At 71.5% G+C, this 54,283-nt stretch carries 56 protein-coding genes and 2 pseudogenes (2 of these 58 running past the window's edge); 26 read left to right on the top strand and 32 right to left on the bottom strand.

The genetic code is table 11. The features are described from left to right. A protein-coding gene (gene dnaN / locus AC3CH1_RS12435; protein ID WP_488462957.1) for a DNA polymerase III subunit beta crosses the window boundary here: on the bottom strand, positions 1 to 676 show its 5' portion. The gene continues 452 nt to the left of window position 1, outside the view; 676 of the gene's 1,128 nt are visible here — the first part of the coding sequence; its start codon is at positions 674 to 676; its stop codon lies off the left edge, out of view. 405 nt (positions 677 to 1,081) lie between these two features. On the opposite strand from dnaN, the gene AC3CH1_RS12430 reads away from it, so the two are divergent. Further along, the gene (locus tag AC3CH1_RS12430; RefSeq protein ID WP_488463484.1) at positions 1,082 to 2,542 is read left to right on the top strand and encodes a helix-turn-helix domain-containing protein; all 1,461 of its coding nucleotides are present in this window, start codon (positions 1,082 to 1,084) and stop codon (positions 2,540 to 2,542) included. Positions 2,543 to 2,735: 193 nt separating this feature from the next. Here AC3CH1_RS12430 and AC3CH1_RS12425 read toward each other — a convergent pair whose 3' ends face one another. The 3 genes from AC3CH1_RS12425 to AC3CH1_RS12415 all read right to left on the bottom strand — a co-directional run bounded on the left by AC3CH1_RS12425 (position 2,736) and on the right by AC3CH1_RS12415 (position 6,254). Beyond that, a complete protein-coding gene (locus tag AC3CH1_RS12425) occupies positions 2,736 to 4,514 on the bottom strand; it encodes an acyl-CoA dehydrogenase family protein (RefSeq protein ID WP_488462956.1) in 1,779 nt (592 codons plus the stop codon). A gap of 144 nt (positions 4,515 to 4,658) precedes the next feature. Next, the gene (locus AC3CH1_RS12420; protein ID WP_488462955.1) at positions 4,659 to 5,177 is read right to left on the bottom strand and encodes a DUF1203 domain-containing protein; all 519 of its coding nucleotides are present in this window, start codon (positions 5,175 to 5,177) and stop codon (positions 4,659 to 4,661) included. Positions 5,178 to 5,264: 87 nt separating this feature from the next. After that, complete coding sequence (locus AC3CH1_RS12415) at positions 5,265 to 6,254, bottom strand: ArsR/SmtB family transcription factor (RefSeq protein WP_488462954.1); 990 nt, start codon at positions 6,252 to 6,254, stop codon at positions 5,265 to 5,267. Between the two features lie 140 nt (positions 6,255 to 6,394). Between AC3CH1_RS12415 and AC3CH1_RS12410 the strand changes: the two genes are divergently transcribed. Continuing rightward, positions 6,395 to 6,775: a hypothetical protein gene (locus tag AC3CH1_RS12410; protein ID WP_488462953.1), complete on the top strand. Its 381-nt coding sequence runs from the start codon at positions 6,395 to 6,397 to the stop codon at positions 6,773 to 6,775. A 90-nt stretch (positions 6,776 to 6,865) separates the two neighbouring features. On the opposite strand, the gene AC3CH1_RS12405 is transcribed toward AC3CH1_RS12410, so the two are convergent. Further along, positions 6,866 to 7,102, bottom strand: a complete 237-nt coding sequence (locus tag AC3CH1_RS12405; protein ID WP_488462952.1) for a DUF397 domain-containing protein — start codon at positions 7,100 to 7,102, stop codon at positions 6,866 to 6,868. Continuing rightward, complete coding sequence (locus AC3CH1_RS12400; protein WP_488462951.1) at positions 7,099 to 7,935, bottom strand: helix-turn-helix domain-containing protein; 837 nt, start codon at positions 7,933 to 7,935, stop codon at positions 7,099 to 7,101. The genes AC3CH1_RS12405 and AC3CH1_RS12400 overlap by 4 nt, the downstream gene beginning before the upstream one ends. 228 nt (positions 7,936 to 8,163) lie before the next feature. Between AC3CH1_RS12400 and AC3CH1_RS12395 the strand changes: the two genes are divergently transcribed. Then, positions 8,164 to 8,499 (top strand): hypothetical protein, encoded by a 336-nt coding sequence (locus AC3CH1_RS12395; RefSeq protein WP_488462950.1) that lies wholly within the window; start codon positions 8,164 to 8,166, stop codon positions 8,497 to 8,499. Here the strand turns inward: AC3CH1_RS12395 and AC3CH1_RS12390 are convergent. After that, positions 8,488 to 9,105: a GNAT family N-acetyltransferase gene (locus tag AC3CH1_RS12390; protein WP_488462949.1), complete on the bottom strand. Its 618-nt coding sequence runs from the start codon at positions 9,103 to 9,105 to the stop codon at positions 8,488 to 8,490. The two genes, AC3CH1_RS12395 and AC3CH1_RS12390, sit on opposite strands and share 12 nt — an antisense overlap. A 268-nt stretch (positions 9,106 to 9,373) precedes the next feature. Between AC3CH1_RS12390 and AC3CH1_RS12385 the strand changes: the two genes are divergently transcribed. The 5 genes from AC3CH1_RS12385 to AC3CH1_RS12365 all read left to right on the top strand — a co-directional run bounded on the left by AC3CH1_RS12385 (position 9,374) and on the right by AC3CH1_RS12365 (position 12,811). After that, positions 9,374 to 10,030 carry a DsbA family oxidoreductase gene (locus tag AC3CH1_RS12385; RefSeq protein ID WP_488462948.1) on the top strand — a complete coding sequence of 219 codons (657 nt, stop codon included), beginning with the start codon at positions 9,374 to 9,376 and terminating at the stop codon, positions 10,028 to 10,030. 1 nt (position 10,031) lies between these two features. Then, on the top strand, positions 10,032 to 11,162 hold the full coding sequence (locus tag AC3CH1_RS12380; protein ID WP_488462947.1) for an NADH:flavin oxidoreductase: 1,131 nt from the start codon (positions 10,032 to 10,034) through the stop codon (positions 11,160 to 11,162). 138 nt (positions 11,163 to 11,300) lie between these two features. Further along, positions 11,301 to 11,780, top strand: coding sequence for a nucleoside deaminase (locus tag AC3CH1_RS12375; protein ID WP_488462946.1), 480 nt, complete (start codon positions 11,301 to 11,303; stop codon positions 11,778 to 11,780). 186 nt (positions 11,781 to 11,966) lie between these two features. Then, positions 11,967 to 12,287: a DMT family transporter gene (locus AC3CH1_RS12370; protein WP_488462945.1), complete on the top strand. Its 321-nt coding sequence runs from the start codon at positions 11,967 to 11,969 to the stop codon at positions 12,285 to 12,287. 110 nt (positions 12,288 to 12,397) lie between these two features. After that, positions 12,398 to 12,811 (top strand): DMT family transporter, encoded by a 414-nt coding sequence (locus AC3CH1_RS12365; RefSeq protein WP_488462944.1) that lies wholly within the window; start codon positions 12,398 to 12,400, stop codon positions 12,809 to 12,811. Between the two features lie 78 nt (positions 12,812 to 12,889). On the opposite strand, the gene AC3CH1_RS12360 is transcribed toward AC3CH1_RS12365, so the two are convergent. The 3 genes from AC3CH1_RS12360 to AC3CH1_RS12350 all read right to left on the bottom strand — a co-directional run bounded on the left by AC3CH1_RS12360 (position 12,890) and on the right by AC3CH1_RS12350 (position 15,205). After that, positions 12,890 to 13,627, bottom strand: coding sequence for an SDR family NAD(P)-dependent oxidoreductase (locus AC3CH1_RS12360; RefSeq protein WP_488462943.1), 738 nt, complete (start codon positions 13,625 to 13,627; stop codon positions 12,890 to 12,892). A gap of 29 nt (positions 13,628 to 13,656) precedes the next feature. Continuing rightward, complete coding sequence (locus AC3CH1_RS12355) at positions 13,657 to 14,376, bottom strand: HAD family hydrolase (protein WP_488462942.1); 720 nt, start codon at positions 14,374 to 14,376, stop codon at positions 13,657 to 13,659. Positions 14,377 to 14,575: 199 nt separating this feature from the next. Then, positions 14,576 to 15,205: a ScbR family autoregulator-binding transcription factor gene (locus AC3CH1_RS12350; RefSeq protein ID WP_488462941.1), complete on the bottom strand. Its 630-nt coding sequence runs from the start codon at positions 15,203 to 15,205 to the stop codon at positions 14,576 to 14,578. A 279-nt stretch (positions 15,206 to 15,484) separates the two neighbouring features. Here AC3CH1_RS12350 and AC3CH1_RS12345 point away from each other — a divergent pair, with 279 nt between their 5' ends. Then, complete coding sequence (locus AC3CH1_RS12345; RefSeq protein ID WP_488462940.1) at positions 15,485 to 16,390, top strand: ScbA/BarX family gamma-butyrolactone biosynthesis protein; 906 nt, start codon at positions 15,485 to 15,487, stop codon at positions 16,388 to 16,390. 154 nt (positions 16,391 to 16,544) lie between these two features. On the opposite strand, the gene AC3CH1_RS12340 is transcribed toward AC3CH1_RS12345, so the two are convergent. The 10 genes from AC3CH1_RS12340 to AC3CH1_RS12295 form a co-directional block, all read right to left on the bottom strand. Next, entirely contained in the window at positions 16,545 to 17,291 is a 747-nt protein-coding gene (locus tag AC3CH1_RS12340) for a 4'-phosphopantetheinyl transferase family protein (RefSeq protein WP_488462939.1), read from the bottom strand. Positions 17,292 to 17,346: 55 nt separating this feature from the next. Next, positions 17,347 to 17,589: a DUF6253 family protein gene (locus tag AC3CH1_RS12335; RefSeq protein ID WP_488462938.1), complete on the bottom strand. Its 243-nt coding sequence runs from the start codon at positions 17,587 to 17,589 to the stop codon at positions 17,347 to 17,349. Beyond that, the gene (locus AC3CH1_RS12330) at positions 17,586 to 18,419 is read right to left on the bottom strand and encodes a maleate cis-trans isomerase family protein (RefSeq protein WP_488462937.1); all 834 of its coding nucleotides are present in this window, start codon (positions 18,417 to 18,419) and stop codon (positions 17,586 to 17,588) included. The genes AC3CH1_RS12335 and AC3CH1_RS12330 overlap by 4 nt, the downstream gene beginning before the upstream one ends. Before the next feature lie 92 nt (positions 18,420 to 18,511). Beyond that, positions 18,512 to 19,276 carry a transglutaminase-like domain-containing protein gene (locus AC3CH1_RS12325; protein WP_488462936.1) on the bottom strand — a complete coding sequence of 255 codons (765 nt, stop codon included), beginning with the start codon at positions 19,274 to 19,276 and terminating at the stop codon, positions 18,512 to 18,514. A gap of 14 nt (positions 19,277 to 19,290) precedes the next feature. Continuing rightward, positions 19,291 to 20,421, bottom strand: coding sequence for an acyl-CoA dehydrogenase family protein (locus AC3CH1_RS12320; RefSeq protein ID WP_488462935.1), 1,131 nt, complete (start codon positions 20,419 to 20,421; stop codon positions 19,291 to 19,293). Positions 20,422 to 20,531: 110 nt separating this feature from the next. Continuing rightward, positions 20,532 to 20,906 carry an ectoine synthase gene (locus AC3CH1_RS12315; protein ID WP_265600325.1) on the bottom strand — a complete coding sequence of 125 codons (375 nt, stop codon included), beginning with the start codon at positions 20,904 to 20,906 and terminating at the stop codon, positions 20,532 to 20,534. 193 nt (positions 20,907 to 21,099) lie between these two features. Next, the gene (locus AC3CH1_RS12310; RefSeq protein WP_488462934.1) at positions 21,100 to 21,360 is read right to left on the bottom strand and encodes an acyl carrier protein; all 261 of its coding nucleotides are present in this window, start codon (positions 21,358 to 21,360) and stop codon (positions 21,100 to 21,102) included. Then, positions 21,360 to 22,805, bottom strand: coding sequence for an AMP-binding protein (locus AC3CH1_RS12305; RefSeq protein WP_488462933.1), 1,446 nt, complete (start codon positions 22,803 to 22,805; stop codon positions 21,360 to 21,362). Before AC3CH1_RS12305 ends, AC3CH1_RS12310 begins: the two co-directional genes overlap by 1 nt. Before the next feature lie 238 nt (positions 22,806 to 23,043). Then, a complete protein-coding gene (locus AC3CH1_RS12300) occupies positions 23,044 to 23,487 on the bottom strand; it encodes a MarR family winged helix-turn-helix transcriptional regulator (RefSeq protein ID WP_488462932.1) in 444 nt (147 codons plus the stop codon). Between the two features lie 123 nt (positions 23,488 to 23,610). Further along, a complete protein-coding gene (locus AC3CH1_RS12295; RefSeq protein ID WP_488462931.1) occupies positions 23,611 to 24,729 on the bottom strand; it encodes an IS701 family transposase in 1,119 nt (372 codons plus the stop codon). Between the two features lie 111 nt (positions 24,730 to 24,840). On the opposite strand from AC3CH1_RS12295, the gene AC3CH1_RS12290 reads away from it, so the two are divergent. Beyond that, complete coding sequence (locus tag AC3CH1_RS12290) at positions 24,841 to 25,470, top strand: TetR family transcriptional regulator (protein WP_488462930.1); 630 nt, start codon at positions 24,841 to 24,843, stop codon at positions 25,468 to 25,470. 328 nt (positions 25,471 to 25,798) lie between these two features. Here AC3CH1_RS12290 and AC3CH1_RS12285 read toward each other — a convergent pair whose 3' ends face one another. The 3 genes from AC3CH1_RS12285 to AC3CH1_RS12275 all read right to left on the bottom strand — a co-directional run bounded on the left by AC3CH1_RS12285 (position 25,799) and on the right by AC3CH1_RS12275 (position 28,929). Next, a complete protein-coding gene (locus AC3CH1_RS12285) occupies positions 25,799 to 27,073 on the bottom strand; it encodes a serine hydrolase domain-containing protein (protein WP_488462929.1) in 1,275 nt (424 codons plus the stop codon). A gap of 66 nt (positions 27,074 to 27,139) precedes the next feature. After that, positions 27,140 to 28,093, bottom strand: coding sequence for an aldo/keto reductase (locus tag AC3CH1_RS12280; protein WP_488462928.1), 954 nt, complete (start codon positions 28,091 to 28,093; stop codon positions 27,140 to 27,142). Between the two features lie 257 nt (positions 28,094 to 28,350). Next, on the bottom strand, positions 28,351 to 28,929 hold the full coding sequence (locus AC3CH1_RS12275) for a TetR/AcrR family transcriptional regulator (RefSeq protein ID WP_488462927.1): 579 nt from the start codon (positions 28,927 to 28,929) through the stop codon (positions 28,351 to 28,353). Positions 28,930 to 29,092: 163 nt separating this feature from the next. Here AC3CH1_RS12275 and AC3CH1_RS12270 point away from each other — a divergent pair, with 163 nt between their 5' ends. Then, positions 29,093 to 30,352, top strand: a complete 1,260-nt coding sequence (locus tag AC3CH1_RS12270; protein WP_488462926.1) for an MFS transporter — start codon at positions 29,093 to 29,095, stop codon at positions 30,350 to 30,352. Here the strand turns inward: AC3CH1_RS12270 and AC3CH1_RS12265 are convergent. From AC3CH1_RS12265 to AC3CH1_RS12255, 3 genes and pseudogenes are all read right to left on the bottom strand, one after another. Continuing rightward, a pseudogene (locus AC3CH1_RS12265) lies at positions 30,334 to 30,505 on the bottom strand (serine/threonine protein kinase); the annotation flags it as partial. The gene AC3CH1_RS12270 and the pseudogene AC3CH1_RS12265 overlap by 19 nt on opposite strands. A 443-nt stretch (positions 30,506 to 30,948) precedes the next feature. Next, entirely contained in the window at positions 30,949 to 31,449 is a 501-nt protein-coding gene (locus tag AC3CH1_RS12260) for a MarR family winged helix-turn-helix transcriptional regulator (RefSeq protein ID WP_488462925.1), read from the bottom strand. Next, entirely contained in the window at positions 31,442 to 32,047 is a 606-nt protein-coding gene (locus AC3CH1_RS12255; protein WP_488462924.1) for a type 1 glutamine amidotransferase family protein, read from the bottom strand. Before AC3CH1_RS12255 ends, AC3CH1_RS12260 begins: the two co-directional genes overlap by 8 nt. A 167-nt stretch (positions 32,048 to 32,214) precedes the next feature. On the opposite strand from AC3CH1_RS12255, the gene AC3CH1_RS12250 reads away from it, so the two are divergent. From AC3CH1_RS12250 to AC3CH1_RS12240, 3 genes are all read left to right on the top strand, one after another. Beyond that, complete coding sequence (locus AC3CH1_RS12250) at positions 32,215 to 33,597, top strand: aminotransferase class III-fold pyridoxal phosphate-dependent enzyme (RefSeq protein WP_488462923.1); 1,383 nt, start codon at positions 32,215 to 32,217, stop codon at positions 33,595 to 33,597. A 282-nt stretch (positions 33,598 to 33,879) separates the two neighbouring features. Beyond that, complete coding sequence (locus tag AC3CH1_RS12245) at positions 33,880 to 34,725, top strand: GntR family transcriptional regulator (protein ID WP_488462922.1); 846 nt, start codon at positions 33,880 to 33,882, stop codon at positions 34,723 to 34,725. Between the two features lie 60 nt (positions 34,726 to 34,785). Then, positions 34,786 to 35,436 (top strand): hypothetical protein, encoded by a 651-nt coding sequence (locus AC3CH1_RS12240; RefSeq protein WP_018961765.1) that lies wholly within the window; start codon positions 34,786 to 34,788, stop codon positions 35,434 to 35,436. Positions 35,437 to 35,546: 110 nt separating this feature from the next. Here the strand turns inward: AC3CH1_RS12240 and AC3CH1_RS12235 are convergent, their stop codons facing one another. Next, positions 35,547 to 36,341, bottom strand: a complete 795-nt coding sequence (locus tag AC3CH1_RS12235) for an SLATT domain-containing protein (RefSeq protein WP_488462921.1) — start codon at positions 36,339 to 36,341, stop codon at positions 35,547 to 35,549. Between the two features lie 367 nt (positions 36,342 to 36,708). On the opposite strand from AC3CH1_RS12235, the gene AC3CH1_RS12230 reads away from it, so the two are divergent. From AC3CH1_RS12230 to AC3CH1_RS12220, 3 genes are all read left to right on the top strand, one after another. Continuing rightward, complete coding sequence (locus AC3CH1_RS12230) at positions 36,709 to 37,053, top strand: YbaB/EbfC family nucleoid-associated protein (RefSeq protein WP_003967515.1); 345 nt, start codon at positions 36,709 to 36,711, stop codon at positions 37,051 to 37,053. 190 nt (positions 37,054 to 37,243) lie between these two features. Beyond that, positions 37,244 to 37,843 (top strand): recombination mediator RecR, encoded by a 600-nt coding sequence (gene recR / locus AC3CH1_RS12225; RefSeq protein ID WP_018961762.1) that lies wholly within the window; start codon positions 37,244 to 37,246, stop codon positions 37,841 to 37,843. A gap of 107 nt (positions 37,844 to 37,950) precedes the next feature. Then, positions 37,951 to 38,610 (top strand): DUF5063 domain-containing protein, encoded by a 660-nt coding sequence (locus tag AC3CH1_RS12220; RefSeq protein WP_397918372.1) that lies wholly within the window; start codon positions 37,951 to 37,953, stop codon positions 38,608 to 38,610. A 51-nt stretch (positions 38,611 to 38,661) separates the two neighbouring features. On the opposite strand, the gene AC3CH1_RS12215 is transcribed toward AC3CH1_RS12220, so the two are convergent. Next, positions 38,662 to 39,504: an NAD(P)H-binding protein gene (locus tag AC3CH1_RS12215; RefSeq protein WP_488462920.1), complete on the bottom strand. Its 843-nt coding sequence runs from the start codon at positions 39,502 to 39,504 to the stop codon at positions 38,662 to 38,664. A gap of 180 nt (positions 39,505 to 39,684) precedes the next feature. On the opposite strand from AC3CH1_RS12215, the gene AC3CH1_RS12210 reads away from it, so the two are divergent. The 6 genes from AC3CH1_RS12210 (at position 39,685) to AC3CH1_RS12185 (ending at position 47,332) form a co-directional block, all read left to right on the top strand. Beyond that, a complete protein-coding gene (locus AC3CH1_RS12210) occupies positions 39,685 to 40,203 on the top strand; it encodes an SgcJ/EcaC family oxidoreductase (RefSeq protein WP_488462919.1) in 519 nt (172 codons plus the stop codon). A 1,420-nt stretch (positions 40,204 to 41,623) separates the two neighbouring features. Next, positions 41,624 to 42,202: a Uma2 family endonuclease gene (locus AC3CH1_RS12205; RefSeq protein ID WP_488462918.1), complete on the top strand. Its 579-nt coding sequence runs from the start codon at positions 41,624 to 41,626 to the stop codon at positions 42,200 to 42,202. A gap of 273 nt (positions 42,203 to 42,475) precedes the next feature. After that, a complete protein-coding gene (locus tag AC3CH1_RS12200; RefSeq protein ID WP_488462917.1) occupies positions 42,476 to 43,747 on the top strand; it encodes an aspartate kinase in 1,272 nt (423 codons plus the stop codon). Then, the gene (locus tag AC3CH1_RS12195; protein ID WP_488462916.1) at positions 43,744 to 44,817 is read left to right on the top strand and encodes an aspartate-semialdehyde dehydrogenase; all 1,074 of its coding nucleotides are present in this window, start codon (positions 43,744 to 43,746) and stop codon (positions 44,815 to 44,817) included. Before AC3CH1_RS12200 ends, AC3CH1_RS12195 begins: the two co-directional genes overlap by 4 nt. Before the next feature lie 362 nt (positions 44,818 to 45,179). Further along, positions 45,180 to 45,755: a SigE family RNA polymerase sigma factor gene (locus AC3CH1_RS12190; RefSeq protein ID WP_361874097.1), complete on the top strand. Its 576-nt coding sequence runs from the start codon at positions 45,180 to 45,182 to the stop codon at positions 45,753 to 45,755. Further along, positions 45,752 to 47,332: a DNA polymerase III subunit gamma/tau domain-containing protein gene (locus AC3CH1_RS12185; protein ID WP_488462915.1), complete on the top strand. Its 1,581-nt coding sequence runs from the start codon at positions 45,752 to 45,754 to the stop codon at positions 47,330 to 47,332. Before AC3CH1_RS12190 ends, AC3CH1_RS12185 begins: the two co-directional genes overlap by 4 nt. Positions 47,333 to 47,378: 46 nt before the next feature. Here AC3CH1_RS12185 and AC3CH1_RS12180 read toward each other — a convergent pair whose 3' ends face one another. Together AC3CH1_RS12180 and AC3CH1_RS12175 are read right to left on the bottom strand one after the other, a co-directional pair. Further along, on the bottom strand, positions 47,379 to 48,188 hold the full coding sequence (locus AC3CH1_RS12180; protein ID WP_488462914.1) for an SURF1 family protein: 810 nt from the start codon (positions 48,186 to 48,188) through the stop codon (positions 47,379 to 47,381). Between the two features lie 76 nt (positions 48,189 to 48,264). Beyond that, a pseudogene (locus AC3CH1_RS12175) lies at positions 48,265 to 50,163 on the bottom strand (S9 family peptidase); the annotation flags it as partial. Between the two features lie 99 nt (positions 50,164 to 50,262). Between AC3CH1_RS12175 and AC3CH1_RS12170 the strand changes: the two are divergent. Both AC3CH1_RS12170 and AC3CH1_RS12165 read left to right on the top strand, forming a co-directional pair. Continuing rightward, on the top strand, positions 50,263 to 51,102 hold the full coding sequence (locus tag AC3CH1_RS12170) for a class I SAM-dependent methyltransferase (protein ID WP_488462913.1): 840 nt from the start codon (positions 50,263 to 50,265) through the stop codon (positions 51,100 to 51,102). A gap of 187 nt (positions 51,103 to 51,289) precedes the next feature. Beyond that, positions 51,290 to 51,673, top strand: coding sequence for a nuclear transport factor 2 family protein (locus AC3CH1_RS12165; RefSeq protein WP_488463483.1), 384 nt, complete (start codon positions 51,290 to 51,292; stop codon positions 51,671 to 51,673). Positions 51,674 to 51,811: 138 nt separating this feature from the next. On the opposite strand, the gene AC3CH1_RS12160 is transcribed toward AC3CH1_RS12165, so the two are convergent. Further along, positions 51,812 to 52,618, bottom strand: coding sequence for an SGNH/GDSL hydrolase family protein (locus AC3CH1_RS12160; RefSeq protein WP_488462912.1), 807 nt, complete (start codon positions 52,616 to 52,618; stop codon positions 51,812 to 51,814). Between the two features lie 471 nt (positions 52,619 to 53,089). Here AC3CH1_RS12160 and AC3CH1_RS12155 point away from each other — a divergent pair, with 471 nt between their 5' ends. Then, positions 53,090 to 53,713, top strand: a complete 624-nt coding sequence (locus AC3CH1_RS12155; RefSeq protein ID WP_488462911.1) for a response regulator transcription factor — start codon at positions 53,090 to 53,092, stop codon at positions 53,711 to 53,713. Here AC3CH1_RS12155 and AC3CH1_RS12150 read toward each other — a convergent pair. Next, positions 53,682 to 54,283 carry the 3' portion of an ATP-binding cassette domain-containing protein gene (locus tag AC3CH1_RS12150; protein WP_488462910.1) on the bottom strand. Its footprint extends 1,171 nt past the window's final position, so the window shows 602 of its 1,773 coding nt (coding positions 1,172–1,773); the start codon falls outside the window, past its right edge — the gene reads right to left on this strand; its stop codon occupies positions 53,682 to 53,684. The two genes, AC3CH1_RS12155 and AC3CH1_RS12150, sit on opposite strands and share 32 nt — an antisense overlap.

The raw sequence follows: 54,283 nt of genomic DNA, 5'->3' as shown, positions 1-54,283 counted from the left end.
AACCGGCGTCCAGGGCGACGCTCACGAGCCCGGAACGGCCCAGTGAGCGGGCGATCTCCGTGAGGCGGCGGGCGGAGACGATGACGTCGGCCGTCTCGCCGGGCGTGGTCGCCTTCCACGGGAGGGTCCGTACGGCGAAGCGGTACCGGTCGGTCGCGGCGAGCGTCATCGTGTCGCCGTCGAGCCCCAGCCGGATCCCGGTGAGCGCGGGCAGCGTGTCGTCGCGCCCCGCGGCCACCGCCACATCGGCCACGGCCGCCGCGAACAGCCCCGCGTCCACCGCGCCCCGGAGCGGCGGGAGCGGGGGCAGAGCGGGGTAGTCGTCCAGCGGCAGCACGGAGAGGCCGAACCGGGCCCCGTCGCCCGACACCGTGAACCTGGAGCCCTCCACGGAGCACTCCACGGGACCCTCGGGCAGCACCTTGCAGATGTCCAACAGCCGCCGCCCCATGACGAGCACCTTCCCGGGCCGCACGACCTCGGCATCCACGTCGATGCGCGCGGACGCCTCGTAGTCGAGCCCGGAGATCCGCAGGGGCCCGCCGCCGCCCTCGCCCCCGCCCTCCGTGTCCAGCAGCAGTCCGCCGAGCACGGGGACGGGCGAGCGCACGGGCAGGACACGGGCCGCCCAGGACACGGCGTCGGTCAGGGCACTGCGTTCGATACGGAACTCCACGGGGGCCTCTCCTGGCACGTCGAAAGCCGGAGCCGGAGGCCGGCTCCCATGACGACGACGATAGGAGGCACCACTGACAACCGGCACGGGGCGGGAGCCGACGACAGCGACCACCCCCGTGAGCCGCTGCCGCCGCGTTCCCCCGTACCCCGCGCTCCCGTTACCCGTGTCCCCACGCCCCCGCGCCCCCTGTTCCGGAGCCGTCCCCCGACGGACTGGAACACGTTGGGACCATAGAACGCAGGGTAGGGAGACGGGAGATTCAATGCGCCCAGTGGGGCGGCCACCGGGGTATCGGTCCGCACAGTCAGTCGAGCGGGGCGGTACACCGGCGCCACGGCCGCGTCCGGGGCGGGAACGGGGTAACAGGTGCGTGCACGGGAGCGTGCGGACGACCTTCTGCTGATGCACCGGCTGGCCCGCACCGGCGGAACCGCCGAGCTGCTGCGCTGGCTGGCCGGGCGGGCCGGCGGCTGGGCCGGGCTCGTCGGCCCGGACGGGACGGTGCTGCACGCGGCGGCCCGTACGGCACGGGCGGCGGTCCCCGACATCGCGGGGCTCGTCGCCGAGGGCGCGAGCGCCCTCACGGAGCGCGCGGCCCGGGCGTACTCCCTCGACATCGGCGCGCACACCGCCCTGCTGTTCCCCCTGAGCGCCGACGACCGCGCGGCCCCCGTGCTCGCCGTCGTCACCCCCCGGCCCGTGGCCGCCGGGCTCGCCACGCTGCTGGCCGACGTGGTCCTGCCGCTGTCCGTGTGCCGCCGGGCCGAGGCCCTGGAGCGCAAGCGCCGCCGGGTGGACCTCGCGGAGTCCCGGGGCCGGGAGGCGGTGCTGCACCTGCTGATGACGGGCCAGCTCTCCATCGCCCAGCAGGTCGCCGGTGCGCTGCGCCCCCGGCTGCCCGATCCGGTACGGGTGTGCGTCGTGGAGTGCTCGGGCGACGGCCGCGACGAGGTGGCCCGGGTCTGCGCGGACGCGGACGGCGCCCGGTCCTGGATCGTGCGGTGCCCCGTCTACGCCCGCCACCTCATCCTGGTGATGCCCGCGCAGCCACCGCAGGAGGGGGCCGCCGCGACCGACGAGGCCGTCGCCGCCCGGGTCGACGACTGCGTCGTGGGCGTCAGCGAACCCGTGCCGCTGGCCGGCACCGCGACCGGCTACCGCCAGGCCTTCCACGCCCTGGCCGTCGCCCGCGAACTACCGTCCCGGCACGCCCGGTTCGGGACCTCGCCGGACCCCGCGCTCGTCGTCGGGCCGGCCGGGCGACAGTGGGCGCACGACCTGCTGACCCCGCTCCTGACCCATGTGCCGCGCCGCGCGCAGGACCCCGGGGCCCAGGAGCTGGCGGCCACGGCCGGGTCCTGGCTGGCGTTCTCGTCGCACGCGACCGACCACCTCAAGGTCCACCGCAACACCCTGGCCGCCCGGCTGCGGCTCATCGGCGAGCTGCTCGGCCTCGACCTGCACCGGCTCGCCGACCAGGCCGCCCTGGACCTGGCGCTGCGCGTCCGTGCCACCCCCGCCCCGGCGTGCACCCCCGAGCCCGCCCCGTACGCCCCCACCGGACCCGGTACGCGAGAGGCGGCGCGGGCACTCGACGAGGTCCTGCGCCGCCCTGCCGTACGGCACTGGGCCGACCAGCAACTGGCCCCCGTCCTCGGGTCCGAGGAGACCCTGCGCACCTGGCTGCGCTGCGAGGGCCGCCTGGGCCCGGCCGCCGCCGAGCTCGGCATCAGCGTGCCCGGCGCCCGCAAACGCCTGACCCGGCTCGAAACGGTCCTCCAGCGCTCGCTCCTCCGGCCTCCGAGCGCCCGCTACGACCTGTGGCTGGCGCTGAGGGCCCGAGACCTGGGCGCGGCGACCTAAGGGCTGTCCCGCTGTTCGTACAGTTTCGTGGCTCGTGCGTGCGTGACTTCAGGTATTCACCTGACCCGCCTGAGGTACCCGAGTAGGTGACCTTCCCGGAAGGGCCTGCCTTGACCGAGGTTCCGGTGGCGTTGGCGATGTTGAGTCCGCCCCCCTCCTGCGGGCCGGGGGCCTGTTGCTCCCGTGGTTCTGCTCAGGCGCTGAGCATCGGGTATGTCTCCAGCTGCGCCTCGGGTACGGCGAAGGCGCGGGTGAGCGTCAGCGCGTGCGGTTCCAGGAAGATGAGGACCGCCTCGACCGCGTCGGGCAGTCCCTCGACCTGATGGGCCGTCAATCGGTCGCGTGCCAGCAGGTCCCCACTGTGCGCGGCTACCCGGCGCAGCGCGAACAGGGCGTGCAGCCCGCGCAGAAGATCCGCCGGCAGCCCGGAGGGGGCCTGGTCGGCGGCGGTCAGCAGGGACTCGGCTGCTAGTCGGTGGACGTGGGCGTCGGCCAGCGCCACGGCGGGCGTCACGGTCGCGTTCCATCGGGCCAGCGGGGATGCGGCGCGCTGCCGGAGCCGGGCTTTCGCACGGGCGTGGGAGATGCGCTCGATGTCGGCCAGGAGGTCCTGGAGGAACTGGGGGTCGGTCAGCTCCCGGCCCCCGGGCGCGATCTCGCTCTCCGGCTTGAGGTCGACGCCGCCGAGCAGCATCTCTCCCCCGGCCTTCTGCATGATCACGGTGTTGTCGCCCTCGGCCGTGATCGTGCCCTCGATGGAGGCGAGCTGGAGCGCGATGCCGTTCGCCTGGATGAGGCCCTGGGCGCCGCACCGTTCGCGGCACTCGGTCATGACCGCGCGGGCCCGCCAGGTGATCCATGCCTTGCTGATCGCTGTCAGCCGCTCGTACGCCTCGCGCTCCTCGCCGGTCGCCCGGTCCCACTGCCGCACGACCGACCGCTGGAGCAGCGTGGCGGCGTAGGTCGTCGCCGCGGCGTCGAGCAGAGGGGTGTGGTGCCCGCGGTGGGCGATCAGCGGGACGCGCTGTCCGTTGGTCATGCCCGAGGTGACCCGGGTGTGGGCGTAGCGCATGGCGATGTCGAGAGAGTGACGCATGACCCCGAGGCTGTGGGCGGTCATGCAGAGCTTGCCCATCGTGACTCGTCCGATGGACTGGAGGAACCGTCGGCGGGGGCTTCCGAGCGTGCTGGTGAACTCGCCGACGGGGGTGAGGTGGCCGTGGTCGCCCTGGAGGAGAGCGCTGTGCGGGAGGCGGACGTGGTGGAACGTCGTGGCGCAGTGGTCGACGGGGCTGCTGGCCGTCTGGGGCAGCGGCCGCACCTCCACACCTGGCAACGGGCTGCCGTCGCTGTCGCTGAGCGGTGTCAGGAACAGGAAGACGCCGTGGTCGGTGCCGTCGACGATCAGGCGGGCAGCGACGACGGCCCCCTTCGCCCCGCCGGCCGGGCTGGTGTTGGGCATGAACTTCGCCGCGGCGGGTGTGGGGGTGTTCAGCACGAACCCGCGCGTCGCCCGGTCGTATGTCGCCGTGGTCTCCATATGCGCGGCATCGTTGCCATGGGCGATCTCGGTGCAGAGGAAAGTCCCGATGCGGTCTCCGCGGATGTACTCGCTCAGGTCCCGCCCGGCCGCCTCGTGGTCTGCCAGGCTGCCGAAGAAGAGGTTGTAGTGGATGGCCACGATGGTCGCCATGCCCGGGTCCACCGCACCGGCCCACTCGTGGATGGCGGTGAGTTCGGCCGGATCGTTGGCCAGGACCTGCGGTGCCTCCACGGCCTCGTTGACCAGGCGGAGTCGGGCGTAGCTCAGGTCTATGCGTTCTCGGTGGGTCAGCCCCTCCTCGAAGCGGAACGGGGCGGAGCTGAAGAGGTGCCTCCATCGCTCGTGAGTCGTGCCCAGCTGACCGGCGAACAGGGCGTCGGCGAGGGCGGTGGAGGCGTGTGCGGTATCCGGAGTCTGAGAGTCAGTCACACGGAAGAAAACTAGCCTGATCGATCACGTCTGACGGGGTGATGATCAACACGCTTGAGCTGGGCGAAAACACGGTAGGTGCCTGCCTGGTCACTCGCTTCCGCCTGGTGCCCGCAGCCGATTCACTGCTGCGTGGCGGACAGCTCACCGCTCCGTGGTGGAGGGCCGTCGCACCTCGAAGTGGAAGCATCCGTACTCCAGTGCCCTGACGTGTACGAGCACCACGTCCGGATCGTTGAAGGCGTCGTCGAAGGCCCCGTCGAAACCGGCCGTGGCGTCGGCCGGGATCTCCAGGAGGCGGCCGCCCGCGATATGGCCCCGGGCGTCGTAGCGGCGCACGGTACGCAGGGCTCCCGGCCGGGCGAAGGGGTAGCCCTCGCCGGGGGTGAACCCGTCGCAGTCGTCGGCATGGATGAAGACCGGACCCTGTTCGTCGTACGCGCCCGGGTCTGCGCCCCTCAGGGCGGCCCAGCGGCGCAGAGGGGCGTACGAGACGAGGGCTATCCGCTCGCCGAGCGTGATGGGGCGCAGGCAGCAGCGCAGGGGAGAGCCAGCGTCGTCGCCGGTCGCGATGTACGGGGCGCAGGGGCGGCCCGCGTCGTCGACAGCCCGCAGTTCCTTCAGGACGGCCGCGTCAACAGGGAGCACGGTGTAAGTGGTCATGCGCCCATGCTGGATCGACGCGCGGGCGGTTGCTGGCAGAAAACGGACGTCGCGTTGGTGCGCGCCCACGCGGAAGGCCGGCAGTCGTCACTCATCGCACCACGAGCCGCGCTTCCGCCCCTGGCTCACCTCACGCCCGAGCGGGGTCAGGGCGTGCACCACCTCGCAGCCCCTGCGCGTACTGGTGATGAGCCTCGCGTTGCGCAGCACGGACGCGTGCTTGCTCGCGCTCGCGATCGACACGCCGATCCGCACGGCCAGTTCGCCCGTCGAGCACGGTGAGGTCAGGGCACACAGGGCCATGGCGCGGGTGCGGCCGAGCAGTTCGGGCAGGCCGTCGAGGGTGTCCGCGCGGTCGGAGCGACGGTTCGCGGGGTAGACCAGAACGGGTGGGAGGTCGGGGTCGATGAGCGTGACGGGGCGTCCCGTGCAGAAGAAGGACGGGATCAGCGCGATACCGCGACCGCGCAGGTGGAGATCGCCGTCGCGGGGATAGTCGGCGATCAGCGTCGGCGGCTCCCAGCGGATGCGGGGCGACAGTGTGCTCAGCAGCCGTTCCGCGCCCCCTTCCAGCAGGTCCCGGCTGTGATGCGCGCGGTAGTCGTGCACGGCGTCGTCGATCAGTCGCCGTTGCGGGGCGAGGAGTTCGCCGAAGTAGACGGTGAGGGCGGCGTCGAGTTCCTGCCGGGCGGAGCGGTCGCCTTCCGCGAGCCGCCGGAGCCGGTCGGGCGGCGTCCGCTGCGTGCAGCATGCGGCCAGCTCGGCGCGCACGCGTTCCGTGGGCGTGGCGAGAATCAGGTCACGGGCGACCTCCATTCCGCCTTTGTGGGGCGGGGTCAGAAAGTCGGGGAATTTCCCCCGGGTCGGCACCAAAGTGGTGAGCAGGCGAATCGGCTCTCTCAGATCGCTTCTGGCCAGCCGACTGCGGACGTGCTCCCGCCACGGCGCGTGCTCGGGGGCGGGTCGCGGGGCCCGGAGCGCGTGCAGGCTGTTGACCAGCTCCCACATGGGATCGGGGCGGGGAGCCACCGTGATGCGTGTCAGGTCGTCTGCTGTGAAATGGATACGGAGTTCCATGGATCCCCCGAATGAACACATCCGTTTGCCGTGCGGTGAAAACCCTTGGACCCGTCTTCACGGGCTTCTTCATCATCGTTGGAGTAGCTCCTAAAGGAGCGATGAAGAACCCAAGACCGACCAGATGGGGGAAAACGCGCATGCGTCAGTTTCAGAGGACCATCAAGAGGACAGCGATGGCCGCCACGGCGCTCGCCACCGGCGCCGTACTCACGTTGGGCGGATCGGCCACCGCGGTGGAGGCGGCAGCCACGGTCCACGGCTGCCCGTCCGGGGCGGTCTGTCTGTATCCCAACGCGAGCTGGAACGGCGACAGGCCGAGCCACGCGTTCTACTCGTACGGGACCCACAGGATCTACGACCAGATCGGCATGAAGCGCTGGTTCAACAACCAGACCGGCGGCGCCAAGGCGTACCGGTGCACGGGCTCCAACGGCACCGGCTGCGGGGGCAACCAAGCGGCCGGCACGTACTACGACTACGACTTCACGCCGATCAACTCCGTGAAGCTGGCCGCGTGACGGAGTCGCGCCTTCCGTGAGCGGTCTGCCTCTTGACGTGCATCACCAGCACGCCAGGAAGCAGGCCGCCGGAGCGGTGGCGCCGGGCTGTCAGCCCGTCCAGCCGAGGAAGGCGGACCAGGCGTCCGGCGCGACGGCGAAGGCGGGGCCTTCGGGCACCTTGGAGTCACGGACGTGGACGGCGTGGGGGCAGGTGGCTACCTCGATGCACTCGCCGCCGCTGCCGCTGCTGTAGGAGGACTTCTGCCAGGCGAAGGCGACCTCGATGCACTCGCCGCCGCTGTCGCTGCTGTAGCTCGACGTGAACCATCGGAGGGTGCTGCTCATTCCACTACTCCTGCCAACCGCTTGATGAGGTCCAGCGATTCACGAGGACCCAGGGCCTGTGACCGGATCTTCGCATAGCGCTGAGCGTAGGTGCTCACCTTTGCCGGGTCGCTGATCAGCAAGCTCTCGTCCTGCGGCTCCAGATAGACGAGGTGCTCGTGAGCCGGGGTCTCCACCAGGGTCATCGCGCCGCGAGCACCTGCATACTCCCCGTACTTACCGGCGTCCAGCGGCAGCACCAGAAGCGTGACATTACGGCGGCGTGCGCACTCCACGAGATGGAGCAGCTGCTCGCGCATGATCTCCTCGCTACCGATGACCCGGCGCAGGGCGGCTTCGTCGATGATGATCTCGATCATCGGGACCGGCTCCCGGTCGAAGAGGGCCTTGCGCTCCATCCGTAGCTGGACCAGCTCTTCCACGCGCCGGTCGGAGAGCGGCGGGTACCCGCCGCCGATGAGCGCACGCGCGTACGTCTCCGTCTGGAACAGCCCATGGATGACGTTCGTCGCGAACAACTGAAGGCTCAGCGCCGCCTGCTCCAGCAGCGCGTAGTCCTGGAACTGGAGCGGATACCTCTCCATCCGCATGTACCGCCGCGCGCTCTCGAACACTGCGGTCCCGTTGCCGAGCACCCGTTCCAACTCGACCAGCATCGCGTCGCTCGCAGGCTGTGCGCACGTCTCCATGGCGCTCACGGCCGCTGCCGAGTAGCCCAGCTCCAGGCCGAGCTGTTCCTGTGTCCATGCCCGCTGGATACGCATGGTCCGGGCCACTTCCGCCACCATGAGGGCCATCGGGCTCGCGGTCTGCTTGTTCTCAGCACTCGCCATTACGCGATCTCTTTTCGACTCAACCGAACTCAACCGGTCATTACTCGAAGTCGTTGAATTCCACCCCACTTCAGAGAAGTTCGAGCAGGTCAACGGCTTTGCGACGCACCTCGGCAGGTAGTGAGAACGCTAGGTGATCCGGGTCACAATCGTCTCGTGAACGCACTTAATGGTGGGCTGAGGGCCGAGTGGATTCCGGACTCCGGATTTCACCTTCGTAAGGCGGGCGTGCAATTCGACGCCGTCCGCGTGGACGGCGACGACGGGCGGCGACTGGCCGACCTGATGGAGGAGTTGGTCGGCGGCGAACCGGGGCCCGTCGTCACCGAGTCGAACGGCCGGCGCGGGGTGTACTTCCTCGTGCCGGCGGGCTCGACGGCCGGGCGGCCGTGGCCGCGTGCGGTGACGCAGTTCAACGCGGCCACGGGACGGATCAGCTACGTCCCCGTACCGGCGCTGGGGGGTGACACCTGGCCGCTGGCGTGGCGGTACCCGCCCACGCGTGCGGGGCGGTTCGTGCACACGCTGATCCTGTTCAACGCGGCGTACGCGTTACTGAACTGAGCGACCCAGATACGTCACGGGCCCCGCGTCCGGAACCGCGATCTCGTGGAAGCCGACGCGATCGTAGAAGGCGCGGGCCCGCGTGTTGACGGTGAGCATGCCCAAGTGGACCGCCTTGACGCCCTGTTCGCGCAGGGCGCCCAGGAAGGCGTCCATGAGCCGACGCCCGTGTCCGGACCGCTGGTGGGTCGGGAGCAGGTCGATGTGCAGGTGGGCCGGATAGTCGGCCAGCTCCGGCACGATCATGCGTTCGGGGTCGTGCATCAGGGCGGTCATCTCCTCGGCCCGTGAGGCGGGTTGGCGTACCGGGGCCGGGTAGCGCTCTGCGAGGCCGGGGAGCCATTCGGCGCGGTAGCGGTCGACGAAGGACGCGGTGTCCGCCGTACCGAGGATGTAGCCGACCGCGCGCCCGCCGTCCTCGACCACGAACGCCAACTCCGGTTCCAGGGCGGCGTAGGGCGCGGCGAAGATGTTCGGCAGAAGGCCCGGGTCCGGGTAGAGGTGGCGGGCGTCCCCGCCCTCGTGCCCCGTCCGTACACAGATGTCGAAGAGGGCTTCGCGGTCCTCGGGGCGATACGGGCGCAGCACGGGCGACGGAGAAGTCATGCGCGGGATCTTGCAGGTGCGGGAGCGCTCCCGCAAGGGGTTTCCGCCCCTCGCCGCCGCTCCGGCCACTCCCGCCACCGGCGTCACTCCTCCGCTGTGGTGTTCGCGGCCGGTTCCGGTCGGCTCTCCCGGGTTGCCGTCTCAGCCGACGGCGGGGAGACTTGACACAAAAGTGCATGATCGTGCAACCTTCTGGACGTCCGTCAACTCCTGCCGCACCGTCGGGGGATGTTGTTGCTTGCGCGATCAATGACCTGGAGGTCGGCGCATGGCTGAACCCGTGAAGATCAAGATCTGGTCCGACTACGTCTGCCCCTTCTGCATGCTCGCCGAAGGTCCGCTCGAAGAGGCCATCAAGGACGTCGGCGTCGAGGTGGACGTCGAGTGGATGCCCTTCGAGCTGCGTCCCCACCCCCAGCCCACTCTGCGGCCGGAGGACGAGTACCTGCCCAGCATCTGGGAACGGGCCGTCTACCCCATGGCCCGTCGGCTGGGCGTCGACATGACGCTCCCCGCCGTCTCTCCCCAGCCGTACACGGCTCTCGCGTTCGAGGGCTATCAGTACGCGGCCGAGCACGACCTGGGGACCGCCTACAACCAGCGGATGTTCCGCGCCTTCTTCCAGGAGAACCAGGACCTGGGGCAGATCGACGTCCTCGTCGCCCTGGCCGGCGAGGTCGGCCTGGACGAGGCCGGGTTCCGGGCCGCGCTGGCGGACGGCGCCTATCGCGCGCGGCACCAGGAGGCCCTGCGGGAGGCGGCGGCCCACCGGGTGCAGTCCGTTCCCACCATGCTCGTCGGCGACACCCGGATCGAGGGAGTTCCGCGCCCGGCCCAGCTGCGCAAGGCGATCCTGGACGCCCAGGCGCAGCAGGCGGAGGGCGACGTGTACGGCGCCTCCTGCGGCATCGACGGGAGCTGCTGAGATGCCCGCCACGCAGGCCGACGCGCATCCCGCCATCCATCCCGCCACCCATCCCGCGCTCAAGGCCTTTCGGTTCGCGGGGATGGAGCTGTGCAACAGATACGCCGTCGCCCCCATGACCCGGGTCTCCGCGACCGAGGACGGCCGGGCCACCCAGGAGATGGCCGCGTACTACGCGGCCTACGCCGAGGGCGGCTTCGGGCTCCTGATCACCGAAGGGACCTACACCGACCGGGCGTTCAGCCAGGGCTACCTGCACCAGCCCGGCATCACCGACGAGGCGCAGGCCGCCGCCTGGCAGCCTGTCGTCGAGAGAGCGCATGCCGCCGGCGCGCGCGTCGTCCTCCAGCTGATGCACGCCGGGGCCGTCTCGCAGGGCAACCGGTTCCGCGACCGGGCCGCAGGCCCGTCGGCTGTACGGCCGCTGGGCGAGCAACTGGCCAAGTACCGGGGCGCCGGTCCCTGGCCCGTGCCGATGGAGATGACCCGCCGCCAGATCGCGGAGGCCGTCGACGGCTTCGCCGCCGCGGCGGTCCGCGCCCGCGACGTCGGCTTCGACGGGGTGGAGATCCACGGCGCCAACGGCTATCTGCTCGACCAGTTCCTGACCCCGTACACCAATCTGCGCACCGACGAGTACGGCGGGGGAGTCGAGGAACGCCTGCGGCTCGTACGGGAGGTGACGGCCGCGGTCAGAGACGCGGCCGGGCCCGGCTTCCCGGTCGGCGTCCGGCTCTCGCAGGGGAAGATCAACGATCCCGCCTGGCGGTGGCCGGGTGGGGACGCCGAAGCGGAAGCGGTCTTCACGACGGCCGCCGCGGCCGGGGCCGACTATCTGCATCTCGCGGGGAGCGGACGGGACTGGTTCCCGGAGGGGCGGACGCTGCCCGCGCTCGCCCGGTCGGTCACCGGACTCCCCGTGATCGCCAACGGCGGACTGCACCAGGAAGCCGTGGCGCGGCGCGTGCTGGACGAGGGGCACGCCGACGTCCTGGCCGTCGGGACGGGCGCGCTGGCCAACCCCGACCTGCCGCGCAGGGTGGCCGCGGGGGCGGTCCAGGCCGCGTTCGACCCCCAACTGCTGGAGCCGCTGGCGACCCTGGACAACGCCCGTGCGCACGCGCACGCTTGACAGTGGTTACTTGCACATGCAAGATTAGTTCCCGCAGGGCAAGTTGCCGACGGAGGATTGTGGAAGCATCCGCTTGCATGTGCAGGCAAATGACATCGCAAAATGATCGACGCAGGGCAACTCGGGAGACGAACTCTGATGGGTACACACGAAAGCGAACTGCTGGGCTACGCCCACGAGGCGGTCCGGCTCAGCCGTGAGCACGTCGCGCAGGGCGGTATCCCCTTCTCCGGTGTGGTCGTGGGCAGCGGGCGGATTCTGGGTACGGGATTCAACCGGGTCCGCGAGGACAACGACCCGACCGCCCACGCCGAGGTCGTCGCCCTCAGGGAAGCCGCCGCCAAGTACGGGATCCACGCCGTGGCGGGCGCCACCCTGTTCGCCTCCGGCGAGCCCTGCGCGCTGTGCTACCTGGCGGCCCGGTTCGCCGGCATCGGTCACATCGTGCACGCCGCCGATCGCAGGACCGCCGCCCGGTACGGCTTCGACTACACGAGCTCGTACGCCGTCTTCGCCGAGGACCCGGAGAAGTGGCCCATCAAGGTCACCGCGCTGCAACTCCCCGAGGCCGAGCAGCCGTTCCAGGACTTCCTCACCAGGAGTCGCTCCCCGCGCTAGCCACCGGACCTCCGCCACGCGGCATCGCCACGCGGCATCGCCCCCCGGCGCCGATGACGCCGATGGCCCGCACTGCCCGTTCACCCGCACTGCCCGCTCCTCCCCGTTCACCCGGACTCCCCGCTCCTCCCCGTTCACCCGCACTTCCCGTTCATCCCGTTCATTCACCGCACGGAAGGACCTCCCATGCACTGGCTCTACCTCGCCATCGCCGTCGCCCTCGAGATCGTGGTCGCCATCGCCGCCGGAAAGGCGGAGGGCTTCAAGAACCGCAAGTGGACCGGCATCACCCTGGCCAGCGGCGCCGCCGCGACCTTCTTCCTCAGCAAGGCGCTGCTGACCTTCGACGTCGGCGTCGGCTACGCCCTGTGGACGTCCGTCGCGGGCGTCGGTATCACCGTCCTCGGAGCACTGTTCTTCGGCCAGCGTCTGAACGTGAACAAGGCGATCGGCATCCTCCTCGTCATCGGTGGCGTCGTCGGCCTGCAGCTGAGCGGCTCCGCCTGAGCCCGGAGCCCGACTCCCGGTCCCTACGCCCCGTACGGCTTCGCACGCCTCGCGCACCCCGCGCACCCCGCAACCACCTGACGCCTTCCCTGAGAGAGGACTCACCTCCCATGTCCAACGAAGCCAAGAGCTCCACCAACGCCTGGCTCTCGCTCCTGCTCGCCGGAGTCTTCGAGATCGGTTACGCGCTCGCCGTCGGCGGCAGCGAGGGCTTCACCGTTCTGACCTGGTCCCTGGTCGCGGTGGTGTTCTTCCTGCTGACGCTCTACGCACTGAGCCTCGCCCTCCGCACGATCGACGTGAGCATCGGCTATGCCGTCTGGGCGGGGATCGGCGCGGTCGGCGCCGCGGTTCTCGGCCCGCTCTTCTTCGACGAGACCCTCACCCTGGCCAAGGGCATCTGGCTGGCCGTCATCATCGTCGGGGTCATCTGGCTGAAGCTCGCCGACCGCACGAAGCCCGAGGCGGCCACCGCGCCCCGCTCCGAGCAGATCGCGGACCGGCCCACCACGGTTCAGGTCTGACGTTCCCCCCCGCCGGTACGCCGCAGGCGCCCGCCGCCCCTTCACGAGGGGGCCGCGGGCGCCTGCGGCGTCACGCCGTCACTTCGCCGTCCTGCCGCCGTCCACCGCCAGGGCGGATCCGGTGGTGAAGGACGAGGCGTCCGAGCAGAGCCAGGCGGCGGCGCGGGCGATCTCGATCGGATCGGCGAGGCGCTGCTGGATCGCCTTGCCGCCGAAGCCGGCGCTCGCGGAGGGGCCGGCCGACAGGACGCCGTCCATCATCTCCGTGTCGGTGCTGCCCACCACGAGCGCGTTGACGCGGATGCCGTGCTTGCCGTACTCGGCGGCCGCCGCCCTGGTCAGCCCGATGACCGCGTGTTTCGCGGCCACGTAGGGCGCTGAGGCGGAGGTGGCGCGCACGCCCGCGACGCTGGAGGTGTTGACGACGGAACCGGCCCCGCCCGGCAGCATGGCGGGTATTTGGGCGCGCAGACAGTTCCACACGCCGCGCACATTGACGTCCATGGTGCGGTCGAAGACGTCGTCGGGGAGTTCGTGCAGGACGGTCCCGGTGCTGACGTAACCGGCGTTGTTGAACGCGCAGTCGAGCCTGCCGAACCGGGCGACCGCCATGGCCACGGCCTCCTCCATGTCCGCCTGGAGGGTGACGTCGCCCGGCACGGCCAGGGCCCGGCCGCCGTCCTTCCGTATGCGCTCGGCGACCTCCTCGACCAGCCGGGCCCTGCGGGCCACGAGCACGACGGCGGCCCCCTCGTCGGCGAAGTGCCGGGCCGCCGCGGCGCCGATGCCGCTGGAGGCGCCGGTGATCAGCGCCACTTTCCCTTGCAGCAGGTGCCCGCCCGGTGTCACGCGCACCGGACCGGGCCGGCCGCGGACAGGGACGGTCTCTCATGCGTCTCCGAGCTCATCTCCCGGTCGATCCGGTGCAGCAGTTCGTCGTCGAGCGCGTCGAGACCGCTGATCACGTGGCGTACGCCCGCCTCCCGCATCAGAGCGCGCTGGTGGCTGTGGACGAAGGAGGAGGGGAGGCCGACGAACGCGGTGCCGAGCTCGCGTGCCGCGTCGGCGACCCGGGCGACGTCGTCGACGAAGAGGGACTGGCCGGGGCGGAGCCCGAAGACGTCCTCGGCTATCTCCTTGAGGCCGGGGCGGATGTCGTTGGTGCAGACGTAGCCGGGCCCGTCGAACAGGTCCGCGTAGTGGCCCAGATGGCGGTCGAAGTGGTCCTTGCCCAGGCCCCCGTAGCAGACCGTGCGCAGACCCGCGCCCCGCAGGCGCAGGAGCAGCTCACGCGCGCCCGGCGCGATCGTGACCGGGTGGCGGTCGAGGTGGGCGGCGCGGTCCTCGAAGTACGCGGCGAGCGCCTCCTCGCCCGTCATGCCGCCGCCGACGGCGGCCGACAGCAGCCGGCCGGCGATGTGCTGCGGCTGGGAGAAGATCGATCGCTCCAACTCGGCGGAGTACGTACCGCCTCTGCTGACGATGAAGTGGTGGATGACCGGGCTGAAGGTGTCGTTGAGCAGGACACCGTCGATGTTCAGGGCGGCCAGGCGCAGGGAGATCATGCGGCTCCGTAGGTGATCGTCGTGGACGTTCGGTACAGGCAGAGCAGGCACAACAGCCAGGGCGGTCAGGACAGGGCGGAACTGGGCAGGCCAGGTCAGGGCAGGGCAGGGCGGAACTGGGCGGGGCCGGACCAGGCAGGTCAGGCAGGGTGGAACCGGGCAGGTCAGGGCAGGGCGGGGCGCGCGGGTGGTCCGGCGGTCAGGGCATCATCGCGGCGCCGCGGGCCGGGGCCGCTTCGGCGCGGGTGATCACGGCCGGGACCGCGATGCCCGGGAGCAGCAGGTTCCACATCTGCTGGGTGCGCTCGGGAAGGTCCCTGCGGCCGCTGACGACGTTGGAGTACATCTGCATCCCCGTGCAGGCGGAGATCACGAACTCCGCGACCACGATCGATTCGATCCCCGGCTGCAACTCGCCCCGCTCCCGCGCCTCGTCGAGACAGGCGCTCATGATCCCGCGGAACTTCTCGTACGGGTCGGAGTTCAGGGAGTCGCCGATGGAGGACTGTTCGTTCGTCAGCCGCACGCCGGCCCGGAGCAGCGGGTCGCGCTGCAACTGCCACGACCACACGAGGGTGAGGTCGATGAGCCGTTGCAGTCCGCTGGCGGCGAGCAGCGGGACGAGGGTGTCCGGCTGGCTGTTCATCACCGCCCTGGCCAGGTCCTCCTTGGAGCCGAAGTGGAAGTAGAGCGCCCCTGCCGTCACCCCGGCGCGCTTGAGGATGCGCGTGATGCTGGCCCCCGCGTAGCCGTACTCGTCGAAGACCTCCGCCGCTGCGAGCAGGAGTGCTCGACGGGTCTGTTCTGCCCGCTCTTGCTTCAGTGCCATGCCTCTCACCTTCCCAAAAAGAATGCTCCTTATGTTATCTGAGTGAACAGCGGTTCAGGCAAGTCCGTTTCGGTCGACTTGGGTTGGATAAAGCAACACATCGCCTCAAGTGGGTTTCAGTGGATCGCACCCCTTGACGTGTCAAAAAAAAAGGAACATTATTTTTTGAGTCGGGCACACGGAGTTGATCACCAACGCCTCTGTGTAGTCGCTCGCTCGAACAACCGATCTTGGGGGGCCAAGTTGTCTGTTTCCGTTCGGAACCGCGAAGCGAGACCAGTGCAGCGGCAGCAGGTGCACCAGTGGCAGGTGCACAAACTTCGGAGAGAGGAAGTCCTGCTCACGTCGTGGGCCGAGCCGGAGCCGGGACGCTATGAGATCACCGCGCGCTGGCCGCGGGGGCACGCCTTCTACCGTCCGTCGGGGGGTTCGTACGACCCGATGCTGATCGCCGAGAGCGTGCGCCAGACCGTCCCCCTGCTGTCCCACGGCGTGCACGACGCCCCGCGGGAGTACAAGCAGGCGTGGGAGGAGTTCAGCTTCACGGTGGAGCCGTCGGCATCGCTGGTGACCACCGTCGAGGAAGAGGTGCGCCTGGCGGTGTCCTGCTCGGACGTGGTCCGCCGCGGCGCCAGGTTCGCCGGTATGACGATGCGCGTCGACATCCACCTGGGCGAGCGGCTGATGGGTACCGCGCTCACCCGCTTCAACAACCAGCCCGCGGCCATATACCGGCGGCTGCGCGGGAGTTACGCGGACACCGAGAACGCGCTCGCCGCCTGCCTCCCGGCGGGCCCGCCCGTGGAGCCGCACCGGGTGGACCGGGACTCCCCGGCCGACGTGGTGCTCTCAGCGGCGCCGGGCATGGCGCCGGGCCGTTGGATGTTACGGGTGGACCCCGGGCACCCCGTGCTGTTCGACCACGCCGTCGATCACGTGCCCGGGATGCTCCTCCTCGAAGCCGCCCGGCAGGCCGCGCACGCCACCTTCGACGGCGCGTCGACCGTCACCGGGATGCGGACGGACTTCGCGCGGTACGTCGAACTCGACGCCCCCGCCGTCGTGGTGGCCGGCGATCCCGTTCCCGACGGCACGGGCCGCAGCCGCGTGAACGTGTCGGTCGAGCAGCACGGCGTCCGCGTCTTCACCTCCGAGGTGACCGTCCAGGGGCCGACCGGCCTGTAGGGCGTGTCCGCCTCGTAGAGCGTGTCCGGCCTCTGGAGCCTGTCCGGCCTGGGGAGCCCGTCCGGCCTGTAGGGCGTGTCCGGCCGCACCACGCGACGCGGCGGGCGGCCGGTACCCCCTCCGAGGGGGGATACCGGCCGCCCGCCGACGGGCGTCAGGCCCGCACCGGCTCAGGCATCGGCTCCGGCAGCTCCTCGTGCACCGTGACCGCGACGTGCACCGAGGCCGGGACCGCGAAGCTGGCCTCGTACCCGGGAGGCGCGAGCAGCTGCCGCACCCGCCAGCCGAGCGGCTGGCCGGTGAGATCCAGCCGGTTCATGACGGCGGCCATGCCCTGCCCCGTCGCCTTGGCCATGGCCTCCTTGCGGGTCCACAGGCGGGCGAAGTCCCGGACCAGTTCGTCCTCCGGGCGGCCGCCCAGCCACTGCTGTTCCTTCGGATGGAGGAACGGCAGGTACCCGGCGACGGATTCCGGGGTGGGCCAGGACTCGATGTCGATGCCGATGGTGGCCTCGGCGACCGCGATGGCGACGTGGTCCCCGCTGTGCGACATCGAGAACTCCGGCGGTTCGCCGGCCGGGTCCGGATCGCGGATGGCCGGTCTTCCGTGCGCCCCGCCGCAGCCGGGACACGGCTGCCGCAGGAAGCCGACGCTCCTGGGGGAGCAGCCGAGCGAGGTGCCGAGAACGCTCCGCAACGCCCAGTGGGCGAAGGCGTAGGCATCCCGGCCGCCCTGCTGCGGGATCGAGGCCAGGCGGCTCCGTTCCTTCTCGTCCAGCCAGTCGGGCGGGTCCTCGCCGGGCGTGAGGAGCCGTCCGGCCGGGGCCCGGACGATCCAGATGCCGACCGGATCGAGGACTTCTCCCGGAGGCGCGTCGGACCACTTGAGGTCGTGTGTCATGTCGATACGGCTCCTGATGCGGCGGGGGCCCGGCCGGCCCCCGCCCCGGGTCGGATCAGGCGGTTGCTGCGAGCAGCGGCCACGGGCCGGTCGTGGCGTACTGCTCCAGGTCCTCGGAGGCGAGATAGCGCCGGAACCCCGGCACCTGCTCCGCCGCGCGGAGCGCTCCGCGGTACAGCACCATGCCGCGCACACCCGTCCCGTCGTCGTGCCAGCACACGAGCGGGAGGTGGTACTCGGGCGTGTCGCAGGTCTCCTGCACGGCGGCCTGATAGCCGTACGCGGGCAGCAGGCTCATCGGGCCGCCCCCACGGCCGCGCGTCCGGCCGCGCCCTCGGGGCTGACGCCGAACAGGGCTCCGTAATCGGTGATCCGCGCGGCGGCCTCGCTCCCGCCCGCGGCGTGCAGCGCGTGCCAGAAGAGCACCTGGTTCGCGGTGAGCACGGGGAACCCGAGCCGCTCCTCCAGACCCGCGATGGTGCCCACGGCGCGGATGCCGTTGCCGGCGACCAGCACCGCCTGGGGCCGCTGCGGCGCGACGGCGGTCTCGATCCACTTCACCAGCGCCTCCGGCGTGATCAGCTTCTGGTTGCTGGGCAGGCCGCAGGGGGCGTGGTGGACCACGTCGAACCCCCGCTCGCCGAAGTACGAGGCGCCCAGCGCCGACAACTCGTCGTCGAACCACGGCGGGTTGACCAGGGCGATCCGCTCGGCTCCCAGGGCGTGGAAGCCGGCCGCGGCGGCGTGCGTCGTGCCGGTGAGCGGGATGCCGCGGGTCCGCTCGGCCAGCCGCTCGAACAGCTTCTGCTCGCCGTCGGCGCCCAGGACGTAGGCGGAGCTGGTGAACCCCAGGGCGATGGAGTCGAGCGGAGAGGCGGCGAGCAGCTCGACGGCGTCGTCGATGAAGGGCGGGTCGATGAAGGCGCGCACCGGGTCGTGCGGGATCTTCGGGTCCATCTCCCCGCCGGGGCGCATCGCGCCGAAGTGGACGCGTGAACCGTGGATGAAGACGTCGCGCGGCGCCATCGCCTGGAGCTCGGACTCGGGCCCGACGTCCGCGTGCGGAACGACGACGCCGACGCGGGCGACGGCGCCCCAGCCGTCCTCGCGGGCCTGGAACTGCGTCATGGGGTGCTTCTCCTCTTCTGCCGTTCTTCTGCTGTGCCTGCCGGCTGCGTGCCGTTGGTGGGTGCTGTGCCGTTACGGATACGGGGCGCGGATCAGGCCCCTGCGTCCGCTGCGTCCGCTTCGTCGGCGAGGGAGCCGCCGCTGACGGTTCCGGTGCCGTCCCCGTCCAGGAACTTCGGGTGCTTGCGTCGCATGGTGGCCATCACGAACGCGTACGGGACGTCGTCGAAGTCGCCGTGGTCGGTGAGGAACTCCATGCTCTGGCGCCCCTGCCCGTCGAAGGGGTGGTAGAGGCTGTCGGAGCGGCCGTCGAACTCCAGAGGGGTCATGCCGTACAGCCGGCACAGGAGCTTGTTGAAGACCGGGGTCACCTGGAGCCAGCGGCCCTCGAGATACACGGTGGCCAGGCCGTGGAAGAAGACGTCGCCGCCGATGTAGGAGCGCAGCCGGTCGGAGGCGAGGTGGTTGCGGACGTCGCTGTAGTGCAGCCGGGCGGGGATGCCCACGGCGCGGCAGCAGGCGGCGTAGAGGACGGACTTGTGCAGGCAGAAGCCCTTGCCGCCGGCGATGATGCTGGACGCCCGGAGGCCCTCGGGCGACAGGTCGGCGCCGTAGACCTCGTAGTGGATGCCGTCGCGCACCGCGTAGTAGAGGGCGACGGCGAGGTCGACCTGGGTGGCGGTCTCGCGGTCGATCCCGTCCAGGGCCTTGTCGACGAAGGCTCTGACGCTCGGGTGCTCGTGGTCGAGGAAGTCGGTGGCCGCCGTGAGGCGGGCGAGGTCGTCGGCGCCCGGCTGTGCGGCCGCGGCGTCGGCGGTCTGCTGCTCGGACAGGGTGGGTGCCAGGGTGTCGGTCATGCGGATGCCTCTCGTCACAGGCCCATCAGGGCGGCGATGCAGTTGCGCTGGATCTCGTTGGTGCCGGAGTAGATGGAGCCGGCGGTGGCGTTGCGCAGCTCGCGCTCGATGCCCGTACCGGTCAGATAGCCGCGGGCGCCGAAGATCTGGATGGCGTGCTGGGCGGTGAGCTGGTTGGCCTCGCTGACCACGATCTTGGTGGCGGCCACGTCCAGGGAGGCGTCCTTGCCCTGCTCGACCTTCGCGCCGGTGTCGTACAGCCACTTGCGGGCCGTCTCGACGGCGATCTTCATGTCCGTGATCTTGTGGGCGACCGCCTGGTTCTTGCCGATGGCGCTGCCGAACTGCTGCCGGGTGTTGGCGTGTTCGACCACGCGCTTCAGGCGGTGGGTCATCTCGCCGAGGTTCACGGCGAAGGAGAAGAGGACCTCCCGCTTCATCACGTGGTCCATGATCAGGAAGCCGGCGCCCTCGCTGCCCAGCCGGTTGCCGACGGGCAGCCGTACGTCCTCCAGCATGACCTCGCTGATCGGGGAGGTGCGCAGCCCCATCGTCTCCAGCGGCTCGCCGACCGTGAGGCCCGGGGTGTCGCGCTCGGCGAGGAAGGTGCTCAGTCCGAAGGCGCCCGGTTTGCCGGTGCGGACGTAGAGCAGGAAGAGGCCGGCCACGGGGGCGTTGGTGATGAACATCTTGCCGCCGTTGAGGACGTACTCGTCGCCGTCGCGGACTGCGGTGGTTCGGATGTTCATCACGTCCGAGCCGTGGCTCGGCTCGGTGATCGCGTGCGCGGTGATGGCCTCGCCGGAGGTGACCCGCGGCAGGTAGCGCCCGCGCAGCTCCTCGGAGCCGAACGCCTGGAGCGGGATGCCGACGCTGACGATCTGCGTGGACGCCGAGAAGTTGAGGCCGGCGTCCCGGCTGGTGTGGCCGAGGCCCTCCAGCGCCGCCATGGTCTCGGTGAGGGTCCGGCCGGCGCCGCCGTACTCCGGGGCGAAGGGGAGGGTGAACAGGCCGGACCGTTGCAGCGGCTTCCATTTGTCCTGCGGGAACTCGCCGACCCGGTCCCAGTGGGTGACGTCGTCGTTCAGCTCGTCGGCGTAGGGCGCTGTGATGCCGTACGTGTCCGGGGCCTTCTCTGCTGCCATGGGTGTTTCGCCTTGCCTTTCGCCGGGCGCTGGGGCCCGGGGCCGGGTGCGGGGTGCCGGGGGCCGGGTGCGGGGCCGCGCCGTCGCGGCCCCGCACCCGGCTGGGCGGATCAGTAGCGGGAGAAGCCGTCCTCGGAGAGCGAGTGCTTCTCGTCGCCCCGCAGCGCCGGGCTGAAGACGGAGACGAGGAGAAGGTCCTCGTCGTCGGAGGCGATCAGGTGGTGGGCGTCGTTCTTGTCCAGGGCGTAGATGGTCCCGGTCGTGATCTTGTGGTGGTCGCCGTCCACGGTGACGACCTCGCCCGAGCCGCCTATGCAGTAGCAGGCCTCCAGGTGGCCGAGGTACTGCAGCGCGCTCGACGTGCCCTGGCGGACCAGCGTTTCGCAGACGGTGAAGCCCATTCCGTCGGCCTCGGTGAGCAGGCGGTGGCTGGTGCCGCTGCCCCACTCGATCGCGGGGACGTCGGAGAGAGAACGGACGATCATGGAAGTACTCCTGTCATCGTTGTTTTCTGGACGTGTGTGCAGCTGGTGCGCGATGCGTGTGGGGGGTTCGAGGGGCACGCGCGGGCAGGCCTGGCGCGGTTCGTGGGGGACGTGGGGTTTGTGGGGGGCGTGGGGTTCGTGGAGGTTCGTGGGGGTCGTGGAGGTTCTTGCGCGCGGGGGAGGGGAAGGGCTGTCAGACCGCGGCCGGAGCGGCCTGGCTGACGAAGCCGCGGATGTCCGCGAGCGTGCGGTAGGCGGCCGGCTCCAGCGGGATGTCGTCGACGGGGATGCTGTACGTCTCGGATATCCAGGAGATGAGACGGACCAGGCCGAGGCTGTTCACGACGGTGCTCTCGATGAGGTCGAAGTCGTCGGTCAGGTCCTCGGTGTCCTCACCGGCGAGGAACTCGTTGACGATGTAGGCGCGGATCGGGTCGTTGGTGACGGTGCTCATCAGACGTCTCCGTTCAGTTGGGTCTTCTTGATCGAGTTGCGGTCCGGCTTGCCGGTCGCGGTCTTCGGCAGTGGGGTGCAGGCGAGCCCCACCGAGCTGGGCACGGCGTGCCGCGGCAGGTGCTTCGCCGCGTACGCCCGCAGGCCCAGTGAGCTGAGGGAAGCGCCGTCCCGGCGCACCACTTCGGCGTGCAGCCGGCTGCCGGCCTCGGGGCAGGGCAGTGCGACGACGGCTGCCTCGACGACGTCCGGGTGCGCTCCGAGGACGGTCTCGACCTCCAGGGTGTTGGTGCGCACGCCGCGCACCTTGACCTGGAAGTCGGTACGGCCCTGGAGGAAGTAGCGGTCGTCGGCGTCGCGGTGGACGAGGTCGCCGGTGCGGTAGAACATGGCGCCGCCGCCGCGCGGATCGGGCATGAAAGCGTCGGCGTTGCGGGCCTGTTCCAGGTACCCGCAGGTCTGGAAGGGGGTGTGCACCAGCAGTTCGCCGGTGCCGGGACCGCGCAGGACCTCGGTGCCGTCGGGCCCCTCGATCAGCAGCACCGCGTCGGTGCCGTCGATCGGGGCGCCGATGGGCAGCGGGTGCACGTACGCGGCCGGATCGATGTCCTGGATGAAGCTGTCGTTGGTCTCCGTACAGCCGAAGACGTTGTGGAAGCGGGCGGCCGGGCAGGCGGCGAACGTGTCCCGCAGCCCCTGCTCGGAGACGGCCTCCCCGGTGAACACGACCGTGCGGACCGTCGGATAGCGGGCGTCGTCCGTGGCCAGGAGCCGGTGCAGCAGCGGAACCCCCTGGACCAGGGTCACCTCGTTGCCCCGGGTGAGTTCGCGCAGATAGCCGGCGTCCCCGCTGGCTCCGGCGTCGGCCAGGACGACGGTGCCGCCGGCCTCCAGCACGGTCCAGACGTCGAGCAGGGCCAGGTCGAAGTTGAGCGGCGAGAAGCTCAGCGAGCGGGTGCCGCCGTCGATCCCGAACTTCCCCGTGGCCCAGTCGGCGAAGCGGTCGAAGGCCTCGGTGCGGACCGGGACGAGCTTGGGTACGCCGGTGGACCCGGAGGTGGTGAAGGTCAGCAGCGACTCCTCGGGGTCGGGGGCGCTGAAGCCGTCCGAGAGCGTGGGGTCGGCCTCCTCCCGCGACAGGGTCGCCCCGCCGCCGGGAACCGCGGTGGCCGTCAGCGGGCCGTGGGCCTGGGCGGTGAGCGTGGACAGGGCGGCGGCGCCGAGGGCGGGCGACGGGACCAGGGTGTTGACGCCCTGGTGCCAGGCCGCCAGCAGCAGTGCGACGGTCTCCGGCGACTTGTGGGCCGGAACGCACAGGGCGCGTACGGATCCGAAGCTCGCGCCGTCGAGGTCCGCGGCGGCGAGGTGGGTCAGCCGGTCGAGCTCCGCGTAGGTGATGCGCCGGCCGGCGAAGACGAGCGCGGTGCTGTCGGGCTTTTCCTGCACGTGTCTGGTGAGTGCCTGCAACAGGCGAGGCGAAGGCAACGGTCCCCCCTAGGTGGATGCGCGATCTGGCTACGAGAGAGAACCTACGGCCTTTCATTTGCATGGTCAAGCAACTACATCAGGGGATCGAGTGATCCAGGTCACAGTCCGCGCCGGGTTCAGGAAAAGAGCCCCGAACATGCAAAAACGGCGGGACGCCCGGTCGTCCGGACGTGTCCCGCCGTCTGTCGTGGTCTTGTCAGGCGACGCTGCGCAGCGCCTGTACCGCGCGGGCGAGCTGGTCGTCGGCGCTCGCGGTGTTGAGGGCCGAGCTGAGGACGTCGGCGTACGTGGCGCGGGCGTCCTGGTAGTGCTTGCGGCCCTCGTCGGTGATGACGGCGAAGACGCCGCGCTTGTCGTCGGCGCAGTTGTCCTTGTAGGCGTAGCCGGCGCTGTCCAGCCTCCCCACCAGGCGGGTTACGGAGCTCTGGCCCAGTCCGATGTGGTCCGCGAGCTCCTGCATGCGGCATTCGCCGTTCTCTGCCTGGATGAGGGCCTCCAGGGCGCGGTACTCGGAGAGGCCGACGCCGTAGCGCCGCTGCAGGGTGTGTGCGAGCTGACGCTCCACGAAGGCGTGCAGGCCGAGGACGGCCTCCCACATGGTCTGGTCGGAGGCGGCGCGCGGCTGCTTGTGGATCGTCATGGAACGGCTCCCCTTCTCGACTGCGATGAACAACAAGATACATGCCCATGCAATCATCTGGGGAGTGGTAGTGCTCAGTAAAGGGACCCCGACCCCTGTATAGTTGTAGGAGCAAGTAAAAACTCAGTCGGTCATGCCCCCCAGGGTGCTGCACGCGTAAGCGGCCGAGACGAGCGTCATGTGCCGGTGCCAGCCGGGGTAGGAGCGGCCCTCGAAGTCGAGGAGTCCGAAGTCCTCGCCCATGCGGTCGATGGAACTCTGCGCCCCCCGGGGTGAACGGGCCAGCTCCAGCAGTTCCGCCGGATAGCGGTCGGTGATGTTCGTCAGCCAGATCCGGCCCGGACGCCCGCTGCTCGCGTCCCACTCGGCCATTAGCCGGCCCGCCCCGCGGCTGCGCTCGCCGTCCGGACGCAGCCCGCGCACGGGTGTGTCGTACGAGATGACCTGCCGGCCCGCCCCCGCCGAATGCCGTACGCCCCGGCGCAGCAGCAGGCCGCGCGCCGACTCCCTGTCCCCTGGCGGCACTTCAGGTCCGGCGAGAGTGGTCTGGCCCGGGATGGCGAGGACGAAGGCGTGCTCGCCGCCCTGGAGCCGCTCCGCCAGCGGCGCGACGTCGCACAGGGCCGTCAGGTCGGCCACCACGGGCGCCGTCCGCCCGTTCGACCATGACGTCATCTCCTGGACCAGGCGCAGGGCGTGGTCCCACAGCGGCTGGGCCCGCGTCGTCGCGGGGATCTTCGCCCGGTCGCGTACGGCTTCGTCGCGGGTGAACCGGGGAGGCAGGAAGAGGCGCCAGTCGACGGGGACGTGCGTCTGGCCGGCGTCCAGGAACAGGCCGAGCCCGAGCTGGCAGTTGACGGTGCGTCCGGACTCCGGCAGGAAGCGCTGGTGCACCCCGGCCGAGCAGGTGCCGCGCTTGGGCAGCACCGCCGGCGCCAGCGTCCAGGCCCGCACCGGCAGCGACCGGGCGGCCCAGCGGGCCAGTTCGCCGCGCGCCGGGGCCCATTCCCACGGGCTGGCGTTGACGAACTGGTGCAGCGAGGTCGACGCCGCCTCCGAGCCGGTCACGACGGCCGCCATCCGGCGCACCGTCTTCTTTCCGTCCGTCCGCAGCAGCCCCTGGAGATACACCCGCCCCCAACGCTGCTGGTCGGAGCGGTGTAAGTGGCCGAACAGGAGCTGGGACAGATCGCCCGGCGGCCGGGCCGTCGCCATGTCGGGCATCTCGTGCGTCGTCGTCACTGCAGGTCCCTCCCAGGTGAGCGTCGCTGAGCAGACTAACAAACATAGAGAATGTTCGTTATATTTCTAGCGCAGAGAACGACTACTTGCCGAGGTCCAAGGAGAAGGCGCATGCAGAAACGGGCGGCCAGGACGCGCCAGGCCGTGTTGGAAGCGGCCGCCGACGAGTTCGCCGAGCGTGGTTACGAGGGCGCCTCCCTCCAGCGGATGGGCCGGCGGGCCGCGACCTCGATCGGCGCTCTGACCTTTCACTTCGGGAACAAGACCGCCCTGGCCGAGGAGGTGCGCACGGCGGGGCGCGCCCGCTTCGAGCGCTGTCTGGAAGACCTCGTGGCCGCCCCCGACCCCTTACGCGAACTGCGCACCCTGATCGGTGCGTTGGCCCGGCTGGCCCACGAGGACGCCTTCGTGCGCGCCACACGCCGCCTGGAGGCCGACGGCCCCGGGGACGTATCGCCGTTGACCGAGGTCTGGCTCCCCGTGCTCCGGGGCCTGCTCGACCGGGCCCACGACGCGCGGCATCTGCGTCCCGGAGTGTCCCCGGAGGACGCGATGGCCCTGCTGGCGCATCTCGCGGAGGGCGCGATGGCCGCACACGGCGCGACCCAGGACTCGGCCTGGGACTCGGTCTGGGACTCCGTGTGGAACGTCGTCCTGCACGGCCTCGCCGCGGACCGGGCCGACCGGGCCGGCCAGGCGGGGAGGACGGGGCTGACGGGCGGGCGGGCCGGGCGGACCTGACGGGCGTGTGGACGCCGCAGGCTTGCCGGTGGATCGGGTGCCGCGGAGTTGACGGACGTGCTGACACCGCGGAGTTGCCGGTCGTGCGTCGCCGCGGAGTTGCCGGTGGTTCGGGTGCCGCGGAGTTGACGGACGTGCCGACATCGCGGAGTTGACGGACGTGCCGACACCGCAGAGTCGGCGGACGTGCCAACACCGCGGAGTTGACAGGATTGCGTCGCCGCGGAGTTGACGGAGTGCGGGCCGGAACTCGCCTGACGGCTGGTTCCGACCCGCACTGCGACCCACACTCCGTTCTGCTGCTCTCCGACCCGTGTTCCGCCCCGCCTCAGCCGGTCGTCCGCAGCGATCTCGCCACCGCGCCCGCCACCTCGTCCAGGACCTGCCCGCCCGCGCCCGCCGTCAGCCGGCTGCGGACCAGGGCGGCGCCGGCTCCGGCCCGCGGCCAGGCCTGGTAGGCGATTCCGCCGGGACCCTGGTGGCCGAAGGCGCCGGAGCGGACGTGCGGGTGGACGCCCTCGTCGAGGAGCTGGAGGCCGCCCTCGCCGTACGCGCTGACCCCGCCGAGCAGCGGATCCAGGCCCTCGACCCAGAAGCTCCGCGCCTGGTCCAGCGTGCGGCGCGACAACAGCAGCGGCTCCTCACCCGGGGCCCGTGCGGCGTCCGCCGCCAGGATGCCCTGGAGCCCGGCGAGGCCGCGGGCCGACGCGTACGCCCCCAACGAGGGGATGACCGCGTACCGCCGTCGGCTCTCGCTCCACACCCCGGCGTCCGCGGGGAACGGCGCCGGGTTGTTCCACACCCGCCCGAAGAGGTCCGCCCCGCTGTCGCCCGCCGCGCCACGTCCCGTCCCCCCGCCCATCGAGCCCTCGGGCGCCGGGAAGCGGGCGCGGAAGCCGGCGTCGTACGAGATCCGGGCGGCGTACGGCAGTTGATCGGGCACGAGGCCGAAATGGATGTCGAGACCGAGCGGCCCCGCGATCTCCTCCAGGAAGAACAGGTCGAGGTCGCGGCCGTCGACCCGACGGATCACCTCGGCGGCGATCCACCCGGCGGTCCACGGCCCGTGCAGCACACCGCCCGCCCGCGGGTCCTCCTCGGGGCTGTGCAGTTCGAGCAGCGCGGCCATCATCTGCGGGTTCTCGACATCGCGCTGGTCGAGGTCCGCCGCCATGCCCGGGAGCCGGGCGGTGAACGTCAGCACGTCCCGCAGCGTCACCGCGCCCTTGCCGCGCATCGCGAACTCCGGCCAGTAGTCGGCGACGGGCCGGTCCAGGGCGAGTGCGCCCATGTCGGCGAGGAGCAGGACCGCCGTGGCCAGAATCCCGTGGGAGCCCGTCAGCACGGGTACGAGGGTGTCGCCGGTCCACGGAGTCCCGGTGACCGGGTCGGCGCTCCCGTGCCACAGGTCGACGACCGTTTCGCCACCCCGTACGACCGCCAGCGCGGCCCCCTGGGAACCGGCGGGCCCCGCGTCCCGGCAGGCCCGTTCGAAGGAATGGCGCACGGAGGCGAATCCGGGCGCCGTTGTTCCGTGGACGCCGGCCGTCGTCGGACGGGGTCTGGGGCGCGGGAGGACCTGCCGTACCAGAGAGGTCGTCATGTCAAGAACTCCAGAAGTGGTGGGGAGCCAGGGACGGGGGCGGGCGGTGCGTGGGCCGGGCTCGGCTCACACCTCGGGGGCGCCCGCCGGGTAGGGCAGGAACTCCAGGTCGGTGAGGTCCTGTTCGGTCAGGCGGATCCGGTCGCCGCCGAGGTTCTCCGCGAGGTGGTACGGCACCGTCGTGCCGGGCAGCGCCACCACGTGCTCGCCGAGCCGGAGCAGCCACGCCAGGGCGACCTGCGCGGAGGTGGCCTCATGCCGGGCTGCCACCTGGGCGACCGCCTGCGTGAGGGCGTAGTTGTGGCGGATGGCGCGCGGGGCGAAGCGGGGCTGGGTGCGCCGCCAGTCGTCCGGGGCCAGGTCGTCGGAGCGTGACAGCGCGCCGGTCAGCAGACCGCGGCCGAGCGGGGCGCCGGCGAGCAGCGCGATCCGGCGCTCCACCGCGTACGGCACGACGTCGTCGAGACCGCAGCGGGTGAAGAGCGACACCTCGGCGGCCATCGCCGCCGCCTCGTGCACGGCTTCGGCGGCGCGGGCCTCCTGGACGGTGACGACGGGCAGCCCCAGGTTGCGGATCTTCCCCGCCCAGACCTGCTCGGCCAGCGCACCCCAGCTCTCCTCCAGCGGTACGCCCGGATCGACGCGGCGCAGCAGATAGAGGTCGATGTGGTCCACGTGCAGCCGGCGCAGGCTCTCGTCGACCGCGGCCCGCAGCGCCTGCGGACCGCCGTCGGGTCGCAGCACACCGTCGGCGTCGCCGAGCAGGCCGCCGCCGGTACAGAGCACCACCTCGTCCCGGCGCCCGCGGATGGCCTCACCGATCAGCCGCTCGTTGTCCCCGGCCGCGTAGGCGCCGGCCGTCTCGACGAGGTTGATCCCGAGGTCCACCGCCTCCTGGACCAGCGATACGGCCTTGCTCCTGTCCCTGAGGGACGGGGCGTAGCGGTACGAGAGTCCCATCGCGCCCAGTCCCAGCCGTCCGACGACCGGCCCGTCCCTGCCCAGTGTTGTGGTTCGCATCCTGCGAGAACTCCCTTCTCCACAGAGGAAAGCGACCACCTCATAGCAACAGCCCGCGCTGCCGAAGCACAGCATCCCGTTCCTACTTGCCGACCTCTGGACGACTTCGGGATGTTCACCACGGCCGGGGCGCGGGAGAGCGTGGCCGGAAACCGGGCGCGGTCCGTCCGGAGCTCGGGCATCGGCTGTTCGGAGCTCGGGCATCGGCTGTCCGGAAATCGCGTGCCGTACGTGGACGCACGTGCCGCGTACGGCGCTCAGTCGTGTTTCCCGGACCCCGGGTCTCCGGCGGGGCCCGGCGCCGTGATCCGCGCGATCGCCTCGACCGTCAGGGCGCGCTCGTGCGGCTCGGTCTCCAGGGCGCGGTGGATCGACAGGCCCTCGATGAGCGCGTCGAGCTGGCGGGCGGTGGCCGGGTCGAAGTGCCATTCCAGCGCGCGGCGGCTGCGGCCCATCCAGGTGCGGGTGAGCTCGCGGTAGGCGGGCCGGCGTGCGGCGAGGGTGTACAGCTCGTGGGTGAGGATCAGCTCGCGCTGGTTGCCGCCGGAGAGGTGGTGGACGAGGTCGGCGACGGCCGCGCGTGCCTCGTCGGGGGTGCTCGCGGCGCCGAGGCGTTCCTCGAAGACGGCGACGATCGTGCCGGAGAAACGCGTGAACGCCTCGTGCAGCAGCTCGTCCATGCCGGAGAAGTGGTACGTCATCGAGCCCAGCGGAACGCCCGCGCGGGCGGCGACCTTACGGTGCGAGACACCCGCGACGCCCTCGTCGACGATGAGGTCCAGCACGGCGTCGATGATCCGGTCCCGCCGGTCGGGGTCGGTGCGCCCTGTCGCCACGCGGGGCCTCCTCGGTGGGCTCGGTCCTCCTCGCAGCATAGAGCGCGGGGGAGGGGCGGCCGTGCGGCCGAAGGGTGGCCGAGGAGAATGTACGACCGTACGCTTCCGGCGTACGCTCGTACGCCGGAAGTGCTCCCCACCTGTCTGCCGAGGCCCCACTCCCATGAAGAACCCGCCGGTCATGGACGCCACCACCCGCCGCTGGCGCGCGGCGCTCTTCCTCTTCATGCTCGCCACCGGGGTGAGCATGGCGTCCTGGGTCGCCCGCACCCCCGCGGTCCGGGACGCGCTGGACGTGACGACCGGCTCGATGGGTCTCGTGCTGTTCGGGCTCTCCGTCGGGTCGATGGCCGGGGTGCTGGTCTCCGGCGGGCTGGTGCGCGGGCACGGCGGGCGGCTGGTGATCGCCGTCGGGGCGGGGCTGCTCGTGGCCGGGCTGCTGGTGATCGCCGGGGGCGCGGCGCTGGAGGCGTCGGCCGGGGTGTTCTGCGGGCTGGCGCTGTTCGGCGCCGGGATGGGCCTGGCGGAGGTGGCGTTCAACATCGAGGGCGCGGCCGTCGAACGGACCCTGGGCCGCCCGGTCCTGCCGGTGCTGCACGGCTGCTTCAGCCTGGGGACCGTGGTCGGCGCGCTGGTCGGGATGGGGCTGACGGCGGTCCGGTTCCCGGTCGGCTGGCACCTGGCGGCGATAGCCGTCGCCGTCGCGGCGGCCGGGGTGTGGACCGTACGGGCGGTGCCGGCGGGCACGGGGCAGGAGGGGCCGGAGGCCGGTGACGGGGGGCGGGCCGGAGGCGTGCGCGCGCAGGTGGAGGTCTGGCGGGACCGGCGGCTGGTGCTGATCGGCCTGATCGTGCTGGCCATGGCCTTCGCGGAGGGCTCCGCCAACGACTGGCTGCCGCTGCTGATGGTGGACGGCCACGGGACGAGTGCGACGGCCGGTTCGCTGACGTTCATGCTGTTCGCCGTCGCGATGACGACGGGCCGGTTCACGGGCGGGCCCCTGCTGGTGCGCTACGGCCCGGCGGCCGTGGTCCGGGCCAGCGCCGTGGTGGCGGCGGTCGGCGTGGCGCTGGTGGTCTTCTCCGACAACGCGCTGCTCGCCGGGGCGGCGGTGGTGCTGTGGGGCCTCGGCGCGTCGCTGGGGTTCCCGGTCACGATCTCGGCGGCGGGCGAGGGCGTGCGGAACGCCTCGGCCCGGGTCGCGGCGGTCTCGACGGCGGGCTACGCGGCGTTCCTGGTCGGCCCGCCCTCGCTGGGCTTCCTGGCCGACCACGTGGGGCTGCGGAACGCGATGGTGGTGGTGCTCGTGCTGCTGGGCGGCGCGGCGCTGATCACCCGGGCGCTGCGGACACCGTCCTCCGGGGCGGGTGTGGAGCCGCCCGGTGCTCCGGTTCGGGGAGCCTCTCAGTCCGACCTGGTGTAGATCAGGCTCTCGCCCGTCCCGGCCGTGGACCGGCGCAGGTCCCCGTCCGGGAGCAGGGTCAGCTCGGTGGGCTTCCCCGGAGTGCAGGAGGAGGCCGGGCGGCCGGAGGACACCGTGGGGCCCGATACGGACCGGGCCGTCCTCGGCGGGCCGGGCTGGATTGGGCGGCCCCGCACCCTCCAGCCTGTCCGGCGTTTGAGGACGGAACCCTTGATCGGACAGGGGCGACGCACGCAACGACGCCGGTGCCCCGGAGGAACCAACCCGGCAGGCCCGGGGCCCGACATCCGCAGGGTTCCGTCCTCAAGCGCCGGACGGGCTGGGTGGGGGCGGCCCCGCACGGGGGGCTGAGGCCTGACATCCGCAGGGTTCCGTCCTCAAGCGCCGGACGGGCTGGGTGGGGGCGGCCCCGCACGGGGGATGTGGCCTGACATCCGCAGGGTTCCGTCCTCAAGCGCCGGACGGGCTGGATTGGGCGGCCCCGCACGGGCGCTGTGGCCTGACATCCGCAGGGTTCCGTCCTCAAGCGCCGGACGGGCTGGGTAGGGGACGGCCCCGCACGGTGGGTGTGGCCCGGCACCGGCAGGGGTCCGTCCTCAGTCGCCGGACGGGCTGGGGGCGGCCCGGTCTGTAGTGGACAAGGTGTCCAGGGCCTCCGACAACCGCTCCAGCGCGCCCACCACCGCCGCCAGCTCCTCCGCCCCCACCTCGGCCGCAAGCCTCGCGGCGAACTCCGCGTGCGGCGGGCCGATCCGGGAGACCGCCTCCCGCCCCGCCTCCGTCGCCCGCAACAGCTTCGCCCGACGATGGGCCGGATTCTCCGCGTACTCCGCGAGCCCCCGCCCGACCAGCAGATCCGCGATCCGCTGCACACTCTGCCGGGTGATCCCCATCGCCCGGGCGATCCCCGCCACCGGCAACGACTCCCGCGTCACCGCTCCCAGCACCTGCCACCAGGCCGCCGTGAGACCGCTCGGCCGCGCCAACTCCTCGGCGACCGAGAGGAACTGGCCGTTCAGCCGGAACACCGTCACTGCCGTCCGGCTCAGCAACTCCTGCTGGGCCCGGACCTCCTCCCCGCCCGCGCCCTCACTCACCCTGCAACACCTCGTACGCGCTCGCGTCGGAGTCGTGGAACAGCCGGTACCACGCGTCCAGCTTCTCCGGCCCGTACACCCCGAGCAGCGCGAAGACCTCCCGCGCGAACGCCACCGGCTCCGTCGGCCCAGCCGTGATCAGCCCGCCGTCCGTGACCGCGTCCGCTTCCACGTACCGCGAGCCGCCCGCGTACCCCGTCGCCGCCAGGTAGAAGGAGACCGCACTCGTGTGCGCGCGGCCGTCCAGCAGCCCCTCCCGGGCCAGCCCGGCCGTCGCCCCGCAGATCGCCGCGACCGGGACCCCCGCGTCCAGGAAGTCCCGGGCCGCCCGTGCGAACGGGGCGAGAGTCTCCCCCGCGTCCCACCCGGACGCGCCGGTCAGGATCAGCAACGAGCTGTCCTGCGGGCTCAGTTCGTCCAGCGCCAGGTCGGGCTGGATCCGCAGGCCGCCCATGGTCGTCACCGGCTCCCGGGTCAGCCCCACGGTCCGCACGGTGTAGCCGTTCTGCGCGAGATGGGCCGTGGTGTGCCCGGTCTCCCAGTCGGCGAAGGTGTCGTAGACGGCGAGATGTGCGGTTCTGTCGCTGCTGCTGGTCATGGTGACCTCCTCGGTTCGATGACAGAAGACTGTCATGACGACAGTGTGCTGTCAATGGGCTAGGGGGGCCCACCCCGCCCCCGGACCCGACACCCTGCCGACCCATCCGCCCCACGCCGTACAAGGTGGCCATGGAGGCGGCCCCCCTCAGCGCCTACGCTCGCCGCATGACCCCTCATGCCCCTCATGCCCCGTCCGCCGACCCCGCGGCCGGTGCGGCCGTGAAGGCCGCGGACCGCGCGCACGTGTTCCACTCCTGGTCCGCCCAGGGCCTCATCGACCCGCTCGCCGTCGCCGGCGCAGAGGGGTCCTACTTCTGGGACTACGACGGCAACCGCTACCTGGACTTCACCAGCGGGCTCGTCTACACCAACATCGGCTACCAGCACCCCACCGTGATCGCCGCGATCCAGGAGCAGGCGGGCAAGCTCGCCACCTTCGCGCCCGCGTTCGCGATCGAGGCGCGTTCCGAGGCCGCACGCCTCATCGCCGAGCGCACCCCGGGCGACCTGGACAAGATCTTCTTCACCAACGGCGGGGCCGAGGCCGTCGAGAACGCCATCCGCATGGCCCGGCTGCACACCGGCCGCACGAAGGTGCTCTCCGCCTACCGCTCGTACCACGGGGGCACCTCCACCGCGATCAACCTCACCGGAGACCCGCGCCGCTGGCCCTCCGACAACGGCTCGGCGGGCGTCGTCCGCTTCTGGGCCCCGTTCCTCTACCGCTCCCCGTTCCACGCGGCGAACGAGGCCGAGGAGTGCGCCCGCGCCCTCCAACACCTGGAGGACACCCTCGCCTTCGAGGGTCCGGCCACCATCGCCGCGATCATCCTGGAGACCATCCCGGGCACGGCGGGCATCATGACCCCGCCGCCGGGCTATCTGGCGGGCGTCCGCGAGATCTGCGACCGGTACGGGATCGTCTTCGTGCTCGACGAGGTGATGGCCGGATTCGGCCGCACCGGCGCCTGGTTCGCCGCCGACCACTTCGACGTCGTGCCGGACCTGCTGACCTTCGCCAAGGGCGTCAACTCCGGTTACGTACCGCTGGGCGGCGTCGCCATCAACGCCGAGATCGCCGCGACCTTCGAGACCCGCCCCTACCCCGGCGGCCTCACCTACTCCGGGCATCCGCTGGCCTGCGCCGCCGCCGTCGCCACCATCGGCGTGATGGAGGACGAGAAGGTCGTCGAGCACGCGGCCCGGATCGGCGAGAGGGTCCTCGGCCCGGGCCTGCGCGAACTCGCCGAACGCCACCCCTCGGTGGGCGAGGTGCGCGGCCTCGGCGCGTTCTGGGCGCTGGACCTGGTCCGCGACCGGGAGACCCGCGAGCCGCTCGTCCCGTACAACGCCTCGGGCGAGGCCAACGCCCCCATGGCGGCCTTCGGTGCGGCGGCGAAGAAGCAGGGGCTGTGGCCGTTCATCAACATGAACCGGACCCATGCCGTCCCCGCCTGCAACGTCTCCGAGGCCGAGGCCAAGGAAGGGCTGGCGGCCCTGGACGTCGCGCTCTCCGTCGCCGACACGTACACGGTGCAGGGCGCGTAACCCCGCCCCGGCCCGCACGCCGGGTAACCGGACTGCTCGGCTCCGTACGCGATCGACCCTGTGCGCATCCCCGCCGTGCCCGGAATCGGGCACGGCGGCGGCTCTGGCTTAAGGTGACCCGAACCAGAAATGACCCCCGCCGGAAACGGCCGAGACGGCCGACGCCGGTCACGGCCGACGCCGCTGACGGCCGACGCCGGAGACGGCCGGTGTACGGGGGCCGGGGACGGACAGGGCACAGGGGACGGACGGATGGGGGCCGGTATGAGTCCGAGCGGAGGCGTGACGCGCAACACCCTGCGCCAGCAGATCGCCGACGCGCTGCGTGACGAGGTGCTGGCAGGGCGTCTTCCGCCGGGCCGGGAGTTCACCGTCAAGCAGATCGCCGAGCAGTACGGGGTCTCCGCGACACCCGTCCGTGAGGCGCTCTTCGACCTCTCCGCGCAGGGGCTCCTCGCCTCCGACCAGCACCGCGGCTTCCAGGTGCGCGAATTCACCGTCGCCGACTTCCGCGCGATGGCCGAGGCCCGCGCCCTCGTCGTCGAGGGCCTCTTCCGCAACCCCGCCGAGCGGGTCGCGGTCCGGCCCGAGGCGCTCGCCTCGATCCGCCGCCGGGCGGCGGAGGCGGTCCGCGCGGCGAAGGGCGGCGACCTCGACGTGCTGATCGGGTACGACCTGCGGTTCTGGCGTGAGGTGGGGCAGTTCATCCTCAACCCGTACGTCACCGACTTCCTCGCCCGGCTCCGCGTCCAGGCCTGGGTGTTCGCCGTGCACCGGCTGCGCCGCGACGGCATGGACGAGGACGTGCTGTGGTTCGGCCACGAGGAGCTGGTCGAGGCCATCGCCCGGGGCGACCACGAGCAGGTCCACGCCGCCATGCACTCCTACTACGCGCACGCGCTCGCCTGGGCGGACCGGCTGGAGGCGCGGGCGGTCGGCGGAGGCGCCCCCGGACCGCCGGGCCCTCCGGAGTCCGAGGCTCCCGGGCAGTCCGAGGCCCCCGGGCGGTCCGTGGCCTCCGGGGAGTCCGTGGCCTCCGGGCAGTCCGAGGCCTCCGGGCAGTCCGTGGCCCCCAGGCAGTCCGAGGCCCCCGGGGTGTCTCCGAAGACCCCGGGGCACTGTGCGTGAGGTTCGCCCCGCATTACGCTGTCCCGACGATCGCCCGAACCCGTTTGAGAGCGAGACTTCGTGGCCTGTGACCTGTGGCTGGTCCCCCTCGTCGATGTGCTGTGCCACAGCGCCGACAATCCGTTCGCCGAAGAGATCGCCGTCTACGACAAGGCGCTGAACGACGCCGGGCTGCCGCCCGTCCCCGTCTACGCCTACATGCCGGGCCTCAACGGGGAAGTCGCCCCCGTGGCCGGCTTCGACTACGACGCCCTGCACTTCCTGCGCCGCGCCTACCTGCTCCAGTTGAGCGGCCTGGCCGTCACACCCGTCGCGGGTCTCGACGGCGACTACGAGCAGCTCCTCGAAATGTTCGAGCAGGCCGCGCAGCAGTCGCATCTGGTCTGGCACTACGACCACGCGGGGGCGTACGTGCCGGTGGACTTCCCGGCCCCCCTGTCCGACGACGCGCTCCTGGCGGGCGGCGGACCGCTGGGCTCCGCGCACGGTCTGCTGCGTGAGCTGGAGTTCGTCGCCCCGTCCATCGGCATCGACCCGGCCAACCCGCCGGCCGCCCCGCAGCCGCCCTCCGGCCCCACGGCCCTGGAGGAACCGGCGGACCCGATCCCCTACGACGACAGCCCGTTCGCCCGGGAACGCCACGTCTGGCTCGGCCTCCACGCGGCGGCGACCCGCAGCCTGGCCCAGGGCTCAATGATCATCTTCAGCTAGGCCACCGGACCGGGACGCCAGAATCAAGCCCGTCCGGCGATTGAGGACCGGGGGCCCGGGGGCAGCGCCCCCGAAGCCTCACCCCGCCCCCGGCCCCCGCCCCGGACTCCTCACCGCGGCGACTCCGGCGGCCGCTGCCGCGGCATGTTCGGCCGCGTCGCCACCGACGGCATCGAGAACCGCCCCGGCGCCGCCGACTCGCCGCGCCCTCCCGCACTCCCCGTCGCCAGGGCCTGCATGCCCATCGGCGCGGGCCCCGCCCGGAACTCCACCATCCAGTCCGCCGTCTCCGACCGCACCAGCTCGGTGACGTCCTCGGAGAACCTCCGCAGCACCCCCAGGCACCGGTCGGCCGCCTCGCTGGCCGTGCCCTCGGTCGGCCCGAGCATCTCCCGTACGCACTCCGAGGCCCAGTCGAACTGGAGCACCTGGAGCCGCCGCTGCACCGCCTGGGCCGTGGCGAGGTCCCTTATCCACCCGGAGGTGAGACCGAAGTACCGGTCGTAGGCCATGCACGCGGCCCCCAGCAGCAGGGACAGATAGCCCCAGCCCGCCGAGCCGCTCAGGGCGCCGGTCAGGTCGAGCAGCGGCAGGGCGGCCCCGGCGACCACCCCGGCGGCGGCGCCCATCCGCAGGGCCCTGGCGGCCCGGCGCTTCCCGACCCGGTCGTGGAGATACCAGTCGGCGGTGTCCAGCGCCCCTGTCTCGACCCAGCGGTAGAGCTCGTCGAGCCGCTCGGCTGGCTCACCCCAGTCGCCGAGGGGGAAGGGGCGCCCGGTCAGATCGCGCCCGTCGGGGCGTCCCCTGTCCGGACCGGAATCGGAATGCTCAACTCCGTTTTCACCGGATCCCGCATCGGACTCCTTGCGGGGCGGCCCCTCGGGCTGCATCTCCGGCTGACTCACCGGGGCACTCCTCTGCACTCTGACGGACGGGACGGACGCGTAGGGCTTCCCGGAAGCGGACCCGACCGGCCCGGAGAGGGCGGGGCGGGCCGCGCGACCGACGACCCCCGCGGGGTAACTCTGCGTCACCGCACATGCACGCTCGTGTGTCGATGTGCACGCCCTTCCTACCGCCGAATGGTGGGCCATGGGGTCGGAATCGCGGGATTCCCGCCTGCGTACGGTCGCTGGTCAGGTATAGGAGCACGCACGCCGCTTCCTGAATCTCACCCGAAAGAGTTGGTCCCTGGCGGGTGGAGCGCGGTGACCGGGGAGCACGTAGGCTCGGCTTACCGAAACATTCGTCGTCGAAATGCCAGGAGTGACCGTGATTCCCGGTGGTGGTCAGCCCAATATGCAGCAGTTGCTCCAGCAGGCCCAGAAGATGCAGCAGGATCTCGCGGCGGCCCAGGAGGAACTGGCCAGGACCGAGGTCGACGGACAGGCGGGCGGCGGTCTCGTGAAGGCCACCGTGACCGGCTCCGGCGAGCTCCGCGCCCTGGTGATCGACCCGAAGGCGGTGGACCCGGAGGACACCGAGACGCTCGCCGACCTCGTCGTCGCGGCCGTCCAGGCGGCCAACGAGAACGCGCAGGCGCTCCAGCAGGAGAAGCTCGGCCCGCTGGCCCAGGGCCTGGGCGGCGGGGGCGGCATCCCCGGCCTGCCGTTCTGACCGGGCCGGGCCGACCGGTCTGACCGGTCTGACCGGTCTGACCGGTCTGACCGGTCTGACCGGTCTGACCGGTCTGACCGGTCCGATCGGACCGGACGGAGCCAGGCACCGGGCTCCAGGCCCACGAGGCCTACTGGTACCGACCCGTACCCACTACGGTACGGAGCAGAAAGCAAAGAAAGGCGTTCCGTTGTACGAAGGCGTTGTTCAGGACCTCATCGACGAACTGGGCAGGCTGCCCGGCGTCGGTCCCAAGAGCGCGCAGCGGATCGCCTTCCACATCCTCCAGGCCGAGCCCACGGACGTACGACGGCTCGCGCACTCCCTCCTGGAGGTCAAGGACAAGGTCCGGTTCTGCGAGGTGTGCGGCAACGTCGCGCAGCAGGAGCAGTGCGGGATCTGCCGGGACGCGCGCCGCGACCGGAGCGTCATCTGTGTGGTCGAGGAGCCCAAGGACGTCGTGGCAATCGAGCGGACGCGTGAGTTCCGGGGCCGCTACCACGTCCTGGGCGGGGCGATCAGCCCCATCGAGGGCGTCGGCCCGGACGACCTGCGCATCCGCGAGCTGCTGGCGCGGCTCGCGGACGGCTCCATCACGGAGCTGATCCTCGCGACCGACCCCAATCTGGAGGGCGAGGCCACCGCGACGTACCTGGCGCGGATGGTCAAGCCGATGGGCCTCAGAGTGACCCGGCTGGCCAGCGGCCTGCCGGTCGGCGGCGACCTGGAGTACGCCGACGAGGTCACCCTGGGCCGTGCCTTCGAGGGGAGGCGGCTGCTGGATGTCTGACACCACCGCCGTACGCCCCCGTCACGTACCGCAGTCTGCTTCCTTCTCGTCGTTTCCTTCGTCGTCCGCTTCACCGTCTGTGACCGCGCCCACGGGAGGTCCCCTCGATGTCTGACGCCACGCTGAACTCCGTCACGCAGGACCCGGGCGACTTCGCCGTCCAGATCGCGGACCAGATCAAGACGTTCATCGTCGCGGTCACCGAGGTGTCCAAGGTCGACGAGCCGGAAGAGGCCGTCCCGGTCCTGCTCCTCCAGGTCTCGCAGCTCCTGCTCGCGGGCGGCCGCCTCGGCGCGTACGAGGACGTCCTGCCCGACGAGCGGTACGAACCGGACCTCGGCCCCGAGCCGGACGCGGACGGCCTGCGCGAGCGGTTCGCGGCGCTGCTGGAGCCGATCGACGTCTACTCCGAGGTCTTCGACCCGTACGAGCCCCGCAAGGCCCCGGTCCCGCACCGGATCTCCGACGATCTGGCCGACCTGGTCACCGACCTCGGCCACGGCCTCGCGCACTACGACGCCGAGCGCACCGCCGAGGCGCTGTGGTGGTGGCAGTTCTCGTACTTCTCCAACTGGGGCTCCACCGCCTCCGCCACCCTCCGCGCCCTACAGTCCCTGGTCGCCCACATCCGCCTCGGCCAGCCCCTGGAGGAGCTGGACGGCCTGGACACCGACCAGGACCCGGGCGAGGAGGACCTCGCCGAGGAGGCGGGCCGCGTGATGCTGGAGGAGATCGCGGGGCCGCTGGGCCTGCGCCCGGTGAAGTAACCCCCGCTGTCCCACCGGAACGCGCGGGCGGTCACCGGAGCGCGTGGGCGGTCACCGGAACGCGTCGGCGTTCCCCTCGGCCCAGCGGCGGTAGGGGCGGGCGGGCGAGCCGGTGACCCGGGCCACGGTGTCGTGGACGGCCAGCAGCGCGTCATTGACGTCGCCGCCCATCAGGTCGAGGACGCTGTTCGCGACCTCGGCCCCCATCATCGCGGCCATCGGCGTGTACGCCTCGTCCCGGGTGATTCCGACGCAGGCCACCTCCCGGCCCAGCACCCGCCCCAGCTCGTCGGCCTGCCGCCGCGGGCTGATCAGCTCCGGCCCGGTGAGCGGGTGGATCTGCCCCCGGTGACCCGGGTCGGTGAGCGCCGCACGGGCCACCGAGGCGATGTCGGCGGGGTGGATGGTCGGCAGCCCGACGTCCGCGTACGGCACGCGCACCACGGACTCGTCGCGCACGGACTGCGCCCACCAGAGGGTGTTGGAGGCGAACTGCGTCGGCCGCAGGACGGTCCACTCCATCCCGCTCTCCCGCAGCAGGCGTTCGACGGCGAGATTCGCCTGCGCCGGGCCGAGGTGCGGATGGGTCATGACGGTGATGGAGGAGACCAGCACCACGTGCTCCACCCCCGCGTCCCGGGCCGCGTCGAGCACTCCGGCGTCGTCGCCGGCGCCCGAGATCAGGAACAGTGAACGCACCCCGCCCAGTGCGGACTTCAGCGACTCGGGTCGCTCCAGGTCGCCTTCCGCCACCTCGACCCCGTCGGGCAACGCGGCCCTGGCCCGCGCCGCGTCCCGGGTCAGCGCCCGGACGCCGGCCCCGTGCCCGTCCACGGACAACTGCCTTACCAGCTCGCTGCCGATGTTCCCGGTCGCACCGGTCACCAAAATCATCGCTGAGCGCTCCTCTGTCCCGTCATCACCTGTTCGATGACGGGAACGCTAGGACCTCAACCAGCCTTGAAGTCAATCCCGTTGATCGGGACCTCCACCACTTGACCTCAACCGCGCTCGAGGACCGAGACTCCGGGTGAACGGCCGACACGACGGCCGCGCCCCGCAAGGAGATTCCTCATGAGCGCCAACGCCCCCGCCACCACGCCCACCGTCATCGGAGTGCCCGCCCCGCAGGAGGACGTGGACGCCATCGTGGCGTTCGTCGCCGGCGTGCAGGACGCGCAGCGGAACGCGCTGCCCGAGGCATTCCTCGACGGCTTCCGCGAGGACGCCATCTGGACCACGGCCCACGGCAAGCGGCTGACCGGCCTTCCGGAGATCAGCGCCTTCACCCGCAAGGTGCTGCCCCCGCAGGCGGACTCCCCGGTGACCGCCACGTACACGGTCGACCTGATCCTCTTCGTCCGCCCCGACATCGCCGCCGTCAAGATCCGCCAGCGCCCGGCGACCCGGGACGGGGCGTTCCTGGACGAGATCTTCCACGGCCAGGAGGACCCCTCCGAGCTGGTGGCCGCCCACCCCGAGGCGGTCCCCGGCACCCCGACCTACTTTCTGGCGAAGGACGACGGGGTCTGGCGTATCGCGGCCGCGCAGAACACCCAGGTCCTCGACGTGGAGACACTGACGGCGGGCTGAACCGGGCAGGGCGCGATCCCGCAGGTCCGCCCGAGGCTCGAGCCCCGAGTCGCGAGCACCGGGCTCCAAGCCTTCTCTGTAGGCATGGGTGGTTGGGTTCAACCCACCCACCCTCCCTCCCCGCTCCCGGGACAGGTTCCGAACTGCGCTGCTCGCTGCGCGCATTCGACCAGATGTGACGGTTGGTGACCGGGTTGCGCCGGAGCGTATGCACGCTCTAGGTTCACGATCAGCAACCCACTATCCGTAAAACGGACAACCCCGGTGGTGCTACCAACACCGACCGGGGTCTGACCGTAAGAGATCGCACCCTTTAGAAAGACGATCCCCATGGCTGCCGCCAACCTTAGTGCCGCCCTGCGCGCACCCGCCCCCCACCCCATGGCGAAAGCCGGGTACGGGAAGCGTCACGCCCCCGACCAGGCCCCGTCCCGCGCCGACGACTTCGCCGGTCTGGAGCCGCGCGAGGCGGCCATCGCCTCGTACGTCGACCGGCTCCCCGAAGGCGCGGCGATCGGCTACAAAGTGCTCGCCGAGGAGCTGCCGGACTACGGGCAGCAGGCCTGCCGCAGCGCGCTCGACCGGCTGACCCGGGCCGGGCACCTGCGGCGCGTCAGGGTGCAAGTCACGCTGCTCGACGGCCAGATGCGCTGGGTGACGCGTACGTACTTCTCCCGGACCGCCCGCGACGCCGACTGGTGGGCCGCCCATGTGCGCTTCGTCCGGGGCCTGGACGCGCCCGGCCAGCCCCCGGCCCCCGCTGCCGCCGGTCAGCCCCCGGCCCCCGCTGCCGCAGACCACCCCCCGGCGCCCGCTGTCGCCGAAACGGCCGAGGAGCCCGAGCCGGGTGTGCGCGCCCCGCGCTCGGAGGCGTACGACGTCCTCGCCGGGCTCGGCCGCCGCGAGCCCCGGCTCCAGCTCTCCGAGGGCGACTGCGTGGAGCTGGAACACCTGGTCGGGGAGTGGCTGGCGCGGGGCGTCGGCCACGAACAGATCACCCAGGTCCTGACCTCGGGCCTGTCGGCGTCCGTGCACTCCGCCGGACCCCTCCTCCGTAAACGACTGGAGACCAAGATGCCGCCCAGCCCCGCACCCCGGCCGGAGAAGGACCACCCGAGCGAGCAGATCGTGAGCATGGTGATGATGTGCCTCTTCTGCGACGAGGACGAGACGACGACCACGCTGGACCACGGCGTGTGCTCCGACTGCCGCGCCCAGGTCGCCCGCGACGAGGCGGCCGGCCTGACCGGCGACGTCCCCGACACCTTCCTGGCCCGCCCGCGCGCCGAGGTCGACGTCGCCGCCCGTATGGCCGAACTCCGCTCGGCCACCGTCCGCCCGGTTCTCCCGGCCCCGAGGCCGGGCGGTGAGCGTGCAGGAGGTCCCGGTCGGGGCACCATGGAGGCAAGGAGGCGACGCCATGACCCCCAGGACCACCGCCCAGCCCCAGATGAGTACCGAAGAGTTCGAGGAACTCGCCCGCCGAGCTCCCGAACTGGTGCGGCTGGAGTTCATCAGCGGAAAGGTCCAGGTCAAGCCCGTGCCCGACGGCAATCACGGGGCGATCGTCATGTGGCTGCTGAGGCAGTGCATGTTGCGGCGTCCGGAACTGTCGCTCTTTCCCGATCAGGGCCTCGCGATCGAGACGTACCGCAAGGGCCGGGCCCGCCCCGACGGTGTCCTCGCGCCCGACGAGCACTTCGCCGGGGCGGGGGAGTGGGCGGCCCCCACCGGCGTACTGATGACCGTGGAGGTCACCTCCCGCGACGCCGACGCCAACCGGCGCGACCGGGTCGAGAAGCCCCACGGTTACGCGGCCGCCGGCATTCCGGTCTATCTGCTCGTCGACCGTGAGGCGTGCTCGGTCACCGTCTTCACCGAGCCGGAGAAGGGCGCGTACCGCTCCGCCACCACCCGGCCCTTCGGCGCGCTCGTCGAGCTGCCCGGGCCGGTCGGCTTCACGCTCGACACCGAGAAGCTCAAGGAGTACGCCGACTGAAGGTGCACGCCGACTGAAGGTGTACGCCGACTGACCCTCCCGGCTCGCCCGCCCGCCACGAATCGTGTGGGCTGGGTGCGCCCGATCGTGTGGGCTGGGACACAAACGGGAGTGCTGGCGGGCTGGGCGGGCAACAGCCCCGTACGAGCGGCTCGGAGCGACACGCCGTACCGGGTGGTGAGCGGGACATCTCATCATCCGATATGAGCGGGTCTATTCCGGGCTGCTCGTTAGACTGAGCCGACCGCAGTAATGACTGAGCGAGGAGCGCACGTGGGCCTTGTCGTGCAGAAGTACGGAGGCTCCTCCGTAGCCGATGCCGAGGGCATCAAGCGGGTCGCCAAGCGAGTCGTCGACGCCAAGAAGAACGGCAACCAGGTGGTTGTCGTGGTGTCCGCGATGGGCGACACGACGGACGAGTTGATAGACCTCGCCGAGCAGGTGTCTCCGATGCCTACCGGCCGTGAATTCGACATGCTGCTGACCGCCGGCGAGCGGATCTCCATGGCCCTGCTGGCGATGGCGATCAAAAACCTGGGCCACGAGGCCCAGTCGTTCACGGGCAGCCAGGCCGGTGTCATCACCGACTCGGTCCACAACAAAGCGCGCATCATCGACGTCACGCCGGGCCGCATCCGGACCTCGATCGACGAGGGCAACATCGCCATCGTCGCCGGGTTCCAGGGCGTGAGCCAGGAGGGCAAGAACATCACGACCCTCGGCCGCGGCGGGTCGGACACGACCGCCGTCGCGCTGGCCGCCGCGCTGGACGCCGAGGTCTGTGAGATCTACACCGACGTCGACGGCGTCTTCACCGCGGACCCCCGGGTCGTGAAGAAGGCGAAGAAGATCGACTGGATCTCCTTCGAGGACATGCTGGAGCTGGCCGCGTCCGGCTCCAAGGTGCTGCTGCACCGCTGCGTCGAGTACGCACGCCGTTACAACATCCCGATCCACGTCCGCTCGTCCTTCTCCGGACTGCGCGGCACCTGGGTCAGCAACGAGCCGCAAGGGGACCAGCAGGTGGAGCACGCGATCATCTCCGGAGTCGCCCATGACGTCTCGGAGGCCAAGGTCACCGTCGTCGGCGTCCCGGACAAGCCCGGCGAGGCGGCGGCGATCTTCCGCGCCATCGCGAACGCCGAGGTCAACATCGACATGGTGGTGCAGAACGTCTCCGCCGCGTCGACCGGCCTGACGGACATCTCCTTCACCCTGCCCAAGGCGGAGGGCCGCAAGGCCATCGACGCCCTGGAGCGGACCAGGAGCGCCATCGGCTTCGACTCGCTCCGCTACGACGACCAGATCGCGAAGATCTCCCTGGTCGGCGCCGGTATGAAGACCAACCCGGGCGTCACGGCCGGATTCTTCGAGGCGCTGGCCGACGCGGGCGTGAACATCGAGCTGATCTCGACATCCGAGATCCGCATCTCGGTGGTCACCCGTGCCGACGACGTCAACGAGGCCGTGCGCGCCGTGCACACCGCCTTCGGTCTCGACAGCGACTCCGACGAGGCCGTCGTCTACGGAGGCACCGGCCGATGACCGGGCACCGCCCTTCGCTCGCGGTCGTCGGCGCGACCGGGGCGATCGGCGGTGTCATGCTCCGGATCCTCTCGCAGCACGCGGACGTCTGGGGCGAGGTCAGACTCGTCGCCTCACCGCGCTCGGCCGGCCGCAAGCTGGTCGTGCGCGGTGAGGAGAGCGAGGTCCTCGCGCTCGCCGAGGACGTGTTCGACGGCATCGACGTGGCCCTCTTCCTGGTGCCGGACGAGGTGTCCGCCCGCTGGGCCCCGATCGCCGCCGCCAAGGGCGTCGTCGTCATCGACGACTCGGCCGCCTTCCGGCTCGACGACGACGTGCCGCTGGTCGTCCCGGAGATCAACCCCCATGCCGCCCGGCTCCGGCCGCGCGGCATCGTCGCGTCCCCGAACTGCACCACGCTGTCGCTGATCGTCGCGATCGGCGCCCTGCACGCCGAGTACGGACTGCGCGAGCTGATCGTCTCCTCCTACCAGGCCGTCAGCGGCGCGGGCCGGGACGGCGTCGCCGCCCTGCGCGAGCAGCTGGCGCTGGTGGCCGGCACGGAGCTGGGCACCCAGCCCGGGGACGTACGCCGGGCCCTGGGGGGCGGCGCGGAGGCGGCGGGGAGCCCGTTCGCCGCACCCGTCGCCCTGAACGTCGTGCCCTGGGCGGGTACGGACGCCGGCGACGGCTGGTCCTCCGAGGAGATCGCCATCCGCGAGGAGTGCCGCAAGGTGCTGGGCCTGCCGGACCTGAAGGCCACCGCGACCTGTGTGTACGTTCCCGTGATCGCCACGCACTCGATGTCCGTCCACGCCCGCTTCGAGAACGAGGTCGCCGTGGGCAAGGCGCACGAGATCCTGGCGACCGCCCCCGGTGTGGTCCTCTTCGACAGCCCGGCGTCCGGAGACTTCCCCACTCCGTCCGATGTGGTGGGCACCGACCCCACCTGGGTGGGCCGCGTCCGGCGTTCGATGGACGACCCGCACGCCCTGGAAATGTTCCTTTGCGGTGACAATCTCCGAAAAGGGGCGGCTTTGAACGTGGCGCAGATCGCCGAATCGGTCGCCGCCGAATTCCCCCGGGCATGATCGAACCTGTTTTGTAGGATCTGTGAACGCCCTATGAGCAATTTGCTGGTCTGAACCTCTTGAGCTGGGGCGTTGTCGTATCCGACGATGATCTCCCGGCCATCTGCAACCGCATCCTGGTCGGGCTGCGTCTATGCGGTCACTTCTTGCGTGGCCAGACGCGATGACGGGGCATTTGGGGAAGAGCAGGTACGTATGAGGGCATGTCGCACAGCGTCGAACGTGACGCCGTACGCGTACAACCCTGACGGGGGGCAGCGTGTCCAACAGGCGTGGCAGCAGAGGTTCTCGACATCACAGTGGTGGGCCCGTTGCGAGGCGCGTCGGCGCGTCCGCTCCGGCGGCCCCGTGCGCCCGGCGGCATGCCGGTGATCGCGCCCATGCCCGCCGCGCGCCCGGCACAGTTGCCCTCGCAGCGCGGGGATGCTGAAGAGACGGTGGCAGCGGGAACCACGGTCGACCATCTCACCGAGACCTATCGCGCCCATTACCGTTCCCTGCTGGGTCTCGCGGCCCTTCTGCTGGACGACACCGCGTCCTGCGAGGACGTGGTGCAGGAGGCGTTCATCCGCGTGCACTCCGCGCGGAGCCGCGTCCGCGAACCGGAGAAGACCCTCGCCTATCTGCGGCAGACGGTCGTCAACCTCTCGCGCTCCGCACTGCGTCGCCGCATCCTCGGGCTGAAGCTGCTCTCCAAGCCGATGCCGGACATGGCGAGCGCGGAGGAGGGCGCCTACGACCAGCTGGAGCGGGACGCGCTGATCAAGGCCATGAAAGGGCTGCAGCGACGCCAGCGCGAGGTGCTGGTGCTGCGCTACTTCGCCGACATGACGGAGGCCCAGGTCGCCGAGACGCTGGGTGTCTCGCTGGGCTCGGTCAAGGCGTACGGTTCCCGGGGTATCGCGGCGCTGCGCGTCGTGATGGAGGCCCAGGCATGAGCGGGCCCGAGCAGCGCGACGAGCACAGGCACGAGAATGACCCGACGGGAAACGGAATTGTGAACCACGGGCCGGAGAAGACTCCGCACACCGATCCGGACCGCCCGCACGACGGGAGCACGGGGCCCGAGCCGGGCGAGACCCCGGAACCGGCGCCGCCCGCGCGGGCGGACAACGAGGCCGCCGAGGACCCCGACGAGCGGGACCCGGGGACGGCGAAAGCCGCGGCGGAGGCGGACGCGGGTGCGGGGCACTCCGCGGGCGCCGAAACCGACACCGCGGCCGTCGGCGGTGCGAGCAAGGTCCCTGCGGACGGTACGAGCACGGCCCCTGCCGACGGTACGAGCGAGACCCGCGCGGGCGGTGCGAGCAAGGTCCCTGCGGACGGTACGAGCAAGGCCCCCGCCGACGGTACGAGCGAGACCCGCGCGGGCAGTGCGAGCAAGGTCCCAGCCGGCGGTACGAGCGCGACCCCCGCCGCCGGCAAAGCCCCCGGGGCGCCGGGCGACGACGACCTCGTCGGCACGCTGACCGACCTCTTCGCCCGTGACCGGGGCGGCGCCTCCGCCTCCGAAGAGCTGGACGAGGCGGCCCTGCGCCGCATGCTGCACGGTGCGGTGCGGGAGCTGGCCCCCTCCGAGGGGACCCTCGACCACCTCCACCGCGCCGTCCCCGCCCGCCGGGCCAGGCGACGGCAGGCCGTCGTCGGGGCGGCCGCGGCGGCCCTGCTGATCGGCACCGCCGTCCCCGCCTTCGTCCACGTCGCGACCTCGGACGGCCCGTCCAACGCCCGCCCCGCCATCGCCGGACACGGCGAGCAGGCCCAGGGCGGCAACGGGGACGAGCCCGGCCCCGAGGCGCCCGGCCGGCGGACCGTGGAGCCCACCGAGCGGGAGAGCGAGGGCAGCGCGGGGGAGGCCGACCCGGACCCCAGCCCCAGCGCGGGCGAGGACCGTGATCCCGGCCGTGCGGCGACGGGCGCGACGACCGACTCCCCGAGCGCGGGCTTCGCCTCCCTGCCGGTCTGCGACCCGAGTCAGCTCGGCGTCGCGTCCGCGGGCACCGACGCACCGGGAGCCGACGGCACCGTCTACGGCAGCTTCAAGATCGCCAACGTCTCCGGCACCGACTGCACGGTCAGCAGCAACGGCACGGTGGGCTTCACCGCCATGGGCGCGGCCGACCCGCTCAAGATCGGCGTGGTCCAGCACGCCGCGGGCGACGCGGCCCCCGGGCTGCCCGACCCCTCGCAGGAGCCGGGCACGGTGCTGCTGAAGCCGGCCGAGGCGTACGAGGTGCGGTTCGCCTGGGTGCCGGCCGACACCTGTCCGACCGTGGGCCCGTCACCGAGCCCGACCCCGTCGGCGGACGGGGCCGGAGGATCGGTCGGCGAGGGGGGCACCGACCAGCCCTCGGAGGTCGACACGCAGACACTGAACGAGGACGGCGAGGGCGCGGCGGAGGGCAGCGTCGCCGTGACGCACACCCCGGAGACGGGAGCGCCCACCGCGGAGACGAAGATCCCCAACGCCTGCTCGGGCACCATCTACCGCACGGGCGTGCTCGCCACGTCGTAGTCCGGCGACGCCGGGCCCCCCGTCGAGGCCGGCCGGCCCGGGGCTCCTACGGGGCCGCCGGGGCTTTCCGAGCCGCCTCGGAGGCCTCAGGGGCTTTCCGAGCCGCCTCAGGGGCCTCAGGGGCTGCCGTGGCGTCCTGGGCCTCCTGCGCCGCCGGGGCAGCCGCGTCCTCCGGTACGAGGCCGAGCGCGATGTCGCGCACGGCCTCGGCCTCGCGGCGCACCAGCCGGAACCACATGAAGAGCACGAAGCCGGCGAAGACGAACCACTCGCCCGTGTAGCCCAGGTTCTGGAAGGCCTTCAGATCGAGGCCGCTGCCCTCGGGGGCCGCCGCGGGCACCGGCTTCATCGCACCGCCCGTACCGCCCGCCTCGGCCTCGGGAAGCGTCACCCAGGCGTCGTAGACGTCGTACGGCACGAGGTTCACCAGGGTCGCGGCGCTGATCATGCCGACCTGGCCCCCGGGCAGCCCGCCCCGGGCGTTGACACCGTCACTGCGGGAGTTCTCGGATGCCTGGAGGTCGCCGGTCACCGTGACCTCGCCCTCCGGCGCCGCGGGCACCCGGGCGCCGCTCGCGGTACCGGGCAGCCAGCCCCGTACCACCGGCAGGGCCTTGCCGCTGTCCGTACGCAGCATGTTCAGGACGTAGAAGCCCCGACGGTCGTCCAGCTCGCGGCCGGGCACCAGGAACTGGTCGGCGTACGTGCCGGTGGCGACGGCGGGGCGGCCGGACGTCACCTTGTCGACGGGCAGCAGCTCGTCCAGGGGTTTCGCGGCCCGGGTGCTGGGATCGGGGCGCTTCTCCGCCTGTTCGTGCGACTGCACGCGGTCCTCGAAGCGGCCGAGCTGCCACATGCCCATGAACACGCAGAACGGGATGGCCAGCACGACGAAGAGGTTGATCCCCCACCATCGCGGGGTCAGCAGGAACCGGTACACCCCTCCAAGGTACGGTTCCCCGCCCCGGGTTCCCGGAGCGGGGTCCGCCATTTATCCGGTTCTTACGCCGCTTCCGGCCCCGGGGAGCCGACCACGGCGCCTCCCCCAAGTGCTTCAGGGCGAACTCCAACTCCAGCCGTACCTGCTTGATCCGCTCCTCCACCACCAGCGAGCCGTGCCCGGCGTCGTACCGGTACACCTCGTGGACCGCACCGCGCGCGGCGAGCCGGTCCACGTAGTTCTCCACCTGACGGATGGGGCAGCGCGGATCGTTGACGCCCGCCGAGATGTAGAGGGGGGCGCGCACCGCGTCGACGTACGTCAGCGGGGACGAGGCCTCGAAGCGCTCGGGAACCTCCTCCGGTGTGCCGCCCAGCAGCGTGCGGTCCATCGACTTCAGGGCCTCCATCTCGTCGTGGTACGCCGTGACGTAGTCCGCGACGGGCACCGCGGCCAGGCCCAGCGCCCAGGAGTCGGGCTGGGTGCCGAGCCCGAGCAGGGTCAGATAGCCGCCCCAGGACCCGCCCGCCAGGACCAGGCGCTCCGGGTCCGCGAGCCCGGAGGCCACCGCCCACTCCCGTACGGCCGCGATGTCCTCCAGCTCGATCAGCCCGACCCGGTGCTTCAGCGCGTCCGTCCAGGCGCGGCCGTAGCCGGTGGAGCCCCGGTAGTTGACCCGGACGACCGCGAAGCCGTGGTCCACCCAGGCGGCGGGGCCGGAGGCGAAGGCGTCGCTGTCGTGCCAGGTCGGCCCGCCGTGGATCTCGAAGACCGTGGGGAAGGGGCCGTCGCCGGTGGCGGGCTTCTGCACGAGGGCGTGGATACGGCCGCCCGGGCCCTCCACCCAGGCGTCCTCGACGGGCACCGACGGCGGGGCCTTCGCACCCGGCGGGTCCAGGACCACGGCGCCGCTCGTCGACCGCACCACGGGCGGCCGCTCGGCCGAGGACCACAGGTACTCCACCGTGCCGTCCGGGCGGGCCGTGGCGCCCGACACGGTGCCCGCGGGGGTCTCCACGCGCACGGGAGCCGGGGCCCCCGGCTCGTACCGCCACAGCTCGCTGCGGGCCTCGAAGCCGTGCTCGACGAGCAGCGCGGAGCCGTCCGGATACCACTCGGCCCCCACGTCACCCGGCAGGTCGACCGGCAGCGCGGTCTCCGTGCCCGCGACCGGGTCCCAGATCATCGGCTCCCAGCGGCCCCGGCGCTGATGCCCGACGAGGAGCCGGGTGTCACCGGCCACCGGGGCGAAGCCCAGTACGGCGAGTCCCAGCTCCTTCGTGCCGCCCTCCGTGTCGTCCAGCTCCGCCACCGTGGAGCCGTCGGGGCGCACCACGCGCAGCGCCGAGTGCATCGCGTCCCCGTGCTCGGTGTGCTCCAGCGCGATCAGGGTCCCGTCGTGGGAGAGGTCCCCGACCCCCGCGGACTCCCGGTGCCGGTAGATCTCCACGGGCTCGGCGCCCGGCGTCCGCACCAGATGGACCGTCGTGCCGTCCTCGTCGGTCGAGCGGCCGATCACCGCCGAACCGTCCCGCCCGATGGCCAGGCCCGCCGGGTAGGAGGGAGCGAGGCCAGGGACGGCCGGCTCGTCCTGACCGCCGTCGAACGGCTGGCGCATCCACACCCCGAACTCGTCGCCGTCGGTGTCGCTGAACCACCAGACGGCCTCGCCGTCCGGCGTCAGCACGCCGTCCGTCGTGCCGTTCGGCCGGTCCGTCACCTGGCGCTGCCGCCCGCTCGCCCGGTCCCACGCGTACAGCTCGTACGTCCCGGTGGCGTTGGAGACGAACAGCGCGCGGTCGGGGGCGTCCTCGGCCCAGTCGGGCAGGGAGACGCGAGGCGCACGGAACCGCATCTCCCAGTCGGGCACAGCTGCTGCATCAGTGGTCATCCCCCCATCCAACCCGATCCGGGGGCCGGTCCCTTCCGGGGCGGGAGAACACCGAAAATCCCCTCGCGCCACCCCCACCCCGTGGGTAGCTTTCCGGACATGTACTCCCCGACTCCGGACGACTGGCACGACACCAACCGCGCGCGCTGGGACGAACGCGTGCCGATCCACGTGGCGAGCGACTTCTACGAGCTGGACGCGTTCCTGGCGGGCAAGGACGTGCTGCGCGCCTTCGAAGTGGCCGAGGTCGGCGACGTCACCGGGAAGACCCTGCTGCACCTCCAGTGCCATTTCGGCCTCGACACCCTCTCCTGGGCGCGGCGCGGCGCCGCACAGGTCGTGGGCCTCGACTTCTCCGAGCCCGCCGTCGAGACCGCCCGGGGCCTGGCGAGATCGCTGAAACTGGGCCCGGAACGGGCGTTGTTCGTCGCGGCCGACGTGTACGACGCACCGGCCGCCGTCCCGGACTCCGCGTACGACATCGTCTACACGGGCATCGGCGCGCTGGGCTGGCTGCCCGACCTCGACCGCTGGGCCGACACCGCCGCCTCGCTGGTCGCGCCCGGCGGATTCCTCTACCTCGCGGAGTTCCACCCGCTGACCGACTCGATGGACGAGACGGGTTCGGTCGTCACGGACGACTACTTCAGCCGCGACGCCTGGGTGGACGAGACGCCGGGCACGTACACCGATCTCGACGCGCCGACCGTGCACAACCGCAGCGTCGAGTGGCAGCACCCGGTGGGCCGGGTGGTGACGGCGCTCGTCGCGGCGGGCCTGCGGATCGAGTTCCTCCACGAGCACGACTTCTCGCTCGTCCAGCGGTTCGGTGTCCTGGAGCGCCACGCGGACGGCCACTACCGCTTCCCGGCGGGCCGGCCGAGGATCCCGCTGATGTACTCGGTCAAGGCGTCGCGGCCGGCGGACCATCAGGGGTGACCGGAGGGCCGGCGCCGCCCCTCCCGGCTTCCGGGACCGATTGTCAGTGGTGGGGTACACACTCGTTTCCATGACCGACACGACAGGTGGAACGGCGGGCGGAGCCACGGCCGTCAAGGCTTTCAGCACCACGACCGGTACGGCGCCGGGCACGGCTCCCGGGACGACGACGGCCGCGCTGCGCGGGGTGGTCGAGGCGTACTGGTCGTCGGCCGAGGCGCGCGACTGGGCCGGGTTCGGGGAGACCCTCGCCGAGGGCGTGGTGTACGAGCTCCCGCAGAGCCGTGAGCGGATCCACGGCAAGGAGCGGTATCTCCGGTTCAACGAGGAGTATCCGGGCGACTGGCACGTACGGGTCGAGCGGATCGTCGTCGACGCGGAGGGCCGACAGGCTGCCGCCCGGACCGGGTTCATGGTGACGGGGGATCAGCCGGAGGAAGGGCCGAGGAAGATGGACGCCATCCACTTCTTCACCTTCGACGAGAAGGGTCTGATCACCGGCGTGACGGACTTCTGGCCCGAGTCGTACGAGCCTCCGGCCGGCCGCGAGCATCTGGTCGAGCGCTACTGAGAACGGCGGCTCACCGATCCCCCGGTGAACCGCCGTTCCGTACGAGGAGCTACCCACGGAGCCGCACCCCGGAGCCGCTCCCCTCAGACACCCCGCCGAGCCGCCTCGCCGAGCCGCCCGGCGAACTACACAGCCGAGCTACACCGCCGAGCGGAGGGCGGGCAGATAGCCGCCCGACTGCCCCACGGCCTTGGGGTGGTACGAGTTGTGGATCGGGACCGTGACGCTGTGGAGCCAGGCGTCTCCGGAGCACAGCTCGTGCCCGGTGAATTCGTCCACCACGCTGGAGAAGGTGAACCCGGCGTCGGCGGACCGCTTGGCGAGGACGTCGTTCAGCACGTCCGAGGCGTTGTTGATCGCGGTCCGCTCGGCCTCGGAGAGCCCGGCGACGCAGCTGCCGGACAGCTGGTAGAAGCGCGGATAGCCGAGAACCACGACCTGGGCCTGCGGGGCGCGGGCCCGGATGCCGTCGTAGAGGGCATCGAGGCTGCCGGGCAGGGAGCTGTTCATCTGCGAGACGGCGTTGTTCACGCTGTTGATGCAGGTGGCCTCGTTGGACAGCACGCAGTCCTGCATGACGTCGGCGAACCCGACGTCATTGCCTCCGGCGGTGACGCTGACGAGGGAGGTGGACGCGCTGAGCACGCCGAGCTGGGTGCCGGCCACGGACGAGGTGGTCGCCCCCGAACAGGCGACGAAGTCGAACGAGGCGGGGGAGTTCGCCGCCTGCCACAGATACGGGTAGGCGTTGGTGCTGCGTCGGCAGTCGCCGCTGTCGGAGAGGTAGCTTCCGGCGCCGACGCCGGAGGAGTAGGAGTCGCCGAGCGCGACATAGCCGCCCGCGGCGGCCGAGTCGGTGGCGGAGGCCGGTCCCGCGACGCCGAGCGCGGCCACGGCGGCGAGCGCGAGAGTGACGACAGACGCTCGAATTCTACGTACTGACATGGCTGCCAGCCCTTCGCAGTGTGGGGGGATGAGGGGGTGGGAGGACGAGCTGTGGGTGACGGGTGGGGGGTTGGGGGGAGCGATGCAGTTTCTAGCAGCTCGCGGTACCCGCCGGTAATGCCCGCGCGAGAAGTCGTCTGATATGCCCGGATGATCGTTCGGTGGCCCATGCTCCGCGCGTGGGTAAACCCTCAACTCGGTTGCGAAATAGGCATGTTCAAGGAAAACGTAGGCGTCCCGGAGGGTCCGGACGGGCGGTGATGCGCGGCCCGGGAGGGCCTTGTCCGGTCCCTCGCGCGCCGGCGATTTCATCCGTACGGGGCAACTGGTGCGTCGGCTCTCGTCGACGGTTCATCCCGCGGGCCCGATCAGGCGTCGTACGGGCCCCGCTCGGAGATACTGGGTGTCCACCAGATGTGAAGTGCTGGAGTGGGGGGCGTAAACGTGCTGGAAGGAAGAGTCGAAGAAGGCGTGACCCGAGCAGGCACGCGGATAAGCGTGCTTCTGGCCGAGGACGTTCCTCTGATCCGCCAGGCGCTGACCGCGTTGTTGTCCCAGGAACCCGACATCGACATCGTGGAAGCGGTCGACAACGGCGACCTCATCGTTCCCGCGGCACTGCGCACGCTGCCGGATGTTGCGGTTCTCGACATCGATCTGCCCGGTACGGACGGGATCACCGCCGCGCAGAATCTCCGGCGCGACTTACCGTCCTGCCGGACCCTCCTGCTGACCAGCGTGGCGCGGCCGGAACACCTGCGCCGTGCGCTGGCGGCGAAGGTCTTCGGAATCATCCGCAAGGACGCGCCGACCTCGCGGCTCGCCGAGGACATCCGGCAGGTGGCGCAGGGGCGTCGCGTGCTGGACCCCGAGCTGGCGATCGCGGCCGCCTCGGTGATGGACAACCCGCTGACGCCGCGTGAGGTGGCGGTGCTGCGGCTGACGGCGCGGGGGGAGTCGACCCGGGACGTGGCCGCACAGCTCTACATCTCGGTCGGGACGGTGCGTAATCATCTGGCGTCCGTCGTGGCCAAGACGCAGGCGCGCAGCCGGGTCGACGCGGTCAGGATCGCGACCGAGGCAGGGTGGCTCTGACCGTGTCATCGGCCCAGTGGCCCACCAAGTCGCGGTAGAGCGGCGACTGTTCCAGAAGTTCGTCATGTGTGCCGATGGCCACCCGGCTGCCGTCCATGATGAGTATCCGCTGCGCGCGAAGTGCGGAGCTGATGCGGTGGGCGATCACGACGAGTGACCCGGGGCGCCGCGCGAACGCCTCTTCCGCACGCGCCTCGGAAGCGGGATCGAGGTGACAGGTCGCCTCGTCCAACAGAACCAGGGGGGCCGGCGCGAGATAGGCGCGGGTGAGCGCGATCTGCTGTCGCTCACCCGCCGAGAGGGCGACGGGATCGATGTCGGCGCCGATTCCGCCGAGACCGGCGACCAGCGGTCCTGCTCCCACCACCTCGGCGGCGGCGATCACTTCCTGCTCGGTGGCGTCGGGGCGCAGGTAGCGCAGGTTCTCCATGAGCGTGCCCGAGAACACGTACGCCTCCTGCGGTACGAGGACGCGCCGCGCGGACAGGTCGGCAGGGTCGAGGGAGGCGGGGGGCGCGCCACCGAGCCCGACCCTGCCACTGCCGGGTTCCAGGACCCCGCTGATCAGGC

This window comes from Streptomyces sp. MGP-P1 (assembly GCF_057766565.1).
The sequence above is the reverse complement of the archived record's forward strand: the minus strand, read 5'-3'. Positions and strand labels throughout refer to the sequence as shown.

Excerpts from the sequence above, each read along its gene's own strand:
- AC3CH1_RS12430 (WP_488463484.1), top strand. The coding sequence starts at position 1,082 with ATGCACCGGCTGGCCCGCACCGGCGGAACCGCCGAGCTGCTGCGCTGG.
- AC3CH1_RS12420 (WP_488462955.1), bottom strand. The coding sequence starts at position 5,177 with ATGACCACTTACACCGTGCTCCCTGTTGACGCGGCCGTCCTGAAGGAA.
- AC3CH1_RS12415 (WP_488462954.1), bottom strand. The coding sequence starts at position 6,254 with ATGGAACTCCGTATCCATTTCACAGCAGACGACCTGACACGCATCACG.
- AC3CH1_RS12410 (WP_488462953.1), top strand. The coding sequence starts at position 6,395 with ATGCGTCAGTTTCAGAGGACCATCAAGAGGACAGCGATGGCCGCCACG.
- AC3CH1_RS12405 (WP_488462952.1), bottom strand. The coding sequence starts at position 7,102 with ATGAGCAGCACCCTCCGATGGTTCACGTCGAGCTACAGCAGCGACAGC.
- AC3CH1_RS12400 (WP_488462951.1), bottom strand. The coding sequence starts at position 7,935 with ATGGCGAGTGCTGAGAACAAGCAGACCGCGAGCCCGATGGCCCTCATG.
- AC3CH1_RS12390 (WP_488462949.1), bottom strand. The coding sequence starts at position 9,105 with ATGACTTCTCCGTCGCCCGTGCTGCGCCCGTATCGCCCCGAGGACCGC.
- AC3CH1_RS12385 (WP_488462948.1), top strand. The coding sequence starts at position 9,374 with ATGGCTGAACCCGTGAAGATCAAGATCTGGTCCGACTACGTCTGCCCC.
- AC3CH1_RS12380 (WP_488462947.1), top strand. The coding sequence starts at position 10,032 with ATGCCCGCCACGCAGGCCGACGCGCATCCCGCCATCCATCCCGCCACC.
- AC3CH1_RS12375 (WP_488462946.1), top strand. The coding sequence starts at position 11,301 with ATGGGTACACACGAAAGCGAACTGCTGGGCTACGCCCACGAGGCGGTC.
- AC3CH1_RS12370 (WP_488462945.1), top strand. The coding sequence starts at position 11,967 with ATGCACTGGCTCTACCTCGCCATCGCCGTCGCCCTCGAGATCGTGGTC.
- AC3CH1_RS12365 (WP_488462944.1), top strand. The coding sequence starts at position 12,398 with ATGTCCAACGAAGCCAAGAGCTCCACCAACGCCTGGCTCTCGCTCCTG.
- AC3CH1_RS12355 (WP_488462942.1), bottom strand. The coding sequence starts at position 14,376 with ATGATCTCCCTGCGCCTGGCCGCCCTGAACATCGACGGTGTCCTGCTC.
- AC3CH1_RS12350 (WP_488462941.1), bottom strand. The coding sequence starts at position 15,205 with ATGGCACTGAAGCAAGAGCGGGCAGAACAGACCCGTCGAGCACTCCTG.
- AC3CH1_RS12340 (WP_488462939.1), bottom strand. The coding sequence starts at position 17,291 with ATGACACACGACCTCAAGTGGTCCGACGCGCCTCCGGGAGAAGTCCTC.
- AC3CH1_RS12335 (WP_488462938.1), bottom strand. The coding sequence starts at position 17,589 with ATGAGCCTGCTGCCCGCGTACGGCTATCAGGCCGCCGTGCAGGAGACC.
- AC3CH1_RS12330 (WP_488462937.1), bottom strand. The coding sequence starts at position 18,419 with ATGACGCAGTTCCAGGCCCGCGAGGACGGCTGGGGCGCCGTCGCCCGC.
- AC3CH1_RS12325 (WP_488462936.1), bottom strand. The coding sequence starts at position 19,276 with ATGACCGACACCCTGGCACCCACCCTGTCCGAGCAGCAGACCGCCGAC.
- AC3CH1_RS12320 (WP_488462935.1), bottom strand. The coding sequence starts at position 20,421 with ATGGCAGCAGAGAAGGCCCCGGACACGTACGGCATCACAGCGCCCTAC.
- AC3CH1_RS12315 (WP_265600325.1), bottom strand. The coding sequence starts at position 20,906 with ATGATCGTCCGTTCTCTCTCCGACGTCCCCGCGATCGAGTGGGGCAGC.
- AC3CH1_RS12310 (WP_488462934.1), bottom strand. The coding sequence starts at position 21,360 with ATGAGCACCGTCACCAACGACCCGATCCGCGCCTACATCGTCAACGAG.
- AC3CH1_RS12300 (WP_488462932.1), bottom strand. The coding sequence starts at position 23,487 with ATGACGATCCACAAGCAGCCGCGCGCCGCCTCCGACCAGACCATGTGG.
- AC3CH1_RS12290 (WP_488462930.1), top strand. The coding sequence starts at position 24,841 with ATGCAGAAACGGGCGGCCAGGACGCGCCAGGCCGTGTTGGAAGCGGCC.
- AC3CH1_RS12285 (WP_488462929.1), bottom strand. The coding sequence starts at position 27,073 with ATGACGACCTCTCTGGTACGGCAGGTCCTCCCGCGCCCCAGACCCCGT.
- AC3CH1_RS12280 (WP_488462928.1), bottom strand. The coding sequence starts at position 28,093 with ATGCGAACCACAACACTGGGCAGGGACGGGCCGGTCGTCGGACGGCTG.
- AC3CH1_RS12270 (WP_488462926.1), top strand. The coding sequence starts at position 29,093 with ATGAAGAACCCGCCGGTCATGGACGCCACCACCCGCCGCTGGCGCGCG.
- AC3CH1_RS12255 (WP_488462924.1), bottom strand. The coding sequence starts at position 32,047 with ATGACCAGCAGCAGCGACAGAACCGCACATCTCGCCGTCTACGACACC.
- AC3CH1_RS12250 (WP_488462923.1), top strand. The coding sequence starts at position 32,215 with ATGACCCCTCATGCCCCTCATGCCCCGTCCGCCGACCCCGCGGCCGGT.
- AC3CH1_RS12220 (WP_397918372.1), top strand. The coding sequence starts at position 37,951 with ATGTCTGACGCCACGCTGAACTCCGTCACGCAGGACCCGGGCGACTTC.
- AC3CH1_RS12215 (WP_488462920.1), bottom strand. The coding sequence starts at position 39,504 with ATGATTTTGGTGACCGGTGCGACCGGGAACATCGGCAGCGAGCTGGTA.
- AC3CH1_RS12210 (WP_488462919.1), top strand. The coding sequence starts at position 39,685 with ATGAGCGCCAACGCCCCCGCCACCACGCCCACCGTCATCGGAGTGCCC.
- AC3CH1_RS12205 (WP_488462918.1), top strand. The coding sequence starts at position 41,624 with ATGACCCCCAGGACCACCGCCCAGCCCCAGATGAGTACCGAAGAGTTC.
- AC3CH1_RS12195 (WP_488462916.1), top strand. The coding sequence starts at position 43,744 with ATGACCGGGCACCGCCCTTCGCTCGCGGTCGTCGGCGCGACCGGGGCG.
- AC3CH1_RS12190 (WP_361874097.1), top strand. The coding sequence starts at position 45,180 with ATGCCGGTGATCGCGCCCATGCCCGCCGCGCGCCCGGCACAGTTGCCC.
- AC3CH1_RS12185 (WP_488462915.1), top strand. The coding sequence starts at position 45,752 with ATGAGCGGGCCCGAGCAGCGCGACGAGCACAGGCACGAGAATGACCCG.
- AC3CH1_RS12180 (WP_488462914.1), bottom strand. The coding sequence starts at position 48,188 with ATGTGGCAGCTCGGCCGCTTCGAGGACCGCGTGCAGTCGCACGAACAG.
- AC3CH1_RS12170 (WP_488462913.1), top strand. The coding sequence starts at position 50,263 with ATGTACTCCCCGACTCCGGACGACTGGCACGACACCAACCGCGCGCGC.
- AC3CH1_RS12160 (WP_488462912.1), bottom strand. The coding sequence starts at position 52,618 with ATGTCAGTACGTAGAATTCGAGCGTCTGTCGTCACTCTCGCGCTCGCC.